Source organism: Sphingomonas sp., assembly GCF_030145815.1.
Taxonomy (GTDB): Bacteria; Pseudomonadota; Alphaproteobacteria; order Sphingomonadales; family Sphingomonadaceae; genus Sphingomonas.
The window spans coordinates 1-57671 of the sequence record NZ_JAIXHL010000017.1; the positions used below are offsets into that span (position 1 = coordinate 1).

Annotated in this window: 41 protein-coding genes and 1 pseudogene (1 of these 42 running past the window's edge); 11 read left to right on the plus strand and 31 right to left on the minus strand. The window is 66.1% G+C overall.

Annotation, left to right across the window (positions count from 1 at the left end):
• Positions 1–514: 514 nt before the first annotated feature.
• The 13 genes from KYX69_RS15210 to KYX69_RS15270 all read right to left on the minus strand — a co-directional run bounded on the left by KYX69_RS15210 (position 515) and on the right by KYX69_RS15270 (position 17477).
• Entirely contained in the window at positions 515–1609 is a 1095-nt protein-coding gene (locus tag KYX69_RS15210; protein ID WP_300498680.1) for a 50S ribosomal protein L11 methyltransferase, read from the minus strand.
• 3 nt (positions 1610–1612) lie between these two features.
• Positions 1613–2113, minus strand: coding sequence for a hypothetical protein (locus tag KYX69_RS15215; RefSeq protein WP_300498683.1), 501 nt, complete (start codon positions 2111–2113; stop codon positions 1613–1615).
• Positions 2114–2188: 75 nt separating this feature from the next.
• Positions 2189–4603: a caspase family protein gene (locus tag KYX69_RS15220; protein ID WP_300498685.1), complete on the minus strand. Its 2415-nt coding sequence runs from the start codon at positions 4601–4603 to the stop codon at positions 2189–2191.
• An 11-nt stretch (positions 4604–4614) separates the two neighbouring features.
• Positions 4615–5292, minus strand: a complete 678-nt coding sequence (locus KYX69_RS15225) for a hypothetical protein (RefSeq protein ID WP_300498688.1) — start codon at positions 5290–5292, stop codon at positions 4615–4617.
• 113 nt (positions 5293–5405) lie between these two features.
• The gene (locus KYX69_RS15230) at positions 5406–6929 is read right to left on the minus strand and encodes a tetratricopeptide repeat protein (protein WP_300498690.1); all 1524 of its coding nucleotides are present in this window, start codon (positions 6927–6929) and stop codon (positions 5406–5408) included.
• Position 6930: 1 nt separating this feature from the next.
• On the minus strand, positions 6931–8691 hold the full coding sequence (locus tag KYX69_RS15235) for a CHAT domain-containing protein (RefSeq protein ID WP_300498692.1): 1761 nt from the start codon (positions 8689–8691) through the stop codon (positions 6931–6933).
• Positions 8692–8722: 31 nt separating this feature from the next.
• Positions 8723–9412 carry a hypothetical protein gene (locus tag KYX69_RS15240; RefSeq protein WP_300498695.1) on the minus strand — a complete coding sequence of 230 codons (690 nt, stop codon included), beginning with the start codon at positions 9410–9412 and terminating at the stop codon, positions 8723–8725.
• A gap of 103 nt (positions 9413–9515) precedes the next feature.
• A complete protein-coding gene (locus KYX69_RS15245) occupies positions 9516–10208 on the minus strand; it encodes a hypothetical protein (protein ID WP_300498698.1) in 693 nt (230 codons plus the stop codon).
• 283 nt (positions 10209–10491) lie between these two features.
• A complete protein-coding gene (locus KYX69_RS15250) occupies positions 10492–11913 on the minus strand; it encodes a trypsin-like peptidase domain-containing protein (RefSeq protein ID WP_300498699.1) in 1422 nt (473 codons plus the stop codon).
• Positions 11903–13321, minus strand: coding sequence for a HAMP domain-containing sensor histidine kinase (locus KYX69_RS15255; RefSeq protein WP_300498700.1), 1419 nt, complete (start codon positions 13319–13321; stop codon positions 11903–11905). The genes KYX69_RS15250 and KYX69_RS15255 overlap by 11 nt, the downstream gene beginning before the upstream one ends.
• Before the next feature lie 145 nt (positions 13322–13466).
• On the minus strand, positions 13467–14273 hold the full coding sequence (locus tag KYX69_RS15260) for a response regulator transcription factor (protein ID WP_300498701.1): 807 nt from the start codon (positions 14271–14273) through the stop codon (positions 13467–13469).
• Between the two features lie 14 nt (positions 14274–14287).
• Positions 14288–15712, minus strand: a complete 1425-nt coding sequence (locus KYX69_RS15265) for a trypsin-like peptidase domain-containing protein (RefSeq protein WP_300498704.1) — start codon at positions 15710–15712, stop codon at positions 14288–14290.
• Positions 15713–15797: 85 nt separating this feature from the next.
• Positions 15798–17477: a tetratricopeptide repeat protein gene (locus KYX69_RS15270; RefSeq protein WP_300498705.1), complete on the minus strand. Its 1680-nt coding sequence runs from the start codon at positions 17475–17477 to the stop codon at positions 15798–15800.
• A gap of 143 nt (positions 17478–17620) precedes the next feature.
• Between KYX69_RS15270 and hppD the strand changes: the two genes are divergently transcribed.
• The 3 genes from hppD (at position 17621) to KYX69_RS15285 (ending at position 20426) form a co-directional block, all read left to right on the plus strand.
• A complete protein-coding gene (gene hppD / locus KYX69_RS15275) occupies positions 17621–18658 on the plus strand; it encodes a 4-hydroxyphenylpyruvate dioxygenase (RefSeq protein ID WP_300498707.1) in 1038 nt (345 codons plus the stop codon).
• Positions 18659–18792: 134 nt separating this feature from the next.
• Positions 18793–20073 carry a homogentisate 1,2-dioxygenase gene (gene hmgA, locus KYX69_RS15280; RefSeq protein ID WP_300498709.1) on the plus strand — a complete coding sequence of 427 codons (1281 nt, stop codon included), beginning with the start codon at positions 18793–18795 and terminating at the stop codon, positions 20071–20073.
• Complete coding sequence (locus KYX69_RS15285; protein ID WP_300498711.1) at positions 20070–20426, plus strand: Rieske (2Fe-2S) protein; 357 nt, start codon at positions 20070–20072, stop codon at positions 20424–20426. Before hmgA ends, KYX69_RS15285 begins: the two co-directional genes overlap by 4 nt.
• On the opposite strand, the gene otsA is transcribed toward KYX69_RS15285, so the two are convergent.
• From otsA to KYX69_RS15345, 12 genes are all read right to left on the minus strand, one after another.
• The gene (gene otsA, locus KYX69_RS15290; RefSeq protein WP_300498713.1) at positions 20423–21838 is read right to left on the minus strand and encodes an alpha,alpha-trehalose-phosphate synthase (UDP-forming); all 1416 of its coding nucleotides are present in this window, start codon (positions 21836–21838) and stop codon (positions 20423–20425) included. The genes KYX69_RS15285 and otsA overlap by 4 nt on opposite strands.
• A complete protein-coding gene (locus tag KYX69_RS15295; protein WP_300498714.1) occupies positions 21835–23631 on the minus strand; it encodes a glycoside hydrolase family 15 protein in 1797 nt (598 codons plus the stop codon). Before KYX69_RS15295 ends, otsA begins: the two co-directional genes overlap by 4 nt.
• Positions 23628–24392 carry a trehalose-phosphatase gene (gene otsB / locus KYX69_RS15300; RefSeq protein ID WP_300498715.1) on the minus strand — a complete coding sequence of 255 codons (765 nt, stop codon included), beginning with the start codon at positions 24390–24392 and terminating at the stop codon, positions 23628–23630. Before otsB ends, KYX69_RS15295 begins: the two co-directional genes overlap by 4 nt.
• Before the next feature lie 79 nt (positions 24393–24471).
• Positions 24472–25947 (minus strand): NAD(P)/FAD-dependent oxidoreductase, encoded by a 1476-nt coding sequence (locus KYX69_RS15305; RefSeq protein WP_300498717.1) that lies wholly within the window; start codon positions 25945–25947, stop codon positions 24472–24474.
• A 57-nt stretch (positions 25948–26004) separates the two neighbouring features.
• The gene (locus KYX69_RS15310; RefSeq protein ID WP_300498719.1) at positions 26005–26892 is read right to left on the minus strand and encodes a retropepsin-like aspartic protease; all 888 of its coding nucleotides are present in this window, start codon (positions 26890–26892) and stop codon (positions 26005–26007) included.
• 72 nt (positions 26893–26964) lie between these two features.
• A complete protein-coding gene (locus KYX69_RS15315; protein WP_300498721.1) occupies positions 26965–29370 on the minus strand; it encodes a prolyl oligopeptidase family serine peptidase in 2406 nt (801 codons plus the stop codon).
• Positions 29371–29454: 84 nt separating this feature from the next.
• Complete coding sequence (locus KYX69_RS15320) at positions 29455–33651, minus strand: translocation/assembly module TamB domain-containing protein (RefSeq protein ID WP_300498722.1); 4197 nt, start codon at positions 33649–33651, stop codon at positions 29455–29457.
• The gene (locus tag KYX69_RS15325) at positions 33651–35771 is read right to left on the minus strand and encodes an autotransporter assembly complex family protein (RefSeq protein ID WP_300498724.1); all 2121 of its coding nucleotides are present in this window, start codon (positions 35769–35771) and stop codon (positions 33651–33653) included. The genes KYX69_RS15320 and KYX69_RS15325 overlap by 1 nt, the downstream gene beginning before the upstream one ends.
• A gap of 103 nt (positions 35772–35874) precedes the next feature.
• A complete protein-coding gene (locus tag KYX69_RS15330) occupies positions 35875–37971 on the minus strand; it encodes a malate synthase G (RefSeq protein WP_300498726.1) in 2097 nt (698 codons plus the stop codon).
• A gap of 82 nt (positions 37972–38053) precedes the next feature.
• On the minus strand, positions 38054–38506 hold the full coding sequence (locus KYX69_RS15335) for a MarR family winged helix-turn-helix transcriptional regulator (RefSeq protein ID WP_300498728.1): 453 nt from the start codon (positions 38504–38506) through the stop codon (positions 38054–38056).
• Positions 38507–38609: 103 nt separating this feature from the next.
• The gene (locus KYX69_RS15340) at positions 38610–39917 is read right to left on the minus strand and encodes an MFS transporter (protein ID WP_300498730.1); all 1308 of its coding nucleotides are present in this window, start codon (positions 39915–39917) and stop codon (positions 38610–38612) included.
• A gap of 11 nt (positions 39918–39928) precedes the next feature.
• Positions 39929–40720 (minus strand): 2-keto-4-pentenoate hydratase, encoded by a 792-nt coding sequence (locus KYX69_RS15345; RefSeq protein ID WP_300498732.1) that lies wholly within the window; start codon positions 40718–40720, stop codon positions 39929–39931.
• 187 nt (positions 40721–40907) lie between these two features.
• On the opposite strand from KYX69_RS15345, the gene KYX69_RS15350 reads away from it, so the two are divergent.
• From KYX69_RS15350 to KYX69_RS15375, 6 genes are all read left to right on the plus strand, one after another.
• A complete protein-coding gene (locus KYX69_RS15350; RefSeq protein ID WP_300498734.1) occupies positions 40908–41933 on the plus strand; it encodes a LacI family DNA-binding transcriptional regulator in 1026 nt (341 codons plus the stop codon).
• 146 nt (positions 41934–42079) lie between these two features.
• A complete protein-coding gene (locus tag KYX69_RS15355) occupies positions 42080–42733 on the plus strand; it encodes an RpiB/LacA/LacB family sugar-phosphate isomerase (RefSeq protein WP_300498736.1) in 654 nt (217 codons plus the stop codon).
• A gap of 34 nt (positions 42734–42767) precedes the next feature.
• Complete coding sequence (gene kduI, locus KYX69_RS15360; protein WP_300498737.1) at positions 42768–43610, plus strand: 5-dehydro-4-deoxy-D-glucuronate isomerase; 843 nt, start codon at positions 42768–42770, stop codon at positions 43608–43610.
• A gap of 23 nt (positions 43611–43633) precedes the next feature.
• Positions 43634–44386, plus strand: a complete 753-nt coding sequence (gene kduD, locus KYX69_RS15365; protein ID WP_300498739.1) for a 2-dehydro-3-deoxy-D-gluconate 5-dehydrogenase KduD — start codon at positions 43634–43636, stop codon at positions 44384–44386.
• A gap of 24 nt (positions 44387–44410) precedes the next feature.
• The gene (locus tag KYX69_RS15370; RefSeq protein WP_300498740.1) at positions 44411–45421 is read left to right on the plus strand and encodes a sugar kinase; all 1011 of its coding nucleotides are present in this window, start codon (positions 44411–44413) and stop codon (positions 45419–45421) included.
• Positions 45418–46965, plus strand: coding sequence for a carboxylesterase family protein (locus tag KYX69_RS15375; RefSeq protein ID WP_300498741.1), 1548 nt, complete (start codon positions 45418–45420; stop codon positions 46963–46965). Before KYX69_RS15370 ends, KYX69_RS15375 begins: the two co-directional genes overlap by 4 nt.
• Here KYX69_RS15375 and KYX69_RS15380 read toward each other — a convergent pair.
• The gene (locus KYX69_RS15380) at positions 46950–47534 is read right to left on the minus strand and encodes a TetR/AcrR family transcriptional regulator (protein ID WP_300498742.1); all 585 of its coding nucleotides are present in this window, start codon (positions 47532–47534) and stop codon (positions 46950–46952) included. The genes KYX69_RS15375 and KYX69_RS15380 overlap by 16 nt on opposite strands.
• Before the next feature lie 25 nt (positions 47535–47559).
• Here KYX69_RS15380 and KYX69_RS15385 point away from each other — a divergent pair, with 25 nt between their 5' ends.
• On the plus strand, positions 47560–48726 hold the full coding sequence (locus KYX69_RS15385) for a cytochrome P450 (protein ID WP_300498743.1): 1167 nt from the start codon (positions 47560–47562) through the stop codon (positions 48724–48726).
• Here the strand turns inward: KYX69_RS15385 and KYX69_RS15390 are convergent.
• The 5 genes and pseudogenes from KYX69_RS15390 to KYX69_RS15410 all read right to left on the minus strand — a co-directional run bounded on the left by KYX69_RS15390 (position 48723) and on the right by KYX69_RS15410 (position 56003).
• Positions 48723–50306, minus strand: a complete 1584-nt coding sequence (locus KYX69_RS15390; RefSeq protein ID WP_300498744.1) for a pectate lyase — start codon at positions 50304–50306, stop codon at positions 48723–48725. The two genes, KYX69_RS15385 and KYX69_RS15390, sit on opposite strands and share 4 nt — an antisense overlap.
• Positions 50303–50656 (minus strand): cupin domain-containing protein, encoded by a 354-nt coding sequence (locus KYX69_RS15395; RefSeq protein ID WP_300498794.1) that lies wholly within the window; start codon positions 50654–50656, stop codon positions 50303–50305. Before KYX69_RS15395 ends, KYX69_RS15390 begins: the two co-directional genes overlap by 4 nt.
• Before the next feature lie 33 nt (positions 50657–50689).
• Positions 50690–51415, minus strand: a pseudogene (locus KYX69_RS15400) (ThuA domain-containing protein); the annotation flags it as partial.
• 32 nt (positions 51416–51447) lie between these two features.
• Complete coding sequence (locus KYX69_RS15405) at positions 51448–52755, minus strand: pectate lyase (protein ID WP_300498745.1); 1308 nt, start codon at positions 52753–52755, stop codon at positions 51448–51450.
• Positions 52755–56003, minus strand: a complete 3249-nt coding sequence (locus KYX69_RS15410; protein ID WP_300498746.1) for a TonB-dependent receptor — start codon at positions 56001–56003, stop codon at positions 52755–52757. Before KYX69_RS15410 ends, KYX69_RS15405 begins: the two co-directional genes overlap by 1 nt.
• 406 nt (positions 56004–56409) lie before the next feature.
• On the opposite strand from KYX69_RS15410, the gene KYX69_RS15415 reads away from it, so the two are divergent.
• A protein-coding gene (locus KYX69_RS15415) for a TonB-dependent receptor (protein WP_300498747.1) crosses the window boundary here: on the plus strand, positions 56410–57671 show its 5' end (the start). 1558 nt of this gene lie beyond the right edge of the window; the window shows 1262 of its 2820 coding nt (coding positions 1–1262); its start codon is at positions 56410–56412; the stop codon falls past the right edge of the window.

Below are 57671 nucleotides of genomic sequence, written 5' to 3' on the forward strand. Positions count from 1 at the left end.
GAGTCAATGCAACGCCCGGCCTTGTGAGACCCGATACAGCACCACCGACCCATCGGCCGGCGAGTGCGGACAGATCCTTGAGACCCTCAAGGGACAACCGCCGAGCAACTGCAAATTACAGATCCTGGCCCTAGGGTAGCGGCGGTCAAGGCCGCACCTATCACCTTTACAAATGTGAACTCCCACGCCTACGGATCAGGTGTGCTCACGATCCGTGAGTACACCCGCTGAGTACACCTACGCCAATCGGCCGCTAGGAAAATGGCGGGAAACCGCGGCCCGGAGGCAACGCCGACGCCTCCCGTAGGGGTCACCATCTTCGGGCGGAACACCCGGACTCCATCATTTCCACGCAATTGCCTTAGGCGTTGCCGTGCGTCCGGCGCATTTCCGGTTGTTTGCCCAGCGGTGTCCTCGATTGGGCACGCAGACCGCAAGGCAATCGGGTCGCCTGCGTGTCCCCTGTAAGCGGCGTCATGCTGCGCCTATTTGCGCATAGCCCTGTTCGGCGGTGTTACCCTGCGACCGGTTCGGCCCAGATGCGCAGCGCGATCTGGCTGTGGGTGCCATTGACCCGCATCACCGTGCCTGCCGGTACCGCTCCGGCGGCAAAGGGGTAAAACAGGCATGCCCAGGACGAATTGGGCCCGGGTGCCGGTGCATTTTCGTAGGTCACGCCTTCGACCAGGTCGATATGGATCCACTGGACGACGCCATTCGCGTCGCCGTCGTGCACGGTCAGTTCGGTGCTGGCCCGGCCCGGACCATATGGCCCGCCCGCGGCAAAGTCCCATCCGAACAGATCGACCGGATCGCTGCGCAGGACCAGCGAGGGGTCGTTCGACGCCGCCTCCAGCGGGTAGCGTGCGAGGGTGGAGAAGGGCGAGAGGTCGAACCCTTCGACATTGTCGAGTTCGCGCGCCTTGGCATGCGGCCAATGGGCGAGCGCCACGCGCACCTGCGCACGCTCGGGCACCACGCGTCCGCCGGGCTTCAGGAAGCGCGGCACCGCATCAGCCAAAGCCGGCAAGACGCCCTCGCACAGCATGTCATGCGCGATGATTTCCTGAACGATCACGTCGACGCGCGCGCCCAGGTCGCGCTCCAGTTCGACATCGGTCGAATAGAGCGGGACGATCGTGATGCGGTCGGCAAAGCCGTTCTGCGCGACGGTCCGGACCGCAGCGTCGGCGACGGCGGGGTTCAACTCGCACGCCGTCACCCGCGCCGCACCCGCGCGGGCCGCGATCATCGACAGCAGCCCGCTGCCGGCACCGATGTCGAGCACATGATCGCCCGGCCGCACGACCTGCTCCAATGCCGCGCGATAGGCCGAATTGCGGGCGAGATCGCGCAGGATATTGTGATGCCAGCGCGGCACCCCGGCGGCCATCGCCCGTCCGGTCACCGCACGGACCTGCGCATCGTCAGGCGCCAGGTTGCGCGCCATCGTCGCAATCTCGAGCGCGCGCATCTTCAGGCCATGTTCCTGCGCCGCAGCCGAGAGGCCCGCCAGCGTGCGCGCATCATCCTTCGCCGCCACGACCAGTGCGTCCAGCGCAGCAGCAAAGCGCGCCTTGTTCGGCGAATCACGTTCCGGCAAATTCATGCGTCAGCGGCGCTCCAGGGTCCGGAGCATCCCTGCGAGGCGACCTCCAAGTCGCACCATAGCGCTGTCCGCGCGCCCGTCGATGCATAATTCCAGCCGCGCATCCAATCCCATTGCGCGCGATCGGCTGTAATCCGCTGTTCCTTCCAGCGACATCCGCTCGATCGGGGCCGCGTCGAGCCGCGACTTGCGCGGCGTTTCGAGCAGGATGTTCCAGACCGCCGGCGGGGCCGGGATGCTGGGAAGTGCATAGGCCTGACCGAGCGGCACGCCATCCATGGGCAGGAGTACCGACAGCGTGCGCCGTTCTGCACCGGGCAGCGCTAGCAATCCGCGCGCGGGCAACTCCGCATCGCCATCATGCACCGTCGCTTCCGCCATCAGCATCGCGCGCGCATCGACCGCAATCGTCGCAGCCGCAGCCGGTGCTGGCGATCCGGTTGGCGCCCCGTCCCGCGCAGCCGCGGGCACCGCCACAAGAGCGGGCGCCAGCGCCACGAGCATCCAATTTCCCCCCACCACTGCATACCCCCGTTTCAGTGATGGGATGAACCTGCCCTATTCAGTGCGCATGCGCAATCATTGCCTGTCGGTGCGCTCGGTCTGCCAGCTGAAGCGCAGTGCCGACACCGCCGTCGGCTTCTTCGCCGGGCCGCTGCGCGTGGTCGACCCGACCAGCGCCGAATCGATCAGCTCCTCGATCCCCGTGCCCGCGCCGCCATTGTTGCGCAGGCGCGTGCCCGCCAGCGTCGGTCCGGCGGCGGTGGCACAGGCGGCGCCATCCTCCGGCCCTGGCACCACCGGGCATTGCGCCAGCCGCGCATAGCTTGCCGGCACGCCGTCGGTGACATCGCTGACCAGCAGCACCAGATCGTCGCGCAGATCGCCGCCCGGGCTGGCGTCGGTCAGGCTGTATTGCAGCACGCCGCTCTCGCCCGCGCGCAGCCGCGTGGGATTGTCGGCCTTGATCTGGAACCGCCCATCCTGCCCGTCGAACAACAGGATGCCGCCATCGGGGGAGAAGATCAGCGGATTGACGTACAGATCGGTCTTGCCGGTGTTGGTCACCTTGATGAACAGCCAGTCGCAGCGCTGGAAGCGGAAGCCGCCCGCTTCGCTGCCATCCCCGCCGACCTTCCGCGCATCCTTGGCGACCGCATAATAGTCCGCCGTCGTGTCCGGGCACGTTGCCCCCGCCGCCAGCGCCTTGGGCCGCGCGACGTAGAATTCGACCGTGACGTTCTTCGCCGGATCCTCGCTCGGCTGCCCGCTCGCCAGCGCCGGGCTGGCCAGCACGCGCTGCAGGCGGCTAAATCGGGTCGCCTTGACCAGCGCGCCGCCGATCGCGAAGCGCACGCGGATCGTCGGGTTGCTGCCGTCCTGCGCCAGCGCGGCGGCGAGGTCGATCGACCCGAAATCGGCGGTCACCTGCCCCGGCGGCTGGGTCAATGCGAGCCTGTCGCCGTTGAAGCTGAGGACCAGATCCGCCGCCTCGCCCGGCTGGACGAAGCTCGCGCCGATATCGGCGGGCTTGATCTCCTTGAGCGCCGCCAGCGCCGCCGCCTGCGCCTTGCTGGGGCTCGCCGGCGCAGCCGGGAGCGCGATACGATAGTCGAGCTGGATCGGCTGCTGCTCGATCGTCGCGACCAGCCGCACCTCGCGCGACAGCGGCTTGCCGTCGATGTCACGCACATCGTTCCACGCCTCAGCCGGAATGTCGCCGAACGCCGTCGGCACCAGGATTGCCTTGTACGCATCGGCCTTGTCGACCCTGCCATACAGGATCGTCTTGTCCCCGGCCGGCGAGGTGAGCGCCAGGCCGATAATCGTCCCCTCGACTACGCCCTGCAACTGCCCCGCGCTCATTTCGAGCTGTTCGAGCTTCACCGGATCGGTCGATTTGGTCTCGGCGGTGAACACGCGCGCGGGCTTGTAAACCGCCCAGCTGCCACCACCCTGCGCGGCCACTGCGGTCTTCATGAGGCCACCCATCACCGGCCGATCCAGATCGCCGTCGAATTCGGGCCGCGGCGATTTGTGCCCGTCGATTCCCGCAGTGATGCGGTTGGCCAGATCGCGATAGGAATAGACGCGCGGATTGTTCCAATTGGCCATCGCATAGACCGTCAACAGGCCATGCGCCGCCTGCTCCAGCGGATCGGCATAGCGCGGCGCCTGATATTGCTTGGCCTGTTGCGCCGACGGCACCGCGAGCAGCCCGACATAGGCGCCCCACCCCGCCTTGCCCTTCGCCGTCTCGACCGCCAGGTCGCGCACGAAATTGCCGTCGCTGACCGTGGCGAACTTGCGGCTGACCTTCAGCCCCAATTTGGTCGAGGTCGGCGCGCCATTGTCCTTGCCCGCGGCGTCGCGGTTCGAATCGCCCGAATGACAGAAGTCGGCGATATAGGTAACATTGCCGCCCTTGGCCCGGATCGCGTCGATCACCGCGCCGATCTCGTCATCGGTCACCGCATTCTGGATCTTTTCCGATCCATTGGCGGGGCCGGTGTCATAGGGCAGGAACACCTCATCCAGCCCGTCCGGTTCGGACCCGGCAACCGCCTCATTCTGCTGCATCCCGTGCCCGGAAAAGGCGAGCAGCACCTCGTCCCCCGGCTTGGTCGTGTCGACGATCCGCTTCATCGCGGCAAGGATGTTGGCGCGGGTACCGACCGCATCGGGCTTGACCTTGGTCTGGCGCATCCGAGGATTGCCGCGCGCCGCCAGCAGTTCAGGCGTCGGCGGATCGAGCAGAAGCGTGACGTCCTCTGCCTTCGCCCCTTCGCGGATCAGCGTCTCGGCGATCAGCACCGAATCGTTGAACGCGCCGATCATGGGGGAGGCAATGCCGTCCTTGTAATTGACCACGCCAATGACGAGCGCGCGGATGCGGCCCTTCGCCTCCGGTGCAGCAGCGGCACCGGGGGCGGCCGGCATTGATGCGGCGACCAACCCCAGAGCGCCCAGCGCGAGCATGATCTGCCTCAACATCGTCCGTCCCCTCAGTTCGATACCAGGATCGCGCGCGTCCACACGCGGCCCTTGTTCGTCAGCGTGATGCGATAGTCCTCGGTCCGTCCGGGGGTCCAGCGACACAACAGGTCGCGGCGCGCGATGCCCGACGTCACCGCCGGCCGATCCCTGCACGCCACCCGCCCGCTGGAATCGATCACCGCCAGCTCCAGCGCGGCATCGCCATCGCCGCGCACCCGCACCAGTGCCAGCCTTCCGCCCTCCGCCCGCGCGCGCATGGTCAGCGCGCGGTCGGCGGGCAGGTCATGGGTATAGACGATCGCGGCGGGCAGGATGCCCTTGCTCGCCTCGGCCAGCGCCGTCTCGATCGCTGCCAACTTGTCGGCATCGCCCCCGGCCCAGCCACGCGCCTCGATCAGCAACGCCGACGGCGCAGTCACGGGCAGCCGTTCGCCCGCCCGGGTACGGCCGAACACCATCGGCGCATTCTCCGCCTGTACAAGCACGAAGTCGCCGCTTTGCAGCATCCGCGCGGCGACGATCATCATCGCGACATCGCGATCGGCCCGCGCCCGCGCGATCAGGTCGCGCACCAGCTCGGCGCGCGCGATCACCGCGTCGGGCGGCGTGGCCTCGACATGGTCGTCATGCGCCATTGGCGCGGCGGCGACCGGCAGCGCGGCGAGGATCAGGGCAAAGGGTACCATCGAGCGCATCGGACGGGCGCAATTCCTGCTGGATCGAACGAGCCGCATAATGGCCCCGCCGCAAGTGTGACGCGACCGACAGGGTCTGACAATCGGATCACCGCGTCGCGCCGTCATCGCTTCGATAGCTTCCAAGCGATGCGCACTCGTGCCTCAAACACTCGGGAAAAAGCCAAGAGTTCGCGCTGCTGGCCGGGGTCGGAGCCGGCGTACGATTCGATTCGCGCCGACGCGCCCTCGGCCGCGTCCCGTGCCAGCGCGTAGGCAAATTCGCGGCGTGCGCCGTCCCGTATCAGCGTCGCGAAATTTGACTGGGCGCGAATTCGGTCGGGATGCGTAGAAGGCACGGCTCGAAACGCGCGCACGCTGCGCTCGATCGCCGCTTCCGCCTCGACATGCCTGCCCAATGTAAACAAGGTTGCCGCCAGATCGGCATAGGCCCGCGCGGTGTTGAGTGTTCGATCGCCCAGCACCTTTTCGCGGATCGCCACCACCCGCCGCAGCATCGGCAGGGCCTCCTCGACCCGGCGCTGAAACCGCAGGTTCATCGACAGGTTGAGCAGTCGGTGGGCGGTACTAAGGCTGCCCGCGCCAGTCCATTTTTCGGCGATAGCGACGCTCCGCCGGTGCAGCGGCTCGGCCTCCCGATGCTGTCCCAGCCGATCCAGATTGAAGGCAAGATTTCCGAGTGCGTCGCCGACTCGTTGATTGTCACTTCCCAAAGCACGCTCGCTGATGTGCAGCGACTGGATATAGAGAGGCAGCGCCTCCTCCTCGCGCGCCTGGTCCGCCAGCAGCGACGCGAGGTTACCCAAGATTGCTCCGACAGGTTCGCTTTGAGAACCTGTGATCGCCTCCTTGATCCGCAGCGCGCTGCGATAATGGCGCTCCGCCCTCGTGGTTTCTCCCCGCTCATGCAGAACAACCGCCAGCACATTGTGGGCCGACCCGAGTGCACTGTTGTCCACTGGCCGGATCGCGTCGATGATGGAGAGGCTGCGTTGCGCAACATCCATCGCCTCACCGCTGCGCCCTTGGCTGTGCAGATTTTCCGCCAGATCGAGTAGCGCCCGGCCATGTTCTACGCTCGGCGGCCCGAAGGCGCGGGCTGCATAAACCGCCGCATCGCGCCTTAATTGCTCGGCCTCACCGAAACGATCCTGCGTTTCCAGATTTCGCGCCAGATTGAACCGAGAATCGTCGAGCTGGCGCGCATCTCCGGACTGACGGGCCAAGTCCAGACTGCTCCGATAGGCCGATTCAGCGTCGCGCAATCGCCCCTGTTCATCGAGTGCAATCCCCAGGATCGACCAGGCCATCGCCCGCTCCTGCATCGAACCCGCGCGGGACGCCTCCGAAATCGACTCGCGGGCCAGCGCCTCACCTGCCTTTGGATCTCCGGACTCGGCCAGCAGCTTGGCGAGGTATGTCCGTTGTGTGAAACAGCGCGCGCTTCCATGCGCGGTCGCCGCACAGCTGCGATAGCTCTGGGTGAGCAGGGCGATCGCTTCGTCCCCCCGCCCCTCATCCACCGCGGCAATCACTGCGTCCGGAAGGCTGGCACGCTGTCCAGACTGCTGCGCGGACGGCGCTAAGGCCAGCACCAGCGTCAGAAGCAGTTGGTCGAGCGCCGCCACCTCACTTCCCCGGATCACCGACCAGCGTGAACGCCGCCCAATATTTCGGACTGACGAACTGACCGGTGCCCTCGCTGCGCACCGTCTGCATCGCCGCTTGAAGCGCGCGGGCCCGGCCCGCGACATCGCCCTTCTGGATGTTGCCGAAGGTTTGCTGCATCAGCAGCGAGGTTGCCGCATCGCTGACCGCCCAATGGCTGACCAGCAGCGAACGGGCACCTGCTTGAAAGAACGCACGCGCGAGGCCCGACAATCCGCCCGCGTCTTTTCCATCCCCGGCAGCAGTGTTGCACGCCGACAAGACGACGACATCGGCGGGAATCTTGAGCTCGGTCACTTCGGACATGGTGAGCAGTCCGTCGTCCAGCTCGGTCGCCTGTTTGGGCGGAGTAAACACCAGGCCCGGCTCGGCATTGTCACCCACTTCGGTCGCGAGCAAACCATGGGTCGAGAACACGACAAAGCGCGCTCCGGCCACCGCCTTGCTCGATTTGACCGCCGCCTCGGTCGCGGCATCCCCGATCACCACCGTCGATTGCGTTCCGAACGACTTCTGCAGGCTTTCCAACTCGGCCTTGGCCTGAGGCAGATAGGCGAGCGCGCGCAGCTTTTCCGGGTCTGCGAGCTTGCCCTTGTACATCTGGCCAGCAAGGCCCGGCGTCACGCTGCGCCCGGTCTCCGGCGTGTAGGCACCGGCAAGCGTTGGCGCACCATAAGCCGCCAGCGTGATCCCGCCGCTGCGCACCTGTGCATAGGCGGGCGAACCCGCCCGATCGACACAACCCGGATGCGCATCGGCCGGCTTTTCGATGAGCAGACACCGCAGCGAGCGCAGCGCCGAGACCGACGGCAATTCCGCCAGGGCATATTTGTCGATCAGCCAGGGACTGGTCGCCACGGCGGCGGGGTCGGTGTCCGAGCCCTGCGGCGGCGCGGTGACGAGCAGTGCGAGCGGCAGCGAGGTGAGCGGACCGCTGACATTGGTCAGCAGCACCTGCTTGCCCTTCAGCACGCCTTCGACCGGCGCGATCAGTTCCTTGTAAATCTCATGCGCCAGCTTGCGGTCGAACGCTTTGCCTTGCGGTGCAACTGCGGCGGCGCCGCCTGCTGCGGGCGGCGGCTGACGCCCCGATCCGCGCGCGCCGTCCACTTCCATGCTGGCACGCAACGTGTTGACCTTGGCGGCGAGCGCATCCTGCTTCATCGCCTCCGACCGCGACCAGGTCGATCCCTCGCGCGTCACTGCCCAGGTATAGCTGGCATCGTTGGACACGAGGATGACGACCATCGCTTCATCGGGATTGAGCAACTTTTGCACCGCGGCAATGTCGAGCGCCTTGGGGCGCGTCAGGTCGAAATATTGCGGGAAATCCTTGGCGATCTTCGCCTCGATCACATCGACCTCGGCGCGCAGCGCGGCGCGGCGCTCGGTCAGCGCGCGGCGTTCCTGCTCGGGCACCTGCGCGCCGCGTTCGATCAGCGCGCTGAACTGGCGATCGACCGCCTCGATCTCCGCAAGTTTCTTGTCGCGCTCCTGTTCCAGCACCGCAAGCGGGCCACCGCCAGCGGCAAAGCGCGCGGTGGTTTTGTCGAGCGCTGCAGCGGCGCCGGAAATCTGCGCATATTGCGCCGCCTCGAACGCTTCCGACCGCAGCATATCTGGCGACGGCACGGGCTCGATCTTGATGTCGGGCGTGGTCTGGGCGGACAAAGCCACCGCCAGAAGCGGGAATGTCACCAGCTTGGACAGACGGACGTTCATGGCTTCTCCTCGGGGCGACCGGTCGCGGCCATCAGTTGGTGACCATCGCGACACCCGCACCGCGCGCGCCATGGTTCGTGACGACCACGGAAACCGGGCCGGTCCAGATCGGCGTGACCCGGCAATACAGCGTCGGATTCTGCGAGAGATCGTGACAGATGAGATTGGCGTTCTCGTCATAGACCTTCAGGTCCATTCCGGTCGCTGCATCGCGCCGAACGCCAACGACGAACGATTCCCCGCCGCGCGCGCTGAAGCTCACGCGCCAACTGGTTCCGGCGGGAACGGAATGGATCGTGCGGATCGGACAACGCGGGCCGCACAGGACACCCTTGCTCTGCTCCGCGCGTGCCGTTTCGACCTCGGCGAGCAATGCGGCATCCCCGGCAGCGAATTGCGCTGCTTCGGCAAACAAGTCCTGCGCACTGGGATCGGAGCCGGGTTGCGGCGTCGCTTCGCCGGACGCGACACCGGATGCAACGGGGATCGACGCGATCATTCGCGCAGCAACGATCATCGCACGGGAATCGCGCATGCTTCGGGCATGGTCGGCCAAGCGATACGCCAGCGTCAGCGCGTCCACCGCCTCAGCCGCCGGCGTCACCCGGCCCGTCGCTTCGGAAAGATTGGCGCGTCCGGTCTGCGTCGCGCCGACGGGTAATACGCCCAGTGCAGTTGCGGCAATCGCCAGCAAAAGCCTTGCAGGAACCGTGTTCCGCATCGCGACTCTCCCCGGAAAGACGCGACCATGCGCGGGGCTGGCCGCAGTCCGAAACCAGTCGCCCCGGAACGCCTGTGCGCTCCGGGGCGGCCAGTCTTTCGGCTTAGTTGGTCACCATCGCCACGCCGGTGCCGTAACCGCCATAGTTGATCGCCTGAACCGCGAACGGACCGGTCCAGATCGGATTGACGCGGCAATACAGCGTCACGTTGCCCGACATGTCCTGGCACACCAGGTTGCCGTTCTCGTCGAAGATCTTCAGGCCCAGCGGGGTCGACGAGTCGCGACGCACGCCGACGACCAGCGGCTCACCGCCGCGCGCCGTGAAGCGGACGGTCCAGGTGGTGCTGCCCGGGACATACTGGACGGTGCGGATCGCGCCGCCCACGACACCCTTCGACGTTTCGGCCTGCGCCGCTTCGACCGCTGCAACGATGTCGGCGTCACCGCCGGCCAGCGTCTTGGCTTCGGCGAACAGATCGGCGGCGGTGGTCACCTTGGCGGTGCCGGAGCCCTTGCCGGTGCCTTCGATCTTGCCCTTGTCGGTGCCTTCCTTGGTGGTGACCGAATCGACCATCTTGGCCGCAACGATCATCGCCCGCGCATCCTTGGCGGTGCGGGCATAGTCGGCGAGCTTGTAGCCCAGCGCGAGCGTGTCCACGGCCTTCGAGCTGTCGGTCGCCGCAGCTTCCTTCTCGCTCAGGTTCGTGCCCTTCTTGTCCTGCGCGATCGACGGCGAAGCCAGCAAGCTTGCTGCTACCAGTGCCATCGCCATCTTCTTGTTGAGCGTAACCATTACCTTCGTCTCCTCACTCTCCGGGCCTGCTCCCAAGCCGGCCTCGCGAACTGATCCCTCGATCAGGCAGGTTCGTCTTTAATGTGGCCCCCGCCCCCGCGACACTAACAGTTTCAGTCTTCGTTTCCATATCAAACTTGGCGCGAAGTCCCTGATTCTTGACGAATCCTGCACGCGACTCCGCCAACTACTTACGTATTATCCGCGTAACGAAGCTGGACTCGGTAACGCGCGTTACCCAAGATGAGGAAAGGCGCCGGGACTGTCCCGGCGCCCTGCCTTTTCACCGTTCGAGCTTGAGCTGAATCAGGCTGTTGCCGCGCGCAACGAACAATATTGCGCCGCCGGCAACATTCTGGAAGGCGCGGGCAAGTTCAGCCGCGCTTTGCACTTGCTCGCCATTCACGCCGACCACGATGTCGCCGACCGCCAGCCCCGACCGCGCCGCCGCCGAACCCGGCTGAACGGTCGCGACGACCGCACCACGCAGCTGCTCGGGCACCTTGTCGCCCGCATTGACGTCGCGGAACGTCGCACCCAGCGCTGCCAGCCCGGCACCGCCCGTCGTCGGTCGCGTCACCTGCACCGGCCGCGGCGCTTCGACCGTCACCTGTGCCGTCCCCGTCTGGCCACCCCGGCGATAGCCCAGCGCCACCGTCTTGCCCGGTTCAAGCACGCCAAGGATCGCAGTCAGATTGCCCGGCCCCTCGATCGCGCGCCCGTCGGCGGAGGTGATGATGTCGCCCGACTTCAGACCCGCGCGCGCTGCGGGGCTATCGGGCGAGACTTCGGCGACCAGCGCACCGCGCGTCGATCCGCTGCCCGCCGCCTCGGCGGTGACCGGCCCCACGGTCACGCCGATCCGCCCGCGCTTGACGCTGCCGTTGCGGCGCAGCTGGTCAGCGACCGCCATCGCCATGTTGATCGGCACGGCAAAGGCGATGCCGCTATTGTCGCCCGACTTGGACCAGATCGCGGTGTTGATCCCGATCAGGCGCCCGCGACTGTCGATCAGCGCACCGCCCGAATTGCCGCTGTTCACCGCCGCATCGGTCTGGATGAAATCCTGCAATCCGTCGCCGATGCCCGTGCGCCCCAGCCCGGAGATCACGCCCATCGTCAGCGTCTGGTCGAACCCGAACGGATAGCCGATGGCAAAGGCTAGGTCGCCGACCTCGATCCTGCCGCTGTCGCCGACCTCGATCGCGCGCAGCCCGGTCGCCTTGATGCGCAGCAACGCGATGTCGGTCTGCGGATCGCGTCCGACCACCTCGGCATCGACGACGCGGCCGTCATAGAGCTGGACCTTGAACGCCGTACCCTTCTCGACAACGTGATTGTTCGACAGGATCTCGCCACGCGCGGCATCGATGATCACGCCCGATCCGCTGCCGATCGGCTGCGGCGCGCCCTGCGGTGCTTGGCCCTGCGGACCCGCCTGTGCCGAGGTCGTCTGACCGCAGAACGGGTCGTCTTGTCCTTCGCGCGACGCGGTGCGCTCGCCCTCCGCCTGCTTGTGGCCCAGCACGATCACCTTGACCACACTCGGCGCGACCGCCTTCAAATCGCGCGCATAGCTATAGACGCCGCGCTCATTGTCATAAGGCGCGGTCTGGGCCGCGGCGGGCACGATCGCGGGCGGCGTCGCCAGCATTGCGACGGCGGCAACCCCGGCAAGCAGCCGCCCATGAAAACTAGACCTCATCATGTCCCCTTTCCCTCTGGTTCTGATTTACGTCGTCCTGCGCGGGCAGCGTGATTTCGATTCGAAATCCGCCCGCGCGATTGAATGCCTGAACATTGCCGCCCGCGCGCAGCGCGACAGTGCGGACAAAGGCGAGCCCCAGCCCATGGCTGTCCACCCCGCCACTCGAATAGCCCGGCTCGAAAATGCGCTCGACCTTGCCGGGGTCGATGCCCGGCCCGTCATTGTCGACCGCGACGCTCACCGTGTCGCCGGAGCGCGTGACGGCGCAGCGGATCGTCGATTCGGGCGTGGCGAACTTGACCGCATTGCCCAGGATGTTCTCGACCATCCGGTCGAACAAGTCGCCCGCGATCCGCACCCGCGCATCGACCGCCTCCAGCGCGAACTCCAGATCCTTGTCGTCGCCCAGATAGACAAACATGTCGTCGATCAGCTGGCGGATGCGCGCGCCGGGGTCGACGCTGTCCGCCTCGTGCCGCCGCGACACTTCCGCGTCGATAATGCCGAGCAGCATCCGGCAGCGTTTGTCCATCGTCACCAGCTTGGCGTCCGCATCGGCGATCAGCGGCTCATCCGGCACCTTCACCGCCAGCGCCTCGAGGTGCTTGCGCGCCACCATCACCGGTCCGCGCAGGTCGTGCGCGACGTGGCGGTGGAGCCGTCTGAGGCCGCCGATCATGTCTTCGGACCGGGCCAGCAGCGCATTGAGATGCTGGGCGAGCAGGCGGAACTCAGGCTGACCGTCATCGACCGGCGCGCGCTCAGCAAAGCCGGTGCGGTCGGCCCGGTCGAGCAGCGCGTTGAACGCATCGAGCCGCGACCGCCATCCGCGCATCAACGCCCAGGCAAGCAGCCCGGCGAGCAGCAGGAAGGCCAGACCCACGCCCGCCGCCAGCAGGTACGCACGCGTCACCAGCCGCGGATCGGGGCTGAAGATGCGCGCACTCAAGAACGACCGCCCCTCGCCCAGATCGACCACCGTCCCGACTGCGGTCGCATCCGCGCGCTGGCATGCGGTCCCCGCCGGAACGCGCAGCCGCACCTCGCCCTGACCCGTCGGCCAGGCGAGCTTCGGCGTTCCCGTCAGCGCCCCGTCCGCGCCGCGATACAGAAACAGCGCCCGCGCCCGCTCGCCGCTGTCGCACCGCCCGCCATCGGTCGCCTCAGTCGCCCGCGCTGCGACCATCGTCAGCACTTCGGCATCGCGCTCTTCGGCGGACAGGCCGGGCGCCAAGCTGTCGATCTTGCTCGACAGCACCGCCGCATCGGCCTGCGCGCGCACCATCGCCACCTCACGCGCGTTCATCGACACCATCTGCAACAGGCCGAGCGTCAATCCGACCAGCGCCACGGCGGCGAGTGCGCCGATGACAAGGGTGGTGCGGAGGGGGAGCCAGCGGAGCATTAACGCAATACCTCGTCACCCCCGCGAAAGCGGGGGCCCATCTCCCGGACCGTCCACCTCCGCACCGGTGCAGTTGCCGCCCCGGCAGGAGATGGGCCCCCGCCTTCGCGGGGGTGACGGAAGTGGTTTCGAGGCACCGGAACGCTCAGCGACCACCCTCCATGCCGGCCAGGTTGCGCAACGCGAACCCCTGTGCCCAGATGTTGGTCACCAGCGGATGGAAATCGTCCGGAATATCCGGGCATTGCCGCTTCAGCGATTTCCGCAACCGCTTGATCGCCTGATCAACCGTGTTGGCAAACTCCTCGGGGAAGTGGCTCCACCCCTTGCCGATCCAGCAACGGTCCCACAGCATCGACTGGCTGAGCGGGTTGCCGCGCTCCTTGTACAGCTCGACCAGGATGTCCGCCTCGCGGCTGGTCAGCTGCAGCAGCCGCCCGTTACAGCGCACATCCTTCGTATCGGCATCCACCTCCAGCGGCGCACAGGTCCAGCCCTTGCTGCGCATCGTCGGCTTGCGCCGGCGCAGTTGCGCGGCAACGCGCGCGACCAGTTCCTCGCTCGTCGCGGGCTTGGGCACATAATCGTCCGCCCCGCGCGCGATCAGCCCGTGGATCCGCTGATCCTCACCGCCCAGCAGCGAATAGACGAGCGCCGGCACATCCGGATCGGTCTTGAGGCCATTGGCGCGACGGCGTACGCGATCAAGCACCTCCAGCCCCTCAATCCCCGGATTGATCCGGTCGAGCACCAGCACGTCATAGGCCTCGGCCTCCAGCGCCTCGAGCGCAGCATCGCCGGTCTCGAACAGGTCGACGCGCTCGCACCCCGCCGCTTCCAGCGCCGCCTTCATCTCCGGGCCGATCTCATCCTCCAGGATCAGCGCGCGGCATCCGGCAAAGGTGTCGGCGATATTCTGCGCCGCCTCGGCATCCAGCTTCAACAGGTTCATTGTCATCATCTCCGTCATAGCGGCCCCCGCGGAAAGCGGCGCGGCACGCCGGGACGCCGCGCCTTGGCGGCCTCTGCAGTCAGTGGCAGCGCGACATGCAGCGTCCCCTGCCCCGCGCGCTGGATGCGCAGCACGGCGACATCGCGCTTCGACGCCTTGATCGCGGCCATCGCCGCCACTGCATCGCGCGGCGCAACGCCGTCGATCGCGAGCAGTTCGTCGCCTTCATACAATCCGTACATCTGGCCGATCGACGCCTCGTCGACCTTGCCGACCAGCACGCGCCCGCCATCACCACGCAGCGCGAAGCCAAGATTGTAGCTCCCACCGGCCGTGCCGCTCATGTCCATCGCCAGCGCCGCGACCTTGCCGCGCTCGCCCGCCAGATCGTCATCGGCCTCCAGCGCGACGGCCAGCGACACCGGCTTGCCGTCGCGAACGATCTCCACCTTGACCTTGTCGCCCGGCTTGCTGTCGATCAGCGCCATCGACAGGTCGCGCACGACCTCCAGCTTGCGCCCCTCGACGCTCAGCAGCAGGTCGCCGATCTTGAGGCCGCTGCGCGCCGCCGCGCCGTCGGTCGATACCGCGTCGATGATCAGACCGGTCTTGCCCGGTGCACCCAGCGCTTCGGCCATGCCGGCGTCCGCGCTGCTCGCGGTGACGCCCAGACGGCCACGCACCACCTTGCCATCCGCCACCAGCTGGGCCGCGATCTTCGCCACCAGTTCAGACGGAATCGCAAGGCCGATTCCAATGTCGAAGATGGTCTCCGGCGGCGTCGCCGTATTGATCCCGATCACTTCCCCCTCCTCGGTGATCAGCGGCCCCCCGCTATTCCCAGGATTGAGCGCCGCGTCATGCTGGATGAAGTTCACCGGCCATGCGACGTCATAGGCGCGGTCATAACCACTTATGATCCCGGAAGTAACCGAGAAACGGTTGCCCAGCGGATTGCCCAGCGCAAAGACCTTGGCCCCCAGCGGCAAGCGCGATGACTTCGCCAATTTGAGTATGGGCAGGGGCTGTTCTGCGTCGATCTTGACCACGGCGAGATCGGTGCGCCCGTCGCGTCCGATCACCTTGCCCGTGTAGCGCTTGCCATTGGCAAAGGTGACTTCAACCGTATCGAGTTTTGCCACGACATGCGCGTTGGTCAGGATGATGCCGGATTCGTGGATGACGAAGCCCGACCCGCCCGCCGCCTCGGTATCGCCATTCTGCTTGCGCGCCGCCGCATCCTGCGGGCTGATCGCGACCACCGCCCGCATGGCGCGTTCGATTGCGGTTTCCGATTGGGTGGTCGCCGCGACCTTGGGCTGATCGGGCATCGCCGCAGCCCGCGCGGTGCTCGGCAGTGCCAAGCCCAGGCAGAGCGCGGCGCCGAGAAACCAGCCGAGCGTGCGGCGGGTCAGGTTCACGGATGGATTGGGGTTCATGGAAGTTCCGGATACTGACTTCAGACACCCGGTTTCTGTCAGTTCGTTCAGGTGAAAGCGACGGTCAGGATCAGACGGATGCGGGTCAGCGAGCGGGTTGCGCGAGACTCCAGGCGGCGCGGACCTGGTCGCGGAAGATCACAGTGTAGCCATTCAGCTCCTCAAGCGCGGACGCATCGAAACTCGACGCTTTTCCCGCGCGCGCCAGCACCTGCCGCCCAGCTTCGCGCAGCAGGGTGCGGGCGAGCGGCGCGCCACCCGGGTCACGGAGCAGGAAGCGACCATGGCTCCAGCTTAGATTAATCCGCTGCGGATGGTCGCTGCGAAATGCGTCGCGCGCCGCCGACTCTGCCCGGCCATACCAGAGCCCCGCGCTTGCCTCGTCCCCCGCCTGCGCACGCAGCTGCGCCATGCTGGTCGCAGTCAGGGTCCGCAGCTGCGCGCCCTGCGGGCCAAGCGCGGTTGCTTCGGCATAACTGGCCTCCAGTAGCGTCTGCGCCTCGCCCGACTTGCCCGCCCGCGCGAGACTTGAGGCAAGATTGTTACGGATCAGGACTGTGCGGAAATGCCCCCGACCCAATTTGCTTTCGGCCAGCGCGAGCGCCTGTCGCTGGATCGGTTCGGCCTGTTCGAACGCACGCACGCGGGTCAGCACGCTTGCCATGTTATTGAGCATCGTGACCAGCTCATCGGCATTGCCGCCGCCGGATGCCTGCCACACCGCGATCGCGCGGTTGAACATCCACGCGCCATCCTCATAGCGGCCTGCCTCGACCAGCGCCTGACCCAGATTCGAATAGGCAAGTCCGGTAAAGTTGCTCGTCTCGCCGAAATAGCGCAGCCGGATCGTCAGCGCCTCGCGCAACACCGTTTCGGCTTCACGCAGGTCGCCCGCGCGCATCGCCGCCATCCCGAGCAAGGTCAGACTGTCCGCCACCAGCGGCCCTGCCTGCTGCGCGCGCCGGATCGCCAAGGTTTCGCGGACGATGGCGACCGCCTCTTCCGACCGGTTCTGCTCGTCGAGGCACCAGGCGAGCGTTTCGCGCACGGCGATCGCTTGCGGATGAGCGACACCGGCCAGTGCGACCAGCCGATCGGCCCCGATGCGCAGGCTTTCCTCTGCTTCCCGCAGCCGCCCCAACCCCATCAGCGCCTTGCCGTGCATCAGGCGAAAGAAGGCACCATCCGCAGTGTCGCCCGCCAGTTGCACCGCGCGCTCCGCAAGCGGTAACGCCTCGGAGAACCGGGCCAGCGCCACGAGGTTATTCGCGCGCCGCGCCACATAGGCAGCAAGGTCCGCGCGATCCGCATCGCTTGCAAACACCGCCTCAGCACCTTCCAGCGCCACGACGAAGGACGGCTCGGCCGCAACATGTTGGCCCTGCCGCTCAAGCACCAGCCCCAGCACCAGCTGGGCGACCATCAGATAGACCTGCCGCTCCTCTCCGGAAAAACTCTCGGCGATGGCCACCGCCCGTCGCGCGACCGGCACCGCTTCGATCGACTGCCCGGCCTCGCTCACTGCGCTCGCAAAATTGACGACAAGGATAACGCAGGGCTGCTGCGCCTTGGGCGGCGCTCCCGCACCCCCAGCAGCCGTGATGCACGCCTTCACCTCAGGTTCGATCAGCGCGAGCGCCTTGGGCGCATCGCCCGCATCACGCGCAGCCTCGAATGCGGGGCTGGCCTGAAGCACCTCGACAACCTCCGGAGCAGCGTCCTGGGCGGTCAACACAGTGGCGGCGAGCGCAAGCGGGTAGAGCATCATATCCCCCTCGCAACGAGCCTCCTCCTCCTGGCCGCTCAATGCAAGGTACAAGCGCGAGGCCGCCCCGCGCAATTTAGTATCATTTGACACCAAATGGCCGTCAGGTGTAAAGCCAGTGTCAACTTACGGAGGCTGCGCGTATGACCGATCCGACCAATCCCTTGGGCCTCAACGGCTTCGAATTCGTCGAGTTCACCTCACCCGATCCCGACGCGATGGCGCGGCAGTTCGAACAGCTCGGCTTCGTCCCCTCGCACCGCCACCCGACCAAGAACATCACGCGCTACAAGCAGGGCCGCATCAACCTGATGCTCAACCGCGACGAAACCGGCCGCGTCGCCGAGTTCCGCGCGGCGCACGGCCCCTCGGCCAGCGCGATGGCGTTCCGCGTCGCCGATCCGGCCAAGGCGATGGAGTGGGCGCTGAACAACGGTGCCGAGCGCACGGCCGAGGACGACACCTGCATCATCGGCATCGGCGGCTCGTATCTTTACTTCATCCAGGACGGCACCGACCTCTATGCCGACTGGGAAGCGATCCCCGGCTGGCAGCAGGCAGAGGCGGACAATAATGTCGGGCTCGACCTGCTCGACCACCTCACCCACAATGTCCGGCGCGGCCAGATGCGGGTGTGGTCGGAATTCTACAAGACCCTCTTCAACTTCGAGGAGCAGAAGTATTTCGACATCAAGGGCCAGGCAACCGGCCTGTTCAGCCAGGCGATGATCGCGCCGGACAAGGCGATTCGCATCCCGCTCAACGAAAGCCAGGACGACAAGAGCCAGATCGAGGAGTTCATCCGCGAGTATAAGGGCGAGGGCATCCAGCATCTCGCGCTGACCACGGACGACATCTACGACACGGTCGAACGGCTGCGCGCACGCGGCGTCAAGCTGCAGGATACGATCGAGACCTATTACGAACTGGTCGACAAGCGCGTCCCCGGCCATGGCGAAGACCTGGAGCGGCTGCGCAAGAACCGCATCCTGATCGACGGCAATGTCGGCGAGGAGGGCATCCTGCTGCAGATCTTCACCGAAAACATGTTCGGCCCGATTTTCTTCGAGATCATTCAGCGCAAGGGCAATGAAGGATTCGGCAACGGCAACTTCCAGGCACTTTTTGAGTCGATTGAACTCGATCAAATCCGTAGAGGGGTGATCAAGGTCGACGCATAACGGGGTTGGAGAGGAGAGCCGGGACAACCGGCCTCAACCTTCCGAAGGGGGAAGGAACGCAGGAGGATGAGGGAGGCGGCCAAGACCGCCCCCTCATCCGACTACACGCCAGAGCGCGCTTTAGGGTCTGATCCATGACCGACTATTTCCCGGGTTTCAGCAATCACGTCTCGAGCGAGGCGGTCGCGGGCGCGCTCCCGATCGGGCGCAACTCGCCGCAGCGCCCAGCCTATGGGCTGTACGCCGAGCAATTGAGCGGCACCGCCTTCACCGCGCCGCGTCACGAAAATCGCCGTTCCTGGCTCTACCGGATGCGCCCGAGCGCCGAGCATCCGCCCTTCGCGCCTTACACCGCCGCCGCGCGCTGCGTGGCCCAGCCGGATGCAGCGCCGCTCGCGCCAAACCGCCTGCGCTGGGGACCGATCGCCGATCCCGCGCCCGGCACCGACCTGATCGATGGCATGACGACCATGCTCGTCACCCGGGACCCTGAGGATCTCGAGGGCGTTGCGGTGCATGTCTATGCCGCCAACGCCGATATGGACCGCCGCGTCTTCTTCGACGCGGATGGTGAGCTGCTGTTCATCCCGCAGGCCGGGCGACTGACGCTCCTGACCGAACTGGGGCGGATCGACATCGCCCCCGGCCAGATCGCGCTGATCCCGCGTGGCGTGCGCTTTCGTGCGCTGCTGCCCGACGGCACCGCGCGCGGCTATGTCGCGGAGAATTACGGCGCGCTGTTCCGCCTCCCCGATCTCGGCCCGATCGGCGCCAACGGCCTCGCCAACCCGCGCGATTTCGAGACGCCGGCGGCATGGTATGAGGATCGCGACGAGCCGTTCGAGGTCATCCAGAAGTCGCTCGGTCAGCTGTGGACCACGACCATCGACCACAGCCCGCTCGACGTCGTGGCATGGCACGGCAATCTCGCGCCGTGGCGCTATGACCTGTCGCGGTTCAACACGATGAACACGGTCAGCTTCGACCATCCCGATCCGTCGATCTTCACTGTCCTCACCTCGCCGAGCGACGTGCCGGGCCGCGCGAACGCCGATTTCGTGATCTTCCCGCCGCGCTGGATGGTCGCCGAAGACACGTTCCGCCCGCCCTGGTTCCACCGCAACGTGATGAGCGAGGCGATGGGCCTGATCCACGGTGCATATGATGCCAAGGCCGACGGCTTCGTCCCTGGCGGACTGTCGCTGCACAATCTGATGGCCGGCCACGGCCCCGATGTCGCGAGCTGGGAGGGCGCGAGCAAAGCGGATCTCAAGCCGCACAAGATCGACGGTACGATGGCGTTCATGGTCGAAACCTGCTGGCCCTACCGCCCGACCACGCATGCGCTGGCGACGGCGCAGGAGGACTATGATGCGGCCTGGGCTGGCTTCCCGAAGGCGCAGCTGCCCGAGTGAGCGAGCGCCTCACCGCCACCCCGCCGGGTGTCCGGCTCGGCCCGCTCGACCTGATCGCCGACGGCGCCGCGCGCAACTTCGTGCTGGAAATGAAGGCCGGGCGCTTCCACGGCTTCGCGGTGCGCAGCGGCGACCGCGTCGCGGGCTATGTCGATCGCTGCCCGCATATGGGGCTGCCGCTCGCGCAACAGCTCGACGCGTATCTCACCGGCGATAGCGGCATGATCCAGTGCAGCTGGCACGGAGCCTTGTTTCGCATCGCGGACGGGATGTGCGTCGGCGGCCCGTGTACGGGCGCTGCACTCACCGCGTGGCCGCTCGAAGTGCGCGACGGCGCGATCTTTACCGCTTAAGCCGCCGCAACGTCGTTATGCGCCGGAATCGGCGCAGGTGTGTCCTTGCCCATCAGCGCATCGGTGAACAGCGTCCGCCACCACACCACATCCTCGGCCTCGACATTGTCCATCATCGATCGCCAGCGCGCCTTGCGCTCCTCACGGCTCATGCGCAACGCCTGCATGATCGCGTCGGACACTTCGTCGGCGCTGTAGGGATTGACCAGCACCGCGTCCTTGAGCTGCGCCGCTGCGCCTGCAAAGCGCGACAGGATCAGCACACCGGGATCCTCGGGGTCCTGCGCCGCGACATATTCCTTCGCGACCAGGTTCATCCCGTCGCGCAGCGGCGTCACCAGCCCGATCCGCGCCGCGCGATAGATGCCCGCGAGCACGTCGCGCGGATAGCCCTGGTTGACGTAGCGGATCGGGACCCAGTCGGTGTCGGCATAGGCGCCGTTGATCCGCCCCGACAGCCCCTCCAGCGCGGTGCGGATCTTCTTGTAGCTCTCCACCGCCCCGCGCGACGGCGGCGCGATCTGGAGCAGGAACACTTCCTTGCGCTCCTCGGGATGCTCCGCGAGGAAGCGTTCGTAGCCCGCGAAACGCTCCTCCAGCCCCTTCGAGTAATCGAGCCGGTCAACCCCGACGATCATGTCGCGTCCGACCGCGCTGTCGCGCATCCGGCGATAGGCGAGCTTTGCTGCGGCGGTCGATGCGCCCGCGACGAACTCCTTGCAGTCGATCCCGATTGGCGCGACGATCGCGCGCAGCCGCCGCTCGCCCAGCACCAAAGTGTCGCCCTCGACCGTCGCACCCAGCTCATAGGTCGCATAGTCGCGGAACGAGTCGAGCCATTCCTGCGTGTGAAACCCGACCAGGTCATAGGCGAACATCGTGCGCACCAGCTCCTGCGCCTCGGGCATGGTCGCAAGCAGGCGGCGCGGCGGCCACGGGATGTGGAGGAAGAATCCAATCCGGTTCTTCACGCCACGGTCGCGTAGGCACTGGCCCAGCGGGAACATGTGATAGTCCTGCACCCACAAAATGTCCTCGCTCTCGACCAGCGGACGCAGCGTGTCGGCGAAGCGCTCGTTCACGCGCTGATAGCCCCCGGCAAAGCCGCGCTCATATTCGGCAAGGTCGATGCGATAGTGAAAAAGCGGCCACAGCGTCCGGTTGGCGTAGCCGTTATAATATTCCTCGATATCCTGCTCTTCGAGGTCGACGGTCGCGGTGGTCACGCCCTGCGCGCGCTGGAAATTGATCTGGCCGGTAAATTCCTCGACAGTCTCTCCCGACCAGCCGAACCAGATGCCGCCAAATTCGCGGATCGCCGCCTGCAATGCGACGGCAAGACCGCCCTGCGCGCCGGCATGCGAATCCTTGGGCGCGGATACTCGGTTGGAGATGATGATCAGGCGGCTCATCTTATGGCGCTCCACGGTTTGCTCAGCAGGACGGCGCAATTGATCATGCCGACCAGCGAGTAGGTCTGGGGGTAGTTCCCCCACAATTCCCCGCTCACGGGGTCGATATCCTCGGACAACAGGCCAGCGGCGGTGCGCCGCTCCAGCATCTCGGCGAACAGAGCGCGCGCATCGGCGTCGCGGCCGGTGAAGTGCAGCGCCTCGATCAGCCAGAAGGTACAGACGTTGAACGCGGTTTCGGGCAGCCCGAAATCATCCTCGGTCGCGTAGCGCAGCATATGGCTGCCGCGTCGCAATCCCTCTTCCACTGCAGCGAGCGTACCGCGGAAGCGGTCGTCATCGGGCGACATGAAGCGCAGGTCGAGCAGCTGGATCAGGCTGGCGTCGAGATCGTCGCCGCTGAACGTCGCCGACATGCGGTTGGTCTCGGGCCGCCACGCCGCGTCCTCGATCGCCTTGCGCATCCGGTCCGCCCGCTCCTGCCACAGCGCGCGATCGCCTTCGAGCCCCAGCCGCTCGGCAGCATTGGCGAGCCGGTCGCACGCTGCCCAGCACATCGCGGCGGAATAGGTGTGGACGCTTTGCCGCGTGCGCAGCTCCCACAGGCCCGCATCGGGCTTGTCGAACAGCTCGACCGCGCGTTCGCCGACGCGCGCCAGCGCCTCAAAATCCTCGCGCCCGGCCATGCGGAACAGGCGCTGATCGAAGAACGCCTGCACGTTCGACAAGACGATCTGGCCGTAGGCGTCGTGCTGAACCTGCTCGTAAGCCAGGTTGCCGACGCGCACCGGCCCCATGCCGCGATAGCCGGCGAGGCGCGGCGCTTCGCTCTCGATCAGCACGCTCTCGCCCTGTACGCCATAAAGCGGCTGAATATGCCCACCCTTGGCCTGATCGACAATGTTGCGCAGATAGGCGAGATACCCCTCCAGCACGTCGAGCGCGCCGACGCGGTTGAGCGCCTGAACGGTGTAATAGGCGTCGCGGATCCAGCAGTAGCGATAGTCCCAGTTGCGCCCGCTATTGGCATGTTCGGGGATCGAGGTGGTCAGCGCGGCGACGATCGCGCCGGTTTCCTCGTGCTGGCACAGCTTCAGCGTGATCGCGCTGCGGATCACGACATCTTGCCATTCGAACGGCGTCGCGAGGCCGCGCGCCCAATTCTGCCAGTGGTAGGTCGTGTAGCCCAGCATCTCCTCCAGCGTGGTCGCGAGATTCCCGGCGAAGCTTTCATCCGGACCGAGGAAGAAATGCAGCGGCTTTTCGACGCGGAAGCAGCGCTCATCCATCATCAACCCGACCGGGGCGTTGGTCGACAGCCGCAGCTGCATCCCGTCGAGCAGATAGCGGATATGGTTCGAGCCCGCCGTGGTCAGCACCGCCGGATCGCCCCAGTTGCGCGTCGGGCGCAGGCGGACACAGATGCGCGGCGATCCCGCCACCGGACGCACGATCCGCGCGAACGCGACGGGGCGATACATTCGGCCCAACCGCTCGAAGCGCGGGCAGAAATCGGTGATCTCGATCGCGCTGCCGTTGCTGTCGGTCATGCGCGTGACGAGGATCGGCGTGTTCGTCAGATAATGCTGCTCGACGCTGGCGCAGTCCTCCAGGTCGATCGCCCAAAGCCCGACCGCATCGTCGGAACGCGGGTCGCGCCCGTCGAGCAAGGACGAGAAGAGCGGATCGCCATCCACCTTGGGCGCACACGCCCAGACGAAACGACCGGCGCGGTCGATCAGCGCGCTGACCTGGCAATTGCCGATCGGCCACAGGTCAAGATTGGGCGTCATGCCGGGTTCTCCGCAATCGTTTCGAGCCAGCGCAGCGCGGAGGCCACATCGGGCAAGCGATAGGCGGCCTCGGTCTCCCGAACCGGACCGACCAGCACGCCGGCTCCGCCGAGCCGCGCGACCGTGGCAAAGCCGGGTTCGTCGGTCAGATCGTCGCCCAGAAACACCGGGCGCGACCCGGCAAAGGGCATTGCGCCCATCAGCGCGGCAATGGCGCGGCCTTTGTCGCCCGGCGCGCGCAGTTCGAACACCATCTTGCCACGCTGAAGCGTCAGGCCAGTCGTTGCGGCCAGTTCCTCGGCCAGCGCGCGGGCCTCGGTTTCGGCAGCGGGCACGCCGCGATAATGGAGGCCCACGCCGAGCGGCTTGATCTCGACCACGAGGCCGGGAAGCGTTGCGGCAAGCGCATGGAAGCGTTCCGCGACGGTATCGAGCGCGGCCGGGCGTTCGGGCATTTCCGCCCGCTCGACACCGCGCAATTCTGCGCCATGGCTGCCGACGATCGGACAATCGAGCCCGCCGAACAGCGCATCGATCTCAGCCGCTCCGCGCCCGCTGACAATCGCAATGCGGCCATCGAAACGCCTCGACAATTGCGAGATCAGATCGCGCAGCCGATCATCGACCGCAACCGCATCAGGACGCGGCGCGATCTCGACCAGCGTTCCGTCAAAGTCGAGAAACAGGCTGGCACCATCGGCCAGATGGGCGGGAGGCGGTGCCAGCAGCGCCGCCGTGTTCGGTTCCATGAGCTCGGGCATCGACAGGGCAATGCATCCGGAACGCAATCGTTCCGAAATTTCTGCTGCAATGCGGCGGAAAGTCGGTCAGAGGCTGGCCTTACGCCAGTTCGCGCACCCGCGCCGGTTCGGGGTTGGAAAACTCCATCCCCTCATCGATCCCGCCAAATTTCAGGTCAATCAGGTCGAGCGCATAATTCTGATGCACCCGCCACGGGCGCTTGTCGCCCTGCTTGGGGAAGCGGTCGATCGCGCGCTGGACATAGCCGGAGGTGAAGCTGAGGAAATCCTCCCGCGTCACGTCGGCCCCGACGCGCGGCGTTGCCTGACGCATTCCGCGTTTCTTCATCGTGTTCAGCAGCCGCGCGACATAGGCGCAGGTCAGGTCCGACTTCAGCGTCCAGCTGGCATTGGTATAGCCGAAGGACGAGGCGAGGTTCGGAATGTCCGAATACATCATCGCCTTGTAGCCCAATGACTGCGCCGGCTCGACCCGCTGTCCATCGACGGTGAACGGCACCCCGCCCATCAGCTGCAGGTCCAGCCCCGTCGCGGTGACGATGATATCGGCGGGCAGCAGTTCGCCCGACTTCGACCGGACGCCGTCCGCCTCGAACCGCTCGATATGATCGGTGACCACCGACGCCCGCCCCTCGCGGATCGCGGCGAACAGATCGGCATCGGGGACGAGGCAGATACGCTGATCCCACGGATTATAGCTGGGTGTGAAGTGCGTCGCGACATCATAGTCCGGCCCGAGTTCATCGCGGACCATCTGCACGATCCGCTCCTTGGTCTGCTCCGGCTTCTTGCGCGCGATGCGGTAGAAGAGCTGCTGCATCCCGACATTCTTGAAGCGGGTCAGGCGATAGGCGAGCTTGGCGGGCAGCTTCGTCCGGAGCCAGTTGGCGATGCCATCCTCGCTCGGCCGCGAGACAATATAGGTGGGCGAGCGCTGGAGCATCGTCACATGCGCCGCCGTCTTCGCCATTTCCGGAACCAGCGTCACCGCAGTCGCGCCCGACCCGATCACGACGACGCGCTTGCCCGCATAGTCCAGCCCCTCGGGCCAATGCTGCGGATGGACGATCGTGCCCGCGAAATCCTCCCGCCCCTCGAAATGGGGGAGGTAGCCAGCCTCGTAATTATAATAGCCCGAGCACATGAAGAGGAAGTTGCAGGTAAACTCCACCCGCTCCCGCTCCGCCCCGCGCTCGACCGTCACCGTCCAGCGCGCATCGGGCGTGGACCAGCTCGCCGCCACAACACGATGCTGGTGGCGGATATGCCGGTCGATGCCATGTTCGCGCGCGGTCTCGTAGAGATAGCGCAGGATCGACGGCCCATCGGCAATCGCCTTCGCCTCCGTCCACGGCTTGAAGCTGTAGCCGAGCGTATACATGTCGCTGTCCGAGCGGATGCCGGGATAGCGGAACAGGTCCCATGTCCCGCCAAGTCGCTCCCTTCCCTCCAGGATCACATAGGAGCGGTCCGGGCAGTCGCGCTGCAGGAAATATCCCGCGCCGATGCCGGAAATCCCGGCACCCACCACCACCACGTCGAAATGCTCGGCCATCGCGCTCTCCTGACCCCGATACTTACATGCGTGTAAGTTGAGCGCAATGGGGTGCGGTCACCGCCGCGCGGGCGGGCAGAGGGCGACGCTGGAACTACGCTGATCGATCAGCAACGCGAACTTGCTCAGCGCATGCGCGCCGACCAGCAGCTCGGGAAAACGGTCGGACACGCGCACTTCGACATTGGCGAGCGATGCTGCACCGATGCGGAACGGCCCGGCCATGGTCGCGCGATCGATCTTGATGGTCGTATTGGTCAGATTTCCTTCGCCGCTTGCGGTGATCGCGCCGCCCCCAATCCGGTCGAACAGCGACCGGGGCAGGACAAACGCAACATTCGCGCCGGTGTCCAACTGCCCTTCTGTGACCACCGGTCCGATCGTCACGGGCACGCGGAATGCGCGCTGATAGGGGAGAACACCCGGCGCGCTTGGTGTCAGTTCAGCCGCGCGGGTGAAGGTCAAACGGCGGTTGGGATAGTCGATCACCAGCAACCCGTCGGCAAAGAAGTCGCGCCCGATGATGCCGTCGAACGCCGCCTCCTTCGACATGCGGCCATTATAGTCGCGGGTGATGACGCTGAGGTCGCGGCGCACAAGCTGGCCGAGCTCAAGCGAGTCCAGCGACACCTTGTCCACTTGCGCGGTCGCAACGCCGTCCGACGACTTGCCGGAACCGGTGACGGTGAGCCCGAGCGCCGCAACCAGCCGCGCGTCGGCCCGTCCCAGACCGCTCGCCCCGGTATCGACGGCGAAGCGGAACGGCCCCTTCCCGTTGACCCGCGCGATGACATAGATGCGGCCATCGACCGTCTCGAACGGCACGCTGACGATCGCGTCCTTCGCCGCCACTTCGGTCAGCGAACACACCGCTGGCAGCTCTTCCGCATGCCCCGATGCAACGCCGGCTGTCGCCGCCAAGACCAGTGTAACCGCCTTGATCATACCCGCCACCTCACCCCTGCGCGATCCCGAACTGTATTAGTTCAGTAAGTCACGGGAGTGTCAACTACGGCGTCACTTCGCGTCTGGCACCTTCGCATTCTTCACATATGTGTCGAACCAGTCGAACATCTCATCGAGCGTGTGCAGCACGGATTCGCGCCCGCGATAGCCATGGTCCTCATGCGGCAGCATCACCAGCCGCGCGGTGCCGCCGGTGCCCTTGACCGCCGCGAACATCCGCTTCGACTGTTCGGGGAAGGTGCCCGGGTTGCTGTCATTCTCGCCATGGATGAACAGGATCGGCTCGTTGATCTTGTTCGCCGCCATAAACGGGCTCAGCCGGTAATAGGTGTCGGCTGCGTCCCAGAACACCCGCCGCTCCGACTGGAAGCCGAACGGGGTGAGCGTCCGGTTATAGGCACCCGAACGCGCGATGCCCGCGCGGAACAGGTCGCTTTGCGCCAGCAGATGCGCGGTCATGAACGCGCCATAGCTGTGCCCGCCAACGCCGACGCGCACGCCATCGCCAAAGCCGCGCTGCACGGTGAAGTCCACCGCCGCCTTGGCGCTCGCGACGATCTGTTCGATGAAGCTGTCATTGACCGTTTCGGGGTTCGCACCGACCACCGGCATGGCCGCGCGATCCAGCACCGCATAGCCCTGGGTCAGGAAGAACAGATGCGACATCCCGCTGATCCGGGTGAAGCGATAGGGGGAGTCGCGGTTCTGCCCGGCGGTCGCCGCATCGTTGAATTCGCGCGGATAGGCCCAGACCACGACCGGGAGCTTGTCCCCGGGCTTGTAACCGGGCGGCAGATACAGGGTCGCGGTCAGATCGACGCCATCGGCGCGCTTGTAAATGACCAGTTCGCGCTGGATTCCGGTCAGTTCGGGGTGCGGATCGGGGAAGTTGGTCAGGAAGCGCGCGGTGCCACTTGCGTGAAGCCGCAAATTGCCCGGATTGGTCGGGCTTTCATAAGAAGTGATGAAGCTGCGTCCGTCATCGGAGAGCACATCGACGACCGTTTCAAGCTGCTCGCCCGAATTGCGCCAGAGCTCTTCGGTCTTCAGCGTCGTCAGGTCGAAGCGGCGCAGGAACGGGCGCAACCCGTCTGGCGTCGCACCCTCGCCTGAAAGGAGCAGCTTGCCATCGCTGCTGCGCGCGACATCGAAACCGCTCCCGGTGACGGTCGTCAGTGGGCTGCCCGGGTCGGCATAGGCATCCTGCACGTTGCGGATGCTGAGCTGGCGTGGCGCGCTGCCACCCGTCACATCGACCAACGTTTCGCGCAGTTCGCGGGTGTCGCGATCATAGTCGCGCACGATCAGGTCATCCGACTGCTCGATCCCGTAGGTTCCGGCAGCCCGGTCCTCAAGCCGCGCGAGCAGTCGGGGCGTGCCATTGAACGGCGCGGCGAGCGCGAGCAGATTGTCGCGATTGGTCGATTTGGTGCGCGGATCGCCGCCATCCTGCGCCTCGCTCCACAGCAGCAGCGCGCCTTCCGTCGGATGCCATTCGATGTTGCGGCGCCCGGTCACGACGCCCTGCACCGGCAGCGCATCGGCGAGCGGCTGCTTCGCGATTGTCTGCACCAGCTTGCCGTCGCGCGTATAGACCGCGCTGGTGACCGGAAACCGGCTCCACGGCACCTGATAGGAGAAGGGCCGCTCGAGCCATTCCATCAGCAGATACTTGCCGTCGGGCGACGGCGTGACCGATGTGTAGATACGCGGCGCGCCCACCGCGCGCCGCGTTCCATCGGGTCCGAGGATCACCGGCTGGCTGGTCGCGAGCCAGGCGAACATCGCCTCGTCATGCGGGTTTTGGAGCAGGTCCTGATAGGTGCGCGTCTGCGCCGCCTTGCCGCCCGTCGCTTCCTGGATTGCCGGCCCGACCGGGGTCAGCGAACGGACCGGCATCGGTCCGCGCCGTTCGGGGATCGTCAGCACGAGCAGCGATCCATCGGCCAGCCAGCGCGCATTCTGGAAGATCGGGTTGACCCCGCCCGTCATCACCTTGCGCGCCTGCGCCGTCTTCGCGTCGAGCACATAGAGGTCAATCGCGTCGGCGCGGGTGTTGGTGAAGACCAGCTTCGATCCGTCCGGTGCCCAAGCCACGTCGGAAATATCGGGATCGGCGGGCAGCGTGACCCGGCGCACGGTGCCACGCGCGATGTCCTGCAGCGACAGACCCACCGACGCGCGCGTGCCGTGGCGATCGTTGATCGACGGGTCGAGCCGCAGCCCCGCCAGCTTCTCCATCGGCTTGGCCAGATCGGCGACCGGGGGCAACGCGACGCGCTCCATCAGCAACATCTGCGAGCCATCGGGCGACACCGACACGCCCGGGCTGGGCGCGCGGGTGACGATGTCGGTCACCGCCTGGGGCGGGGTCTGATAGCCCTGCTGGGCCAAGGCCGGGGCAGCGAGCCCGATCGCGAGTGCGAACGACGAGATGACAGCAAGCGATCGGTACATCAGTGACCCTCCGTTGCGCCCTGCCTAGGCGCAACGGGGGCGATCGATCAACCGCGTCCTGCGATGGACGGCACGGCTATCCCCTCAATAATCCTTGGAATATTTGAGGCCCGCGCGCGATCCGCCGAACGATCCCGTCTGCGACAACAGGCTGAGCGCGCGGGTCAGCGCGATCTCCAGCTGCACCGCAGTAAAGCCGCGCGCGTCGGTGATGATCTCCACATAGATGTCGTCGGTCAGATACTGCCCCGCCGCGAGCGCCATGCCGCGACCGGTGGTGTCGTCCTCACCCAGAATGCGCAGCCGGTCGATCCCCGCCGCCGAGCGCAGCTGGCCGAGCGGGTTAAGGCCGCCGCCCGTCGCGCGCAGCGAGTTCAGTGCAGCCGCGAGCTGAATCGCCTCGGTCGCCGACAAATTGGTGACCGAGCTGCCGAACAACAGCCGCGAGAGCACTTCGTCTTGCGGCAGGCTGGGAGTCGAGTTGAACGCGATGCGCGGCACCTGTCCGCTGCCGGTGATGTTGATGTTGGCGGTCACGCCCTCAGCCGTGGTGCTGGCGGCAATGTTGATCTGCGGATCAGCGAGCGGCCCGCCCTCGAAGCTCACGATCCCGCGCGTCAGCTCGAAGCGGCGGCTGGCAAAGCTGTAGGTGCCGCGCACCACACGCGCCTCACCGGTGACGATCGGTGCTGCGGAGGTGCCGGTCACCTGCATCCGCGCGCTCCATTCGGATTCGAGGCCCATGCCCGACACGAACAGGCGGTTGTCGGCGACGATGCTGACATTCAGCTTGAAGATGCCGGCGGGTTTGGCGCGGACGGGGCGCTTGCCATCCTCGGTCAGCTCGCTCTTGCGATAGACTCCGGTCAGCTCGGGCACTTCGGCGGCGCCCTGGCGGATGATCTGGTAGCGGGCTTCGGGGATGATGATCCGCCCCTCGATCAAGCCACCATCCAGCCCGTTGGTGATGCGCAGCTGGCCAGTCGCGGTCGCGCCAAGGGAATTGCTGCGCGCCAGCCGGGCGTTACGGAAACGCGCGGTGATATCGATCGGGAACCCCTGCTCTGCGGACAGGCCGATGGTGCCCGCAGCGGTCAGGCGACCATTGCCCGCGACTGCCTCAAGCTGCTCAATCTCCAGCGAATCGCTGTCGAACCGCCCCTGCACCGACATTTGCGACAGCCGCGTGCCCCAGGTCTCATTCTCATAAGTCAGCTTCTCACCGCGCAGTTGCCCGGCAAGTTGCGGCGCACGCACCTGTCCCGAGAAGTCGGCGGCGAGGGCGACCGGCCCCGACAGGCTTTGATTGGGGAAGCCGGCCATCGAGAACAGCACCGAAGACGGGCCATTATAGCGGATGCCGCCCGAGAGCGGCGCCGCGAGCAAGCGCGTCGTCCAGCTGCCCGCGCCCGGTCCGAGCGGCTGAAGGCTCGCCACCATCCGCCCGATCGTGGTTGATCCGCGCTTGATCAGCGCGCGCGCGTCACCGCCATCGGGCAGCAGCAGCCCGACGAAGCTGATATCCACCGGCGACGACACGCCGCCGAGGCTGGAGCGGGTGAAGTTGCTGACATTGAGCCGCGCGATCGCCTGCGGGAAGGTGGCGTCGCTGGCCTGGCTGAAGTCGAGCGCCCCGGTCACCGTACCGCCAAGGCCGGCGGTGCGCGACAGCGCGTTAGCGACCGACAGGTCGAGCTTGTCGAGCCGCGCCTGCACGCGCAGCCCCTCGCCCCAATTGCCCGACAGCCGCATGCTGCCCTGATCGAAATCGATCCGTGCGGGCGCAAGCGTATAGGTCGATCCGGCAATCGCGATCTGCGCCGGCTGGGCGGTCTTGAAGCCGATATTGTTTGCGCGGCCAGCTAGCGCCACGCGCCACAGATTGGGCTCGAACCGCGCATTGGCGGCGACGCGGAACGGGACAGCGGTGGATCCTTCGACCAGCGCCTGCGCGCTGCCCTTGCCGCCGCGATAGTCGATCTTCGCCCGCGCGCGGGTCAGCGTAAATTGCGCGTTGCGCAGGTTCGCGACCTGCGCCTCCCCCGTGATGGCGGGGGCGTCGTCATAAAGGATCGCGGTGCCGTTGATGATCGCGCGACCGATCACCAGCTCCATATCGCCGGGGATCGTGGCGTTGTTCGCGGTCGCGCGCACGACCGCCTGCTGATACTGGCCCGCCGCCGACAGCGCGAGCGACCCGTCGAGGCCCGACCCGGCAAAGCGCAGATCGCCGTCGAACGGCCCGGCCGCAGTCTGGACCAGCTGGCCCTTGAAATCGGCGCCGGCAAAACGCCCGCTGCGCACATCGATCGCGAGGCGCTCGCCGGTGCGCACCAGCACATCGGCGGTGAAGGGGCCGTAGCTGGTGTCGCCCTTGGCATCGACGGCATAGGCGCCATTGTCGCCGACGATTCGCGCTTCGAGATTGGCAAGGCCGACACCTACACCCGGACGCGGCGCGCGCAGGTTGACGACCGGGCGGGTCAGGCTGCCGGTCACGCGGGCGGACAATGGACCATAAGCGTTGGACCAGGCGTCAGCGGTCAGGCTGAGCGGACCGGCGGGATCATAGCGTCCCGATCCCCGGATCACGCGAAACAGCGGCGCGGCAACCTTCAGATCGCTGAAGCGGATGATCCCATCCGGCCCGAAATCGAGCGAGACGCGCGCGACGGCATTACCGCCGAGGAAGCTGCGTACGCCATCGTTGAACAACCGCGTGCTGCGCCCGACGATCCGCCCCTTGATCCCCCAGCCACCGCCAGCAGCGGCATAGAGATCGGCGTCGGTCTCTAGATTGACGATGCCGATGCTGTCGATCTGGTAATCGTTTACGCGCCCCTTGAGCGCACCCGTATAGCGTCCGGTGCTCATGTCGGCGGCGAGGATCGCGGTCGCATCGATCCGGTCGGAGCGGATACGGAGATTCTCCGACAGGATCTGGTCGCCGGTAATCGCTAGATCGCCCGCCAGCGTGACATTGGTCAGCAAGCCCCCGGCGGCGGCATTAAGGCCGGAAATGCGCGCCGCCTGCGCCTTGACCGGGATCAAGATGCGGTCGGCATTCACTGTCGCCAACCCCTCGGCATAAAGCCGTTCGACCACCGTCTCGCCAAAACCCAGTGCGGCGGCCTTGAGCTTGTAGTCGACCGTGGGGGTCGCGAACGGGCCGTTGAGCGCGACTTCGCCCGCCACCGACCGGCCATTCAAGTTCGGAGCAATCGCGCCGGGAGTCAGCAGCATTGCCTCGACCCGGAACTGGTCGAAGCGGCTTTGCCCGAGATCGATGGTGCCCATCGTCATCAGCGCCATCGCGCGCGACCGCAGCCGCAGCCGCGTATCGGCGCGACGCTGGTCCAGCGTCGCATCGAGCGCGACCTGCATCCCGCCCGCGCTCAGCCGCTCGACCGGGCCCTTCAGATAGAGGCCGGGCTGCGTCATGCCGCGCACCTGGACGGTGCCACTGCGCGCGGCGATGCGCAGATCGGCAAGCTCCCCCGCGCCGAGCCGACCGATCGCCCGCCCCTGCCAGTCGGACCAGCTGCCCGCGCCGCGGACGCGTACCGCCAGCGGTGCTTCGAGTCCGGCGAGCCCCGCGACCAGGCCGCCGACCGGCGCATTCAAATCGGCGCGCAGGTCGAGCTTGTCGTCATCCGGCACCGCATCGAGCACCAGCGCAAGCGCGTCGCCCCCGCTCTGCCCCAAGGTCCGACCATTGACGATCACCCGCGCGCGGCGATCGGCGATGTTCGCTTCGCCGGTCAGCGTTGCGATATGGCGCCGCCCGGCAACCGGTGGTTCCAGCACCAGCCGGTCGATCGCCAGTCGCCCGATATCGATATCGAGATCTGGCAGCATGGGCGCATTGGGATCGCCGCCCGGCTTGAGTTCGGGCAGGCGCGCCACGCGCACCAGCGGGCTGGTCGCCGACCGAATGTCGACATGGTTGTTCAGGAACGCGAACGGCCGCCAGTCGACTGCGATGCGCGGCGAGGTCGCGAACACGCCCTTGGGATCGCTGACCCGCACGTCGCGCAGCACCATCGCGCCATAGATCGATCCCTCGATCCGCCCAACCTTGATGTTGAGGCCCGATGCCGTGGTGTAGCCCGCCAGCCGATCCGCGACGAAACGACGCCCAACCCCGGTGTCGAGGATCGCGACCGCCGCGAGCAGCAGCATAAGGAGGCTGGCTAGCGCGATACCGGTCCATTTCGCAACGCGCTGCCATAGCGGTCGCTGCACGACCACGACCTCGGGCGCAGGCGTCTCATCGGCCATCAAAATGCCTGCCCGATCGAGATGTACAGCGCGACCTTGCTCTCGCCCGGCTTGCGCGCGATCGGGGTGGCGATGTCGAGCCGCATTGGGCCGAAATTGGTGTAGAAGCGCCCACCAATGCCCGCGCCGAAGCGGATTCGGCTGAGTTGCGGCAGCGATTCCTCATAGACCTGCCCGGCGTCGAGGAACGGCACGATCCCGAAATTGCCAAAGCGGTAGCGCGCCTCAACCGCAAATTCGTTGAAACTGCGCCCGCCAACCGGTCGGCCATCGGGGGCACGGGGGCCAAGCTCCTGATAGCCGAACCCGCGCACCGATCCGCCGCCGCCGGCATAGTAACGGCGCGACGGGGCAAGGTCGTTGCGATCGATCCCCTGGATCGTCCCGAACCGCGCGCGCCCAGCCAGCACGATGCTGTCGGTCACCGGCTGATAGATCGTCCCCTCGACCTGCGCACGGGCATAGGGTCGCGCCGTGCCGCGCACCGAAGTTTCGGGGCTGACATTCAGCTTGAGCCGCCAGCCACGCGTCGGGTTGAGCAGATTGTCGGACTGATCCCACCCGGCGAACAGCGGCACTGCGGCAATGAAATAGACGCCACGCTCACGCAGATTGCGGGTGAAATCAAACCGATCCTCGCTCGTCCCGACCAGTTCGACGCCATAGGCATAGGTCAGCTTCTTCTGCCAGATCGGGGTCGAATCGTACGAGACGCGCGCCGAGAGCGTGCCGGTCAGGCCGGTAAACGCCTCGACATCCGAGCGCAGCGCCGAAGCGATAATCTGAAAGGTGCGGTCGCGCCGCCCGGCATTGGAGCGGCGGAAGGTCGCCGACGCGCCCTGTTCCTGCGTGCCGAGCACCCCGGTCGCGATCAGCGCGCCCTCGGGCGGGAACAGGTTGCGATGGGTCCAGCTGACCTCGGCGCGGAACCCCTGCCCGGTGCTGAACCCGACTTCGCCGGCCAGCGTGCGCGGCGGCCCCTTGGTCTGGCGCACGAGCAGGTCGACCGCCTCGGTCCCATCGGGGTTGGTCTGGCCGGTCTTCACCGGCTCGACCGACACGGTCGAAAACAGGCTGGTCGCGATCAGCGCGTCGCGCAGATCATCGACCTTGCGGCTGTCGTACAGATCGGCGCGGTTGAACCGGGTCAGCACCCCGATATGGTCGGGCGGCAAGACGCTGTCGCCTTCAGTCCGGATGCCGCCGAAGCGCGCGCGCGGACCAATCGCCACGGGCAGGGTATAGTCGCCCGTGCGGGTGGTTTCGTCGAGCAGGATGTCGCGCTGGCCGACTTCGGCAAAGGGATAGCCGTTTTGCGGCAGTGCGACGCTAACCGCCGCCTCCGCCGCCTGCACGCGCACCGCGTCGATCGGCTCGCCGCTGCGCAGTTTCAGATTGTCGGCGATCAGCGCGGGCGGGACGGTCGGATCGGCCTCGACCCGGATTTCGCCCAATGTGTAGAGCGGCCCGGGTACCGCCGCGATCGTCGCCGTAACCGGCCGGTCACCCTGAGGCGTCTGTTCGATCGTCGAGATCGCGGTCGCGTCATAATAGCCAAGCGACTTCATCAGCCGCACTGCCAGCCCTTCATCCTCGCGCGCCCGTGCGCCGATGATCGCGGCATTGGCCGCGACGCCGTCGCCATCCTCCAGCGCCGACAGGTCGCGGAATTGGTCTTCCAGCCCGATCTCGTCGAGGCCTGTGACGCGTGTGGCATAGCGGATCTCGACCGCCGCTTCATCATTGGCGGCGACCGCTTCGGCGATCGGCGTTGTGTCGAACTGGCTGAGCGGCGGCAGAGGCGCAGAAATCTCCGCCTCGGCTCCCGCTTCGTCGAGCGGCGGCGCGTCCTCAATCGGCTCGACCGGCGCGATCGGCGGCGCCGGCGGAGTCATCTGTTCCAGCGGCGCGTCGATATCGTCGGATAGTTGTGGCAGCGCTTCCGAAAACTCTTCGTCCGGGACGATCGGCTTGGCATCCGCCGGGGCGGTCTGCTCCGCCGGTTTCGGATCGCGCGAAGGCGCACCCTGGCCGGGCTTGCCCGCACCACTATCGATCTGCGCAACCGCGACGCCCGGAACGAACGCAGCGCTTGCCAGCAGCAGAATGACCAGACGCACGCCCGAAATAGTCCCGCCTCCCAATGGGATCGCGCCATATTCAGACAGCACGTAACCCGATCGCTAGCGCAACGTGTCAGCGGGCGGAAGGTTCAATGTCACCTCAGTCCAACGCTTTAACCCGCGCGCGATAGGCATGCAGCAGCGGCTCGGTATAACCGCTTGGCTGCGCAACCCCCTCAAACACCAGCGCCTGCGCCGCCTGCAGTGCCAGGCTGTCGGGGTTGCCCGCCATCGGTCGGTAGAGCGGGTCGCCCGCATTTTGCGCATCGACCTTGGCCGCCATCCGCGCGAACGCGGCATCGACATCCGCCGCCGTCGCAACGCCATGCAGCAGCCAGTTGGCGATATGCTGGGAGGAAATGCGCAGCGTCGCGCGGTCTTCCATCAGGCCGATATCGTGGATGTCGGGCACCTTGGAGCAGCCCACACCTTGATCGATCCAGCGCACGACATAGCCAAGAATGCCCTGGGCATTGTTGTCGAGCTCGCGCGCGACCTCTTCCGCCGTCCAATTACGCCCCTGTGCGACCGGAATGGTCAGCAGATCGCGCATCGCGGGCACCGGCTCGCCGGCAATCTCCCGCTGGCGCGCGAACACATCGACCTTGTGGTAATGCATCGCGTGCAGCGTCGCGGCGGTGGGCGATGGCACCCAGGCGGTGTTCGCGCCGCTCAGCGGATGGCCGATCTTCTGGTCCATCATGTCGGCCATGCGGTCGGGCGCGGCCCACATGCCCTTGCCGATCTGCGCCTTGCCCGACAGGCCATGTTTGAGGCCGATCCGCACATTGCGGTCCTCATAGGCCTTGATCCACGCGCTGCCCTTCATCTCCGCCTTGGGAATCATCGGCCCGGCGCGCATGCTGGTGTGAATTTCGTCCCCGGTCCGGTCGAGAAAGCCGGTGTTGATGAATGCGATGCGACCCCGCACCGCATGGATGCACGCCGCGAGGTTGGCGCTGGTCCGCCGCTCCTCATCCATCACCCCGACCTTGATCGTGTGGCGGGCAAGGCCGAGCAAATCCTCCACCGCGTCGAACAGGTCGTTGGTGAAGGCGCATTCGTCCGGCCCGTGCATCTTGGGTTTGACGATATAGATGCTACCGGTGCGGCTGTTGCGGGTGCGGCCCAGCCCGTTGAGGTCGTGCAGCGCAATGGTGCTGGTCAGGATGGCATCGAGGATGCCCTCGGGCGCCTCTGCGCCATCGATCAGCACCGCCGGATTGGTCATGAGATGCCCGACATTGCGGACGAACAACAGGCTGCGCCCCGGAAGCGTCAGGTCGCTCTGGTGCGGGCGCTTATAGACACGGTCGGCGGCAAGCTCGCGGGTCAGCATCCGCCCGCCCTTCTCGAACGTCTCGGTCAAATCGCCGCGCATCAGGCCGAGCCAGTTGGCATAGGCCGCGACCTTGTCCTCCGCGTCCACGGCCGCGATCGAATCCTCCAGATCGACGATGGCGGTGAGCGCCGCTTCGAGCAGCACATCGGCGATACCTGCCGGGTCACTCGCGCCGATCGGGTGGGTGCGATCGACCAGCACCTCGATATGTAGGCCATTATGGACGAACAGCATCGACTCGCCGCGCGTGCCGACAAACTGGCCCGGATCGGCGAGTGGCAGGTCGCCGCCCTTGAAGTCCGCCCAGCTCAGTCCGGTGAGCGGCACCGCCTGGTCGAGAAACGCCTTCGCCGCCGCGATCACCTGCGCGCCGCGCTCGGCATCATAGCCGCCTGGCTTCGCTGCACCCGGGAGCGCGTCGGTCCCATAGAGCGCATCATACAGGCTCCCCCAGCGCGCATTGGCGGCGTTGAGCACGAAGCGCGCGTTGAGTGCGGGGACGACCAGCTGTGGCCCGGCCATCGTCGCGATCTCGGCATCGACATCGCGTGTGCCGATGGTGAACTCGCCCGGCTCCGGCGCCAGATAGCCGATCTCGCGCAGGAACGCCTCCTGCGCCGCCGGGTCGGCCGCGCGCACCGGGTCGGCGGCGCACCACGCATCGATCTGCGTCTGAAGCTCTTCGCGCCGCGCGAGCAGGTCGCGGTTGCGCGGAGCAAAGCGCGCGAAAATCGCCGCCGCGCCCGCCCACCAGTCGTCGGCGGCGATACCGAGCGGCGGCAAGACCCGCTCTTCGACGAACCGGACGAGCGGCTCGGCGACGGTCAGGCCGGCGCGAATCGGGGTGGCGGTCATGGAATCCTCCTGGCTAGCAACAACGACTGCCCTGGGGAGGGGACGGGTCGATTAGGCCAGAATAGGGGGCCGGATCAAGCGGCTAGAATCCCGGCGAGATCGCCGCCGCCGCTGCTTCTACCCGTTCGAGCATCTTGCGCAGTTGTGCCTGCTCCTCGTCGCTCAGGCTGGCGAAGATGCGGCGTTCGAACTCAAGCGCCTGCGGTGCGATCTGGCGATAGAGCGCCCAACCCTCGGCGCTGAGGTCGAGGAGATGCGAGCGCTGGTCGTCGGGATTGGGGGTGCGCGTGACCAGTCCGCGCTCGTGCAGCGAAATCGCCGCGCGGCTGACCGTCACCTTGTCCATATGCGTGCGCCCGCACAGCGCCTGCTGGCTCATCGAGCCGAATTCGGCCAGCACCGTCACCAGCCGCCATTCGGGGATGCGCAGCCCGAACCGTGCCTGATAAGCCCCTGCAATCGTTCCCGACACCCGGTTGGAAGCGACCGAAAGGCGATAGGGCAGAAACGCGTCGAGTTTGAGTGTTGCCGTCATAGGACAGTGATGCCGCGATCGTGCCAAGGATGCAATGTTAGCAATGCTTCATTGCGCAAAAGGACCGGGTGGCGACAGGAAATGTCACCACCCGGCCACTCGATCAGACGGACACCCGTGTCAGGCGCGGCGACAGCAAGTGGATCGCACCGACGGCGAGGAAGTAGACGACGGTGCATGCGGCGAAGATCAGCGTGTAGTTGCCATCCGTCGCATCGAGCACCAGCCCGGTTGACTTGGCCATGATCATGCCGCCAACGCCGCCGCAAAAGCCGCCGAGCCCGATCACCGACCCCACCGCGCGCTTGGGGAACATGTCCGGCGGCAGCGACAGGAGGTTGGTCGAGAAGGCCTGGTGCCCGGCGAGCGCAAGGCCGATCAGCGCGACCGCCAGCCACATATTCTCCAGCTGCGTGACGAACAGCAGCGGGAGGACACAGCAGCCCGCGATGATCATCGTCACCTTGCGCGCGGCGTTCGGGGTCCAGCCCTTATGGATCAGGTTCGACGACAGCCACCCACCCGCGATGCTGCCCACGTCGGAAAGCAGATACATCACGATCATCGGCAACAGCACGACCTTGAGGTCGACATTATAGGTGCTGGCGAAATATTTGGGCAGCCAGAACAGCATCAGGAACCACACCGGATCGGTCAGGAACTTGGCGACCGCAAACGCCCATGCTTCACGCAAGCGAACGACACGGCTCCAGCCGATCTTCTCGATCTGCTCGGGCGGATCATGCTCGATCCAGGCGAGTTCGCCATCGCTCACCCGGCCGCTCTCGCGCGGGTTGCTGTAGAATTTGAGCCACAGCACCAACAGGATGACGCCGAACAAACCCGAGTAAATGAACGTCTCGCGCCAATCGAGGCCGAGCCAGGTCATGAACACCCACAGCGTCGGCGCGGTCAGGATCACGCCGATCGTGGTGGCCGAGTTTACCCAGCCGATCGCGTAGGCGCGTTCCTTTTGCGGGAACCACTCGCTGCTTGCGCGGACGACCGACGGGAAATGCCCCGCTTCGCCCACGCCCAGCACGATGCGCGCCGCCATGAACGAGGCGACCGAGCTCGCGAAGCCATGCATGACATGGCCGATCGTCCAGACCGTGATCGCGATGCCATAGCCGATCTTCGGCCCGAACCGGTCGACCAGCCAGCCCATGAGCAGGAAGCCGAGCGCATAGGCCGCCTGGAACGCAGTGACGATGTTGCCATAGTCATTCTCGTTCCACCCCAGCTCCTTGCCGAGGTCCGGCGCGAGCAGGCCCAGCATGGTGCGGTCGATGTAATTGACGGTGGTCGCGAAGAAGAGGATCGCGATGATCATCCATCGATAGCGCCCGGTGCGGGGCACCGGCCCCGCGCGGGCTGGTTCGCCGCCGGTTTCGGCCTGCGTCGCGTTCATCCATACTCTCCCTAAGCGGCGGGTCTGGCAGCCTCGATCGTGCAGCTCACCCGCATGGTGCCGAATGTGGCAGTAACCTGTGCCTGTGGCGAGACTTCATGGACGCCGGTAACGGCACCCGACGAAATCCACTGCCCCGGGCGCAGCGCAATCCCGCGCGCCGCCATCGTTTCGAACAGGAAGCGCGCTGCGCCGACCGGGCCGTCGAGCATCGTGCGCGCGGTCGCGGCACCGATCTCAACCCCGTCAATGCTCAGCGTCACCGGCCAGTCGAGAAAGCCCGAATTGCGCCAGTCCGGAATCGCGTCGCCAACCACCAGCCCGTGATTGTTGCCAAAGTCCGAAATCGTCACCAGCGGCCCATGCGCATTGATGCCGGGAAAGGGCGAACTGGCAATCTCCAGCCCGACATGCACAGCGTCGATCAAATCGGCGGCCTCGTCCAGCGTATAGCTGGTCTTGCCGGGATCGGGCGCGGTCCCGATGCGCAGCAAAAACTCGGCTTCGGCCGCGCCGAACCCGTCGCCGAAGATCGGCATCGCCGGGACCGACTCATTGCTGCGCACAAAGGGTGCGAAGATCGGGCCGGCCAGACGGTTGGTACCGAGCTGTCCATCGAGCGGCGGATTGATCCGGCCAACCTTCCATCCCGCGACATCGTCACCAGCCAGCGCGAGCGCGCGATCCTGGATCGCATAAGCGTCGGCCAGCGTTGTCGGCGCAGTGCCGGGATATTCGGGCAGCCCGCGGGCATCGCGGCGTGCGGCGACGAAAGCCTCCGCAATGATATCCAGGTCGCTCATCCACCCCTCACGTCTGTTCTTGGCCGCATCGCTAATGGAAACCGGTGTCACTGGCAAGACATCGGTTGCATCGATTGCGATTTTGCCGGGCCGCGCGTCAACCGGTGACATGCAGCACGTGCGCCATCGTCATCCGGCCGGCCCCGCCCCGATTGGCTAGCATCCGGTTGCGCGCTATGCACGGGCCATGAAGAAGACTGCTCAGGCGACGATCAACGATGTCGCACGGCTCGCCGGCGTTTCCAAAAAGACCGTCAGCCGCGTCATCAACCGCTCCCCCCTGCTCAACGAGGAAACGCGCGAGCGGGTCGAGAAGGTGATCGCCGAGATCGGCTATGTCCCCAACCCTCAGGCACGCGCGCTGGCGCTGCGCCGCAATTTCCTGATCGGGCTGATCCACGACAACCCCAATCCGCACATGGTGCTTAATGTGCAGCATGGCTTGCTGGAAGTGTTGCGCGATACCGAGTTCGAACTGATCGTCCACCCGGTCGATCGCGGGTCGCCGACGATGCTCGACGATATCCGCCGCTTCCTCGAACGTCAGCGGCCCTATGGCGTGATGCTGCTCCCCCCGATTAGCGAGAATGATTCGCTCGCCGAATTGTGCAGCGAAATCGGCACGCGGTACGTGCGCATGGGCTCTGCTGCATTCGACGATCCGCAGCATATGGTCGCGTCGAACGATCGCGAGGTGGTGCGCGGCGCGGTCGGGCATCTGTTCGAGTTGGGACATCGCCGCATCGGGCTTGTGCAGGGGCCGCACGGCTTTCGCTCGGCGTTCGAACGCAGCCAGGGCTATGAGGCCGCGTTCGACGACGCCGATCTGCCGATTCAGCGCACGCTGATCGCGCAGGGCGACTATACGTTCGAATCGGGGATGCGCGCGGCCGAGCGGCTGCTCGACCTGTCGCCGCGCCCGACAGCGGTGTTCTGCTCCAACGATGCGATGGCGGCCGGCGTGCTGCACACGGCGCGGCAACGCGGACTCGACGTGCCGCGCGACCTGTCGATCGTCGGCTTCGACGACACCACCATCGCCTCCTACCTGTGGCCGCCGCTCACCACCGTGCGCTGGCCGATCGCGACCATGGCGCGCGCGGCCGGCCTCAAGCTGATCGGCAACGCCGAGGATGAGGATGAGGAAGCGGCGGAATCGCTGTTCGTCTCGACCCTGATCCGCCGCGCATCGGTCGCGCCACCGGCAGAGTGAACGATAACGCACGCGCGAAGTTGCAACACAACTTGCATCATAATCTGACACCGGTTACCTAGCAGGCCTATCCGTTATCGCTTATGGCGCGCGTGACCCGGCGCTTTCCCGCCGCCCCACCGTCCAATTTGGAGAGGAATCGACCCATGAAGATCGCGCTGATTACCGAGAACAGCCAGGCCGCCAAGAACGGCATCATCCACGACGCGCTGACCGCCGTGGCCGAGCCGCTGGGGCACCAGGTGTTCAACTATGGCATGTATTCGGCGGAGGACAGCGCGTCGCTGACCTATGTCATGAACGGCCTGCTCGCCGGCATCCTGCTGAATTCCAAGGCGGCGGATTTCGTGGTCACTGGTTGCGGCACCGGCATGGGTTCGATGCTCGCGTGCAACGCGATGCCAGGCGTGTTCTGCGGCCTGGTGATCGACCCGACCGACGCCTTCCTGTTCGGCCAGATCAACGACGGCAACGCGATCTCGATGCCCTATGCCAAGGGTTTTGGCTGGGCCGCCGAGCTCAACCTGCAGGACGTATACCGCAAGCTGTTCGACGGCGAGCGCGGCCTTGGCTACCCTAAGGAGCGCGCCGAGATCATGCGCAAGAACCGTGGCATCCTCGCCGACCTCAAGGCGACGACCTGCCACGACATGCTGACCGTGCTGAAGACCGTCGATCAGGACCTGCTGCGCGCCGCGATCGCGGGCGAGAAGTTCGCCGAGCTGTTCTACCCGAACTGCCAGGACGCGGCGATCGCCGACTATCTCAAGAGCGTGAGCGCGCAGCCCGCGCTCGCCTGATCCCGTCCGCGCCCGCATTCTGAACGGAGAGGCCATGTTCGACCGCACCTATTATGCCACCCATCCCGACATGATGGAGTGCGTGTCGAACGACGAGCTGCGCGACCGCTACCTCATCACCGACGTGTTCCGTGAAGGCGAATGCGTCCTCAACTACACCCACGCCGATCGCATGGTGATCGGCGGGGTGCTGGTCGGGTCGGGCGCGGTCCGCCTGCCCGATCAGACCGAACCGGCATCGGCGGCGGGTCACCCGTTCCTTGAGCGGCGCGAGCTGGGGATCGTCAATGTCGGCGCGGTCGCGGGCACCGTTACCGTCGATGGCGAGACGTTCACCCTGGGCAACAAGGATTGCCTGTATGTGACGATGGGCGCGGCGGACGTGCAATTCTCGGGCGAAGGGGCGCGCTTCTACCTCGTCTCCTGCCCCGCGCATCGCGCCTTCACGACGCGTCAGCTCGGCATTGCCGACGCGAACCGGCTCGACCGGGGCAGCCTCGCAGAATCGAACGAGCGTTCGATCTATCAGCTGGTGATCCCCGGCGTGTGCGACAGCGCGCAGCTGGTGATGGGCCTGACCGTGCTCAAGGAAGGCAGCGTGTGGAACACCATGCCGCCGCACATCCATGAGCGCCGCAGCGAGATCTATTTCTACTTCGAGCTCGACAATCTCGATACCGACCGCGTGATGCATTTCATGGGTGAGGGCGAGGCGACCCGCCACATCGTGATGCAGAATGAAGAAGCGGTGATCAGCCCGCCCTGGTCGATCCATATGGGTGCGGGCACCCGGTCCTATGCCTTCATCTGGGCGATGGCGGGCGAGAATCAGGACTATACCGACATGAACGTGCTGGACATCTGCCAGCTGGCGTAATGCCCCAAGGACGAGGTTACTCCATGAATCCCTTTGATCTCACCGGCCGCGTCGCGGTCGTCACCGGTGCGAACACCGGCATCGGCCAGGGCATCGCGCTCGCGCTCGCACAGGCTGGCGCAGACATCGCCGCGGTCGGCCGCTCCGCCGCCACCGAAACGGTGGAGAAGGTCCGCGCGCTCGGCCGCAAGGCCGAGATCATCAATGCCGACCTGTCCTCGATCGAGCCTGTGAGCCGAATTGTGGACGAAACTGTGGAAAAGCTCGGCGGGCTGCACATCCTCGTCAACAATGCCGGCATCATCCGCCGCAATGACAGCGTCGACTTTACCGAAGAAGACTGGGACGCGGTGATGGACACCAATTTGAAGTCGGTATTCTTCCTGTGCCAGGCGGCGGCGCGGCACATGATCCCCAATGGCGGGGGCAAGATCATCAACATCGCCTCGATGCTGACCTTTCAGGGCGGCATCCGCGTGCCTAGCTATACCGCGTCGAAAAGCGGTGTCGGCGGCCTGACCAAGCTGCTGGCGAACGAATGGGCAAGCAAGGGTATCACCGTCAACGCGATCGCGCCGGGCTATATCGCCACGAACAACACCGACGCGCTGCAAAAGGACGAGACGCGCAACCGCCAGATCATGGAGCGCATCCCGGCGGGCCGCTGGGGAGATCCGGCCGATCTGGGCGGCGCGGCGGTTTTCCTCGCTTCGCGTGCATCGGACTATGTGCAGGGCCACATCCTCGCGGTAGACGGCGGCTGGCTGGCGCGCTGACGCCGGCTTAGCTGAGGAGACATCATGGCCGGCCGTATCGTCTGTTTCGGGGAGTTGCTGCTCCGCCTGACCGCTCCGGGGCGCGAACTGCTGATGCAGACCGGCAGCCTCGACGTCCATGTCGGCGGTGCCGAGGCCAATGTCGGGATCGGCCTCGCCAATCTGGGCCATGACGTTGCGATGGTCAGCGCGGTGCCGGATAATCCGCTAGGGCAAGCCGCGATCCGCTTCGTGCGCGGACAGGGCGTCGATACCCGCAACGTCCAGCTGCGCGACGGGCGCATGGGCCTCTATTTCCTCTCGGTCGGCGCTGGCCTGCGCGCGTCCGACATCGTCTATGACCGCGCCGCATCGAGCTTTGCGACCGCCCCCGCCGACGCGTTCGACTGGCGGACCATTCTCGACGGCGCGTCCATGCTGCATTTGTCGGGCATCACCCCCGCGCTCGGCCCGGCGACCGCCGCTGCAGCAATCGCCGCAGCAAAGACCGCGAAGGAGATGGGCGTCGCGGTCAGCTTCGACGGCAATTACCGCGCGCGCCTATGGGAAAGCTGGGACAGCAATCCGCGCGCGGTGCTGACCGAACTGGTCAGCCTCGCCGACACGATGTTCGGCAATCATCGCGACGTGTCGCTGCTGCTCGGCAAGACCTTTTCGGGCGACGGCGCGGATCGTCGCCGCGAAGCCGCCGAAGCCGCCTTCGACGCCTTCCCCAATCTGCGGCGCATCGCCTCGACCGCGCGCCATGTCGATGACGCCGACCGCCACCGTATCGCGGCGCGCGTCGACACGCGTGAACGCGGCTATCAGACCGATGAAGTCGTGGTGGCGGGCATCGTCGACCGCATCGGCGGCGGCGACGCCTTTGCCGCGGGGATCCTCCACGGCGTGCTGTCGGGACAGGATCTGGAGGCCACCGTCGCCTCCGGCCTCGCGCTCACCTGCCTCAAACATTCGCTCCCCGGCGACGCGTCGCTGTTCGGCCAGCGCGACATCGACGCCTTCATCGAGGGCGGACTGGACGTGCGCCGGTGATTGCCCGGCGGACGCTGCTGGGCGCAGGCGCGGCGCTGACCGCCCTGCCCTCCGCCGCGTTCGCCAAGGGCGATCCAATCGCCACCGGGACAACCGGACTCTGGCAGGGCAAGCGTGACGGAGTCACGCAGGCATTCCTTGGCATCCGCTACGGCAACGATACCAGCCGCACTCGATTCCAGCCCGCGACCGCCCCAGCGCGCAGTCGCGAGACGATCCGCGCCACCGCATTTGCCAGCAATTGCCCGCAACGCAGCGGCCTCCCCAATCAGGCCGAGGATTGCCTGTTCCTCAACGTCTGGACGCCGCACGCCAACCCGAATGCGCGCCGCCCGGTGATGGTCTATTTCCATGGCGGGGCTTACTCCAACGGCACCGTGATCGAGCCGCAGGTGTTCGGCCAGAAGTTGGCGGAACAGGGCGATGTCGTCGTCGTCACCGTCAACCACCGCCTCAACGCGCTCGGCTATCTCTACCTCGCCCGGCTCGACCCGCGCTTTCCCGACAGCGGCAATTTGGGCCAGCTCGACCTGATCCTCGCGCTCAACTGGGTGCGCGACAACATCATCGGCTTTGGCGGCGACCCTAATCGGGTGATGGTGTTCGGCCAGTCCGGCGGCGGTGCCAAGATCGCGACGCTGATGGGCATGCCCGCCGCGAAGGGCCTGTTCCACAGCGCCGCGACGATGAGCGGACAGCAGGTGACCGCGAGCGGCCCGCTCAACGCCACCGCGCGGGCCAAGGCGTTGCTTTGGAAACTTAACGCCAAGCCTGGCGATCTGATCGACATGCCGGTTCAGCAGCTGATCGATGGCCTTTCCGCCGAAGACCCGATCCTGGGCGGTGGGGTCTATATGGGCCCGGTGCTCGACATGAAGTGGCTGACCCGCCACCCCTTCTGGCCCGACGCCAATCCGATCGGCAACGGCATCCCGCTGATCCTCAGCAATACGCGCGACGAGACCCGCGCGTTCATCGATCCGAAGAGCGAGGCGGTGCGCACGCTCGACTGGTCGAACCTCGCCGAGCGCATCGCGCCGCAATTGCGCATCGACGCGCACCCCGAATGGGTCGTCGCCGAATATCGCCGCCAGTTCCCGGACTGGACCGCGCAGGACATTTTCTACGCCAGCACCACCGCCGGGCGCAGCTGGCGCGGGCAGGTGATCGAGGCGGAGGAGCGCGCCAAGGCCGGCGTCCCCGCCTGGGTCTATCAGCTCGATTTTCAGTCCCCGGTCGCGCCCGAACGCGGCGCAGCGCATACCCACGACATCCCGCTGGTGTTCGGCACGATCGGCGCAGAGGGCACCGTCTCCGGCACCGGGCCCGGCGCGCAGGCCGTGTCCGCGGCGATGCAGCGCGCCTTCGTCAACCTCGCCGCGACCGGCAATCCCAATGGCGCGGGGGTGCCCGAGTGGCCAAAGTACACCCTGCCCGAGCGTCAGACGATGCTCTTCGACACGACCAGCCACGTCGAGAACGACCCGCGCAAGTGGCAGCGCGAGCTGTTCGCCCGCATCCCCTATATTCAGCCCGGAACCTGATCCGCCAGCACCGGCGCCAGCACCAGCCGGTCGAGGATCGCCGCGACATCGTCCGCCGCCATGTCGGGCGCACGGTCGAGCCACCAAGTCAGGATCGTCAGCGCCGCGCCGACCAGATGCGTCACCGCCAGCTCGCGCGGCAGCCCTTCCGGCGTCTCGGCCGGGCTCGCTAGCGCCTGCGCGATCGCGCGCTGCGTCACCATCTGCCGCATCGGATCGCCCGCACCGGTCAGCAGCGCATGGCACAAGGTGCGGCGCGACAGCACCTCGGCGGTCAGCGTGCGCACCAGCGCGAGCCGGTCGCCCTGCTGCAGCATCGGCAGCAATTTGGCGAGCAGCTCGGCGATCAGCGAATCGGCGACTTCGATCAGCAGCGCCGACAGGTCCGGATAATGGCGGAAGAAGGTCGCATAACCGACTTTGGCCCGATCGGTCAGCATCGCGACCGTGATCTCGCCGAACGGACGCTCGGCCACAAGTTCGACCAGCGCCGCACCCAGCGCTGCGCGGGAACGGACGACGCGCGCATCGCTTGAAACCCCGCCGCGCTTCGCTATCTTATGATCCATTGTGTATCACAACCCGGAGTGTGTCATGTCCGCCCAGTCGCATCTTGCCAGCCCGCCGGCCCGCTGCCCGGTCGATCATGCGCGCGATGACCGCAAGTCCGCAAGCGCGGCGCGCGGCGGTCTGATCCAGGCGCCGACAGTGTCCGGATTTGAGGCAGTGCGCGCGGTGCTGCGCGATACTAATGGCCGCCAGGCGGGGTTCAAGGCCGAGGTGATCGGCAAGTATCGCGGCAAGGCGCGCCCGCCGATCCTGTTCCTGCATGGCGAGGCGCATCGCCGCCAGCGCAGCGGCACTGCGCGCTTCTTCACCCCGCGCGTGGTCGAGACGCGCTATCGCGAACTGATGGAGCGGACCAGCGACGCGCTGATCGCGCGGCTGGTAAAGGACGGCAGCGGCGATCTCGACCGGCTGTCGCTCGAAATGGCGGTCGCCGTCGCGGCCGAGATTGTCGGCCTGACCGAAAGCGACATCGACGGCATGAGCCGCCGGCTCGACTCCTTCTTCAGTACCGCCTTCCAGACCGGGCGCGGGAAGTTTGCCGAGATCATGAGCTTCCTGCTCGGCCAGTGGCGGATGCGCCGCTTCTACGCCAAGGACGTGAAGCCCGCGATCGCCGCGCGCCGCGCCGCGCCGCGTGAGGACGTGATCTCGCACCTGCTGAGCGAGGGCTATAGCCCGCTCGACATCCTCACCGAATGTTTCACCTATGGCGCGGCGGGGATGGTGACGACGCGCGAGTTCATCACCATGGCCGGGTGGCATTTGCTCGAACGGCCCGACCTGCGCGCGCAATTTCTCGCAGCGGATGCCGATGGGCAGATCGCGATCCTTGAGGAAATCCTGCGGCTCGAACCTGTCGTCGGCACGCTCTACCGCCATGTCGAGGGCGGAACCGTTGCGCTCGACGTCCGCGCGGCCAATGGCGATCCGGCGGCGGTCGGCACCTGCCCGCATGCGCTCGACCCGGAGCGCGCGCGCGCACCGCGCGTCACCGGCCCGGGGCTGGCGTTCGGCGATGGCGAACATCGCTGCCCCGGCGCGGGCGTGGCACTGCACGAATCCGCGGTGTTCCTCGACAGGCTGCTCCGCGTCCCCGGCCTGCGGCTGGAGCGCGCACCCGATGTCGGCTGGAACCCGCTGATCGCGGGCTACGAGCTGCGTCACTGCCGCCTGGCGATCGATCCGGCTTAAGAGCCAGCCCGCAGCGCCCCGATCAGCGTGACCATGTGATCGATATAGGTGCCGGTCGAAATCCCGATCGGCCCGTCCTTGACGTCGAACGGCGACGTATCGCTGCTGTCGCCGACATTGCTCGACCGGAAATCGCCTGGCGCGACCTCCTTCGATCCGGGGCCGCGATAGGGGTGGCTGATCGCCTTGAGCTGGGTCGGCCACCAGCCCTCTGCGTTAAGCGAGGCGACCAGCTCGCCCGCGCTCTTGCCGCCCGTGACATTCATGTCCGACCCCGGCTCGACCGCCGCGACCCAATAGGCTGACAGCGGCTGGCGCCCTTTCAGCAAGGGCGAATCCTTGGACACCGGCCCACCGGGGATCGCGCGCAGCTTTTCATACTCCCGGCGGAGCTTCGACACATCGACCGAGCGGCGCGGATTGTAATGACCGATCGTGTGCGCCGGGTCGTGATCGACATAATATTCGCCATTGACGACATTCGACCCGCGCCGATGCACCCAGAGCGGCTTATTGGTGCCGATCTCGACAAAGGTCGGGAACTGCCGGTTCCCCACCCACAGCGCTTCGGGCAGCCTTACGCTATCGAGCCAGTCCAGCGCCGCCGGGATCGGCGCGAGATATTTCGCATTCCCGGTCAGGCGATAAAAACCCATCAGCTCCTGGATGTTCGACGCGGTGGTATGCGTGACCAGCGCCTCAGGCTCATAGGTGCGCGCGCCCGCTGGCGAGAAGTCCGCGCGGTGCTGCAACCCCCAGCCGGCCTGTGGCGCGGGCTGCTGGGTCTTCAGATAAACGTCCATCGCCCGTTCGATCGCCGGCAGCACCCGCGGATCGCCGATCGCCTGATGATAGGTCAGCAGCACGTCGATATTGTCGTTGATGACCGAGTCATTGAACGTAATGAGACCGGTATAATCAGGCTTGCCGTGCAGCCCGCCGTCCTTGACCCGCGGCCAGCGCTGCGGCCAACCGCCATTGTCGAGCTGGCTGGCGAAGATGAAGTTGATCGCCTTGTCCAGCCCGCGCTTGAACCGCGCCTCGCGCTTCTCGACATAGAGGCGGATCAGGAATCGGATCGCCTCGCCCGTCCCCTGATCGTCAAACGTGGCGTTGCCCCAATGGTGCTGGAATTCCTCCATGCGCCAGGCGTTCTTGCCGATCGTCTCGTACCAGCGCTTGGTCGAAGCCGGACCGCCGAAATCGATGAAATAGCCCCAGCCGCCGGTCGGCAACTGTCCGTCGATCAGCGCCTGTGCCGCCTTGGCCGACGCCTGATAATAATATTCGTCGCCGGTGGCGTGATAGGCGTCGAGGTAGAGATGCCCCATCGTCGCGGTGCCGGGCGGCTGCACCCACACCATCGTCTTGTAGGCTTCGAGCTCCCCCCAGACGCGCGAGCGGTCGGGCAGATACGACCAGAGATAGCCGCCGCGATAGGCAAGCTTTTCGACCATGAACCGCGTCGCCCGCTTCATTGTCGCGGCGATCTCGGCGCTCGACGGCGACTGCGCGCGCGCTAGTGCGGGGGTCAGCATCAATGCGGCGGACGCGGCGAGCAGCTGGCGGCGGGCAATCATTTACGCGGTACTCCTTCAAGCGGATAAGCGATAATCAGCACCAGCGGCTTCTCGCCGATCTGGCGAATGCCGACATGGGCGCCGGTGTAGAGATAGACAGTCATGCCGGGCGTCAGCCGCGCAGTCTCGCCGTCGGAGCTGACCTCGCCCTCGCCCGACACGACCGCATAGACCTCGTCATGGTCGATCGGATGGACGCCGATTGCGGCGCCCTTGTGCAGCGCGCGTTTGCGATATTCCATCATCCGCCCCGGCACGCCGTCGGTGATGCGCCACGCGGTGCTCATGCCGATGCGGCCATGCGGGGGCGGTTCCTGCACGCGCTTCGCGGCTTCGTCGATCACCACCATCGGCCGCGCGCCGCGCTTCGCCGCCCAGTCGATCCCGCCCATGACGTGATCGACGACGCGCGGGTCGCTCCACGATTCCTTGGTATGGCCGAGACCGGTATAGAACACCTGCCCGCCCTCGAACCGGTGCGCCCAGGCCACGGGACGCGGATTGACGCCCTTCTCCCCGATCGAGCTCGGGTCCAACGTCAGCAGCGGGAGCAGACGTGGGTCGAAATCGTCGAACCAATACCATTCATCGACCAGCTCGGCGGTCTCAGGAAAGCTGCGAATCGAAGGGTGGTCGAGCGGCGCACGGGTCACGGCGCCCTTAGGCGTCCCCGCCGGATGCCGGGCAAAGCGCGCCCCCATCATCCGTCCATACCAATCCCAATAGTAATGCGAATCCGCGGCGCCATGGACGCCGACGATCCCCCCGCCTGCCCGAACAAAGGCCATCAGCGTGTCGCGCCGCGCGCCGGTGAACCACTCGCTGCCGGGTTCCTTGGGCTTGGTAGTTGTCGACAACAGCACGATCACGGCGAAGCGTTTCACCCACGCCGCGTCGTCGAACAGCGCGGGGTCTTCGCTGGCCACGACATGATAGCCTTTGGCGCGCGCAGCCTTGGTCAACGCCGCGACGGCAGGCTCGATCGAGTCATGCCGCCAGCCGGTTGTGTGGCTGAACAACAGGATTTCGGGTTGCAGCGCGATGCTGTGCCGCGGTGATGCCGCCCCGCCCAGCAGGATCGCCGCCAGCAGCATCAGCATCGCCCGCATGTCATTCTCCTCGTCTCACGCGAGCGGCTCGCTCAGCCAGCGGCCAGCGCGTTCAGATAGTCTTCGACATTGCTATAGCCGTTGCCATCGCGATCACCCGAGGAATCGTCGCGCTTCGGGTCGAGCCCGTGCTGTCGCTCCCAGGCGTCCGGCATGCCGTCGCCATCGCTGTCCAGCGGCGCGGTACCGCTACGCAGGTCAGGCCAGCCGCCAACGTCGCGCTGGCTGTCGATCTGCTTGCCGGTGCGGGTGCGCACCCCCGCGACCACCGCCGCATCGACGCTGTCGCGGCTGCGCGAAGCCCCTGCGCGCGCCAGCACTGCCGTCTCGACGCTCGCCGCTCCGGCACAGCCCACCTTGGGCATTTCGACCGGAGACGACAGCTTCTGCGCAGGATCGGTGATGCCCGTCACCAGCGACCACGGGTCGGCCGGGACCACCCCGTCCATCGCATTGTCGGCAAAGAAGGATTTCGCGACCGGATTGCCCTCGTCAAACGCAATCGCCTTGGTCGACTGCGGCCCACGCACATAGGCGTTTCCAACGAAATTATACCGGGACAGGCTGTCCTTGTCGGCATTGTAGCCCGACCGCCCGCCGCCCCAATTGTAGAACAGGTTGCAGCGGAAATCGAAGAACGCACCTTCGGGATCGGCGGCAGCGGGAGCGTAATTGCCCGGTCGCGGCATCCGCGCGCTGTGATTAGCCCACAGGTTATGGTGAAAGCTCGCCCGCGCCCCACGCCCGCCGCGCACCAGGCTGCCATAGCCGTGCGCGCCCTTGGCATGGAGCGATTTGGTCAGCGAATCCGCGATGATCGACCATTGCACGGTAACATCATACCAGCCTTCGCCCGGCTCGGCATAATTACCCGACACGGAGAGCGTCTCGTCCACCGACCAGCTTGCCGAGACATGGTCGATGATGATCCGCCGCCCCGCGCGGATCCAGATCGCGTCGGATTCGGTCTTGGATTCATCGCCAAGCCGCGATCGGATGAAGCGGATGACGACATCATCGGCCTGCACCACCAAAGGATGATCGCGCAGCGTGATGCCATCGCCCGGCGCACTCTGCCCCGCGATCGTCACCCGCCCCTCGCGCACCGTCAGCGGCTTGCTCAGCTGGATCGTGCCCGACACCGCGAACACGATGATGCGCGGCCCCTTCGCCTCGACCGCCGCGCGGAAACTGCCGAGGCCGCTATCGGCCAGTGTCGTCACGGTCAGCACCTTGCCGCCGCGTCCGCCGAGCGCAGTCGCGCCCGCGCCTTCCGCTCCGGGAAAGGCGGGGAGCGGCGTCGCCGCCCCCGCAGACATCAGCAGCAGCGCCCCCAGCATCAGAAATTCGCGCGCACGCCAAAGGTCACGATGCGACCCGTACTGGCATAGACGCTCGACACCGGGTTCGCCTGATACATGGTGCGATATTGCGTGGTGTTGGTCAGGTTGCGCCCTTCGACCGACAGGCTGATTGCCTTGGTCAGCTTGTAGGACATCGCGAAGTCGAGGTTAAACGTGTCCTCGTTATAGCCAAAGTCCGCGACCACCGGCGAGTTGCACACGCCGCCGCCATTGGTGGTGGTGCCGACCGCACAGGTGCCCGACGACAGCGGGAAGCGGTTCACATATTCCTTGCGATACGCCCCCGACACGCGCGCCTTGAGCGGGCCATGCTCGTAGTAGAGCGTCGCGTTGAACGCATGCGGCGAGGTGTTGAGGAAGGGCGCGGTCGCGAAATTGTTGACTGCGGTCGAACCGGTCTGCCCCTGCGTCGTCGAGAGCGCGGTGCCGGTCAGGTAATTCAGTTCCGACTTGATATAGGTGTAGTTGGCGGTGACGCCGAACCGCTGCAGGAAGCCCGGCAGGAAGAAGAAGTTCGACTGGACGTTGAGCTCCAGCCCCTGGATCTTGCCGCCCGGTGCGTCGTTGAACTGGCGCACCGCGAACACGCCGCCGTCCCGGATATATTGCGCCAGCGTGGTGCTGGTGACGTTGGTCAGGATCTGGTCGATGATCGCCTGCTCATACACGTCCTGCAACGCGAACTCACCCGCGACCTGCTGCGGGAAGGAGCTGATATCCTTCTGGAACAGCGCGAGGCCGACAAAGCCGTTGGTGCCCCAATAATATTCGAAGCTGAGGTCAAGATTGGTCGAACGGAACGGGTTGAGATACGGGTTGCCCACGGTGATCGACGGCGCCGCGCCGCCCACGGTCAGGCCGGTCGGGAAGGAGGTGGTGCCCGGAGTCAGCGCCGAAAGCTGGGGCCGCGACATCGTCTTGGCTGCGGCAAAGCGGACCTGGAAATTGTCGCTGACTTCATAGGTCAGGTTACCCGCAGGCAGCACATCGGTATATTCGTTGCGCGCGGTGACGATCGTGCCGAGCGCCCCGTTCGCCGCACCCCCGACCGATCCGGTGCCGTCGACCCGCGTATTGGCGACGCGGACGCCGACATTGCCGCGCAACCGGCGATCCATCACATCGACGTCGAAGTCCATCTGGACAAAGCCCGCCATGTCGCGCTCACGCACCGCATTACGTTCACGCCCATCGGCCTGGGCGCGGTAATCGCCCCATTTGTTGATGCAGTTGCAGTCGATCGAGAAGTAATTGCGGAAGGCGTCGAGATTGGGTGCGTAGAAGCTGGTCGGGGTTCCCGCCGGTACATTCAGCCCCTGACCGAACCCGACCAGCTGGCCGAGCTGGGTAATCTGCAGCCCCGCCTCGACCAATGTCGGGTTGATCGCTTCGATGCCCGAATTGCGACGACCACCCAGGCTGTCGAAGTCGAACGTCTTGTAGGTCCCGCCAAAGCGCAGCGTGAACTGTTCGGACAGATCCAGCTCGAAATTGGCGCGCCCGACGCGGAATTCGTTGTTCACCTCATTGGTGAAGTAGCGGATCGTCGACAGGCCCTTGACCAACGTCCATTGCGTCGGATCAGCGACGTTGAAGCCCGGGTTGAAGATCGGCATGTTGCCGCCATTGCGCTCGTCAAAGACATAGCCGTCGCGGTCGATCGCGTTGAATTCGACCAGCATGCCCTCTGCGTTGAATTCCGACTTCGACCAGCCGCCGGTGATCGCAACGCGGAAATTGTCGCTGAACTCATGGTTCACGTTCAGCGTTGCCTGTTTGAAGTCGGTCTGGCCGAACTGCGCATCGGCAAAGCTGCGCCAGTCGACATTGTCGAGGACAAGGTAATCGGCCTGGCCCGCAGCGTTGACATTGGCGGCGCGGATCTGCGTGCCCGGACGGCCGAGCAGCTCATCATAGAAAGCAATGCTGTTGGCGTTCGGGATATAACCCGGCGACACGGTCGAGTTGTAATAGTCGAACGGGTCGAGGTTGAACGGATTGTAGCTCGCACGCGTCCCGGCGACGAGCGTGTTGCCGTACAGCGCTTGTCCGCAATCAAGCGATGCGCTGGCGTCGCAGCGGGCATAGAGCGCACGGCGGTCGGCGAGGCCGTTGGTGGTGTTGAGCGCGCGCAACGTGTTCTGCGCGACACGCGTGTTGGTGCCGTTGCGGTTCAGGCCGATCGTGGTGATGCCCTGCGAATTCGAGTCCTGCCGGTACCGCGAATAGACGAAGTCACCGATCACCTCGGTGCGCGACGTCGGCTGCCACTGGGCGGTGAAGGTCACGCCCAACCGGTCATATTGCAGATCCTGTCGCCCGATCGAGGGCAGCGCCGGGATGATCGTTTCCGGGGTCACCAGCGCATAGGCGGCGGGGTCCGATCCGAAGGTCGGCCCGGTGCCGGTGCCGGTCGGACGCGCGAATCCGAACACATTCGGCGACACGCCAGCATGTTGCGAATTGCGATAGGCGAATTCGAACTGGCCGGGGTTGCGGCGATAGGAATCGATCTGCTGGCGCTGATCCTGGAACGCGACCGTGCCCAGAATGCCGAAATTATCGGTCAGCTTCTTCGAGAAAAGCGCCGTCAGCCGCGGGTTCCACGTATCGCCATTCTCGCGATACTCACCCTCGGCGCCGATCGCGATGCGGTCACCCTTATAGGCCAGCGGACGGCCGGTGATCAGGTCGATGATCGCGCCGAGCGAGCCTTCCTCATTCGCGGCAGTCACCGACTTGGTGATCTTGACCCCGCTGAACAGCTCCGAGGCAAAGGTATTGAAGTCGAACCCGCGCGAGCGGTTCGCGCCAGCGTCCGACTGGTTGCCGCCGGAGATGTTCTGCGCGTCGGCGCCGTTCAGGAACACGCTCTGGAAATCGCCGCCCAGGCCGCGCACGGTGATCGAGCGCCCCTCGCCATTGTCGCGGTCGATCGAGATGCCGGGCAGACGCTGGATTGATTCGGCGATGTTCGCATCGGGAAAGTCGGCAATGTCCTCCGCCGTGATCGAATCGACGATCTGGTCGGCCTTGCGCTTGTCGCTCAGCGCGTTGGCGAGGCTGGCGCGGAAACCGGTAACAACGACCTCTTCGCTCTCGGCGTCCGACTGGCCCTCCGCCGGCGTCTGCTGCGCCCAGGCCGGACCTGCGGCAACGAGCGATAGCGCCAGCGCGAGCCCCGAGCTCGAGCGGCGTGCAAAATGAAGCTGACGAATGGCCATGGAATCCCCTCTCTGATGTCGCGTCGCAGACCTGTTGCCGGTCCATCGAATGACACCGGTATCAGGCAGTGGGGCGCTTTTCAATCGTCAAACACGGCCCGTAACGATGTGGCGCTCCGCAGTGGTGCGCATTTGGCAGCCAGGCGGGCAGGCCGACGCCACCGCACTACCGAACTTGTCCGGGTTGACAGCCGCAGCGGAATGGCAGAGAAACGCAATGACACCGGTTTCTCTATCGCGAAACCAGTGTTCGACCGTGAGAACACGGCGAATTTGGAGAGGATCTGCTCGAACCGACGCTGCACGCGACCCGGCATCCCCTCCGCACCGACATCCGGCTTTTGGCGAGTCGCCAGGCCATTTGCAGCTACCGGTGTCATCGACACCGTTTGAGAGGGGAATATCAATGCGGTTCACTGTTCGCCGTGGCGGCGCACGCCTGCTGGCAGCCACTTCCGCCCTTGTTATCGCTACCGCCGCCCAGGCGCAGGACGCGCCGGCCGAGCCCGCTGCTGGCGAGGATGAGGAAATCGTCGTCACCGGCTTCCGCGCATCGCTCGACGCCGCGCTCAACGTGAAGCGCGACTCGGTCGCCGCGGTCGATGCGATCGTCGCCGAGGATATCGCCAAATTCCCCGACCAGAACCTTGCCGAATCGCTCCAGCGCATTCCCGGCATCGCGATCCAGCGCGACGGCGGCGAAGGGCGCGCGATCACCGTGCGCGGCCTGGGTTCGCAGTTCACCCGCGTCCGCGTCAACGGGCTTGAGACGATCACCACCAGCAATGACGGCGCCGCATCGAACCGCGACCGCGCGTTCGACTTCAACGTGTTCGCGTCGGAACTGTTCAGCTCGATCGTGGTGCACAAGACTGCGTCCGCCGACCTCGACGAAGGTTCGCTCGGTGCGGTCGTCGACCTCAACACCGGCAATCCGCTCAAGGGCAAGGAAGGCTTCACCTTCGCCGCATCGGCCCAGGGCAGCTATAACGATCTGTCCGACACCTGGGGCCCGCGCGTCGCCGGCCTGATCGGGTGGAAGTCGCCCGACGGCACGCTCGGCGCATCGGTCTCCGCCGCCTATCAGAAGACCACGACCAAGGAGATCGGCAACAACACCGTTCGCTGGGCGCAGGCGCGCTTCGATTCGGTCAACGGCACCAACTGCTTCACCACCGCGAACAGCGGCGGCACCTATGTGCCCAGCGCTGCGTGCGATCAGGCCGCGCTGTCGTTCCACCCGCGCATTCCGCGCTACGGCGAAATCACCCATGATCGCGAGCGTCTGGGCCTGACCGGCAGCATCCAGTGGTCGCCGAGCGATGCGACCAAGGTTTCGATCGACGCGCTCTATTCCAACTTCAAGGCCGACCGCCGCGAGAAATGGGGCGAAGTGCTGCTGCGTTCGAACGAGCGCTCGATCAACGTCGTCAATCCGGTCTATGACAGCAGCAACAACATGATTGCTGCCACGCTCAACGACGCTTGGGTGCGGACCGAGCATTTCCTGAAGCAGAGCGAGACCGAATTCTACCAGATCGGCGCGACCTGGGATCAGGACGTCACCGACAATTTCCGTTTCACCCTCATCGGCGGCTATTCGCGCTCGAACGCCGATGTGCCGGTCGAAACCACCATCGTGTTCGATGATCGCGATGCCCAGGGCTA

Excerpts from the sequence above, each read along its gene's own strand:
- KYX69_RS15210 (WP_300498680.1), bottom strand. The coding sequence starts at position 1,609 with ATGAATTTGCCGGAACGTGATTCGCCGAACAAGGCGCGCTTTGCTGCT.
- KYX69_RS15215 (WP_300498683.1), bottom strand. The coding sequence starts at position 2,113 with ATGCTCGTGGCGCTGGCGCCCGCTCTTGTGGCGGTGCCCGCGGCTGCG.
- KYX69_RS15220 (WP_300498685.1), bottom strand. The coding sequence starts at position 4,603 with ATGTTGAGGCAGATCATGCTCGCGCTGGGCGCTCTGGGGTTGGTCGCC.
- KYX69_RS15225 (WP_300498688.1), bottom strand. The coding sequence starts at position 5,292 with ATGGTACCCTTTGCCCTGATCCTCGCCGCGCTGCCGGTCGCCGCCGCG.
- KYX69_RS15235 (WP_300498692.1), bottom strand. The coding sequence starts at position 8,691 with ATGAACGTCCGTCTGTCCAAGCTGGTGACATTCCCGCTTCTGGCGGTG.
- KYX69_RS15240 (WP_300498695.1), bottom strand. The coding sequence starts at position 9,412 with ATGCGGAACACGGTTCCTGCAAGGCTTTTGCTGGCGATTGCCGCAACT.
- KYX69_RS15245 (WP_300498698.1), bottom strand. The coding sequence starts at position 10,208 with ATGGTTACGCTCAACAAGAAGATGGCGATGGCACTGGTAGCAGCAAGC.
- KYX69_RS15250 (WP_300498699.1), bottom strand. The coding sequence starts at position 11,913 with ATGAGGTCTAGTTTTCATGGGCGGCTGCTTGCCGGGGTTGCCGCCGTC.
- KYX69_RS15255 (WP_300498700.1), bottom strand. The coding sequence starts at position 13,321 with ATGCTCCGCTGGCTCCCCCTCCGCACCACCCTTGTCATCGGCGCACTC.
- KYX69_RS15260 (WP_300498701.1), bottom strand. The coding sequence starts at position 14,273 with ATGAACCTGTTGAAGCTGGATGCCGAGGCGGCGCAGAATATCGCCGAC.
- KYX69_RS15265 (WP_300498704.1), bottom strand. The coding sequence starts at position 15,712 with ATGAACCCCAATCCATCCGTGAACCTGACCCGCCGCACGCTCGGCTGG.
- KYX69_RS15270 (WP_300498705.1), bottom strand. The coding sequence starts at position 17,477 with ATGCTCTACCCGCTTGCGCTCGCCGCCACTGTGTTGACCGCCCAGGAC.
- hppD (WP_300498707.1), top strand. The coding sequence starts at position 17,621 with ATGACCGATCCGACCAATCCCTTGGGCCTCAACGGCTTCGAATTCGTC.
- hmgA (WP_300498709.1), top strand. The coding sequence starts at position 18,793 with ATGACCGACTATTTCCCGGGTTTCAGCAATCACGTCTCGAGCGAGGCG.
- otsA (WP_300498713.1), bottom strand. The coding sequence starts at position 21,838 with ATGAGCCGCCTGATCATCATCTCCAACCGAGTATCCGCGCCCAAGGAT.
- KYX69_RS15295 (WP_300498714.1), bottom strand. The coding sequence starts at position 23,631 with ATGACGCCCAATCTTGACCTGTGGCCGATCGGCAATTGCCAGGTCAGC.
- otsB (WP_300498715.1), bottom strand. The coding sequence starts at position 24,392 with ATGCCCGAGCTCATGGAACCGAACACGGCGGCGCTGCTGGCACCGCCT.
- KYX69_RS15305 (WP_300498717.1), bottom strand. The coding sequence starts at position 25,947 with ATGGCCGAGCATTTCGACGTGGTGGTGGTGGGTGCCGGGATTTCCGGC.
- KYX69_RS15310 (WP_300498719.1), bottom strand. The coding sequence starts at position 26,892 with ATGATCAAGGCGGTTACACTGGTCTTGGCGGCGACAGCCGGCGTTGCA.
- KYX69_RS15315 (WP_300498721.1), bottom strand. The coding sequence starts at position 29,370 with ATGTACCGATCGCTTGCTGTCATCTCGTCGTTCGCACTCGCGATCGGG.
- KYX69_RS15320 (WP_300498722.1), bottom strand. The coding sequence starts at position 33,651 with ATGGCCGATGAGACGCCTGCGCCCGAGGTCGTGGTCGTGCAGCGACCG.
- KYX69_RS15330 (WP_300498726.1), bottom strand. The coding sequence starts at position 37,971 with ATGACCGCCACCCCGATTCGCGCCGGCCTGACCGTCGCCGAGCCGCTC.
- KYX69_RS15335 (WP_300498728.1), bottom strand. The coding sequence starts at position 38,506 with ATGACGGCAACACTCAAACTCGACGCGTTTCTGCCCTATCGCCTTTCG.
- KYX69_RS15340 (WP_300498730.1), bottom strand. The coding sequence starts at position 39,917 with ATGAACGCGACGCAGGCCGAAACCGGCGGCGAACCAGCCCGCGCGGGG.
- KYX69_RS15345 (WP_300498732.1), bottom strand. The coding sequence starts at position 40,720 with ATGAGCGACCTGGATATCATTGCGGAGGCTTTCGTCGCCGCACGCCGC.
- KYX69_RS15350 (WP_300498734.1), top strand. The coding sequence starts at position 40,908 with ATGAAGAAGACTGCTCAGGCGACGATCAACGATGTCGCACGGCTCGCC.
- KYX69_RS15355 (WP_300498736.1), top strand. The coding sequence starts at position 42,080 with ATGAAGATCGCGCTGATTACCGAGAACAGCCAGGCCGCCAAGAACGGC.
- kduI (WP_300498737.1), top strand. The coding sequence starts at position 42,768 with ATGTTCGACCGCACCTATTATGCCACCCATCCCGACATGATGGAGTGC.
- kduD (WP_300498739.1), top strand. The coding sequence starts at position 43,634 with ATGAATCCCTTTGATCTCACCGGCCGCGTCGCGGTCGTCACCGGTGCG.
- KYX69_RS15370 (WP_300498740.1), top strand. The coding sequence starts at position 44,411 with ATGGCCGGCCGTATCGTCTGTTTCGGGGAGTTGCTGCTCCGCCTGACC.
- KYX69_RS15380 (WP_300498742.1), bottom strand. The coding sequence starts at position 47,534 with ATGGATCATAAGATAGCGAAGCGCGGCGGGGTTTCAAGCGATGCGCGC.
- KYX69_RS15385 (WP_300498743.1), top strand. The coding sequence starts at position 47,560 with ATGTCCGCCCAGTCGCATCTTGCCAGCCCGCCGGCCCGCTGCCCGGTC.
- KYX69_RS15390 (WP_300498744.1), bottom strand. The coding sequence starts at position 50,306 with ATGATTGCCCGCCGCCAGCTGCTCGCCGCGTCCGCCGCATTGATGCTG.
- KYX69_RS15395 (WP_300498794.1), bottom strand. The coding sequence starts at position 50,656 with ATGGTGGTGATCGACGAAGCCGCGAAGCGCGTGCAGGAACCGCCCCCG.
- KYX69_RS15405 (WP_300498745.1), bottom strand. The coding sequence starts at position 52,755 with ATGCTGGGGGCGCTGCTGCTGATGTCTGCGGGGGCGGCGACGCCGCTC.
- KYX69_RS15410 (WP_300498746.1), bottom strand. The coding sequence starts at position 56,003 with ATGGCCATTCGTCAGCTTCATTTTGCACGCCGCTCGAGCTCGGGGCTC.